The sequence below is a fragment of the Streptomyces sp. NPDC059866 genome, from assembly GCF_042731325.1.
In the GTDB taxonomy this organism is placed as follows: domain Bacteria; phylum Actinomycetota; class Actinomycetes; order Streptomycetales; family Streptomycetaceae; genus Streptomyces; species Streptomyces flavusporus.
Genome location: NZ_JBHWJT010000025.1, coordinates 1 through 55,993 on the forward strand (window position 1 = coordinate 1; position 55,993 = coordinate 55,993).

Here is a 55,993-nt window from a genome sequence, read left to right on the forward strand (position 1 = left end):
GATTCCAGGGTCGCGACGACGACGTCCTCGACCTGGTCGAGCAGGATCGAGGGCGGCCTGCCGGTTCGCGGTTCGTCCTGCAGGCCGTCCAGGCGGCCGGCCACGAAACGGGCCCGCCAGCGGTCCACGGTCGACTGGTCCACCCCCAGATCGGCTGCGACCTGCTTGTTCGTCACGCCCTCCGCGCACCGCAGCACGATCTTCGCCCGCAGCGCGAGGTACTGGGCGGTCTTCGCCCTCCTCGACCAGCGCACCAGCTGGGCCCGCTCGTCCTCGGCCAGGACCAGCTCGGATTTCGGCCGGCCGACCGGGCCCTCGTCCTCAAGCCCCGCCAGCCGCTCGGCGGCGAACTTCCCGCGCCACTTGCGGACCGTCTTCACGCCGGCCCCGACAGCCTGCGCCACACCCGCATTCGACATCCCGTCGGCGCACGCCAGGACGATCCGGGCCCGCTCAGCCGTGCGCCGGTCCGGCAGCCCCGCCCGGCGCACAAGCTCGACACGCTCGTCCTCGGAGAGGACGATCTCCACAGCCGCCGGGCCTCGATGCGCCATGAAAAGAAGGTATCAATTAACCCTCACAATTTCTGGCGCATCACACTAGTGCCGTATCAGGCAACGTTTGCCCTGTTGTGATGTGACGCGCCGCTCGGGTGCTGGCGCAGCGGTGCGTCACCATGAGTCGGTCCGGGTGGCAGAACGTGTGCGGGTTCGTGAGATCGATGACGATGAAGGCCGGAGGTTGCTGCAAAGCCCGGCACCTGGATCGGTGTTCCGGACTCCGCACTCTTGTCGATCTCGCGGATCAGCCTTCGGAGGGACGCGGGGCGCGCAGGTGCGCCCGTTCCTTCAGCTCCTCCTCGTCGACCAGCGTGAGCATCGGCTGACCCGGCGCGCACACCATGGTCACCACGAACTTGGTCGGTGCGTCCGACAGGGCGTTGCCGTCCTGGTAGTGGATCACGTCACCGCCTGGCTCCCAGAACGTCCCACCGGCCTCGACCACACGCTCCGGCTCACCCTCGAGCTCGAACCGGAGCGCGCCCTCCATCACGTAGCCGAACGACGGGCCCGAGTGGCGATGCGGAGGGAGCCCGGGGTGACCGGGAGGCCACTCGACGAGGATGGTCATTCCCGAACCACCTTCGGGAAAGAAGGGCGGAGTGACTTCCTGCAGCAACTTGACTTCGGGCGGCAAGGAGACCTCGTGGGCGCTCCCGTGCTCTGGGTTCTTCGCTGACATGTACCACACCTCCGTAAGCCTGCCCGGAATGGACGATCTTGCGTCGGCCACCGCATTCCGGACCGGTGTACCGACCCACTTGTTCGGCGGTGACCAAGTTCGCCGGTTCCCGGCTCACACAACTCGCTTCGCGATGAGGACAAGCCACAGCCCGCATCCGTGACAGGCCGTGTGCCTTCTGCCTCGCCCAAACGGTCTCGACACCACCCTGCCTCCCGTCGGCGGCCGCCACAATCCGGGAGCCAGTGGCATCGAGACCGCATCGCGCCATGTCATCGGCGGGCATCCAGCGCCGTATCAAGCAGCGTCTGCTCTGTTGTGATGTGACGCGCCGCTCGGGTGCTGGCGCAGGCGGTGCGTCACCATGAGTTTGTTCGGGTGGCAGAACGTGTACGGGTTCGTGAGATCGATGACGATGAAGGGCCGGAGGTTGCTGCGGATCATCCGCAGAGGCACCGGCTCGGTCGTGACGTGGCGGCGGGCCCAGATGGTCCTGCTGTCAGCACAGGGCATGGCGGTGGCGGAGATCACCGAGGTGACGTTCACCAGCGCGGACCGGGTCCGCGATGTGATTCACGACTTCAACACCGACGGCTTCGAGGCGCTCTACCCCAAGTACAAGGGCGGTCGCCCGAGGACTTTTACGCTGCCCGAGCGGCGCGAGGTCAAGAAGATCGCCAAGTCCAAGCCGGCCGAGCACGGCCTGCCGTTCTCGACCTGGAGCCTGGCCAAGCTGGCCGACTTCCTGGTCGCTGTGGGGGTGGTCGACGACATCAGCCACGAGGGTCTGCGCATCCTGCTCCGCGAGGAGGGCGTCTCCTTTCAACGCGTGAAGACCTGGAAGGCCTCGCGTGACCCCGACTACGCCATAAAGAAGGCCCGTATCGAGTACCTCTACGCGATCGCCGACGGCGAGGTCATACCCGAAGACGGTGAGCCGGTCGTTCCAAGGAGCGGGGCGAGAACCCCGAGCGCCACGCCGGCTATCAGCGCGGCTGCGGGCGCCAGGACGAGAGAGCGTGAAGGGGACACGGGGTTCGGATGAGTCCTTTCAACAGTCAGACACCCAACGCTGTCGCCGGGCGGTTCCGGCGAGACTATGGGGGGTGACTGTCTCACTGGCCACCGCTTGTTCTTTCTTGAGTTGTGGAGGCAGACGGGAGGCGGGGCCGCAACGTCACGTATTGGTCCTGGCAGTAGGGATTCCTGGCTGAGACGTTGTTTCACTCGGTGATTCGGCGGTGGTTGATGAGGCTGGTGGCGATGGCGATGAAGGCGTGGGTTCACTGCCGCAGGCGCTCGTCGCTATCACCCGCAGCTGCCATGCCCCGGGATACACTGCTCCGCTCCACCCTGACTGGAGGTCACCTGAGTGTTCCCCGCACGGGTACTTGCCGGTGCTCCGTTGGCTCTGGTGATTCTCGCCCTGTCCGGCTGCTCTTCCCCCTGGGGCTGCACCGACACGACGGCGGAGCGCGGTGAGGCCGGTGTCAGGGTGCAGGTCGAGGACACGTCTGGGCGGCCTCTCGGCGTCACCGCCGAGGTCGTTGACTGGCGCCTTGAGCCCCACCCGCAGGTGCCCTCCGAAGGTGACCGGGTCCACTTCCACTACCGCTTCGACGGCGCCGACGAGATATCCGGCCCTGCAGTGGACGCCTGCGCGGTCGATAAGGAGCGCGTGGCGTTGGGGTGTCAGACGGTCTATTCGTCCGAGGCGTTCGGGCCGGACGGTGACCTCACGGGCGACGCCTGGCTCGCCGTCGAGCACCCTGAGCAGGTTGCCGGAGTGCTATTGATCCCCAATGACCAGTCCTACGACAGACGAACCTGCGAGCAGGACATCAAGGACGGTGGCGGGCCGCATCCTCCGGAACCAGCCGGCATGGGGGAGCAACTGTAAGCCGTCATTTCAGTTGGTGAGCCGGCGGTGGCATATGAGGGTCGCGGCGGAGATACCGATGGACCAGGGCAGGCCGTGGCGGTCGACGATGAGGTGGATTTTCGGTCCCTTCTTGCTGCGGTCGGTCGGATTCGGTCCCGTCAGCCGCTCCCTTTGAGGGCCCGCACACTGACGGAGTCGATCGCGCACCGGGACCAGTCCGTTGAGGTGCCGGCCGCGACGGTAGGCGGCGATGAAGCGCCGCCGGGCGAGGTCGCCCTCCGCGACGGTGACTTCTTCCCCGGCGCGGACTGCTCGGCGCGGCGCCGGGCTTCGCCCTCGACACCCCGGCCCTGTTCCACACCGGCCCGGCATCCCTCCACCTGCCCGAGCCGCAGCTCAGTTCGTGGGCACTCGGTCGGGGAACTTCACGTCGGTGAGTTCCTCGGAGATCGCCCACAGGCGCTGTTGGTCGGCCACGTCGTAGGAAGCCGGGTTGGAGGTGACCACCTGGGGGTGTCCCTTGTAGTGGCCCCTCCCGTCGGGGCCGTAGTACTGGCCGCCGAGGACGGCGGGGTCGGTGGCTGCCCGTAGCGTCGGGAGCGCGGCCATGGCCGGCGGCTGGCTCATCACGGGCGCGATCAGAGTGAAGGCCAGACGCATGGCAGCGGAGGCGTTGCTGGTGGGTCCCTCCGTACGGGCCACGCCGGGGTGGGCGGCGACGGAGATGGTGGTGCCGTGCGGCGCGAGGCGGCGTTGCAGCTCGTAGGCGAACAGCAGGTTGGCGAGCTTGGACTGGCCGTATGCCGCGTTCCGGCCGTAGGAACGCTCCGACTGCAGGTCATCGAAGTTGATCCTGCTGGCCATGAGGCTGGCGATGGTCACCACCCGGGAGCCCGGCACGGGCAGCAGCAGGTCGAGCAGCAACCCGGTGAGGGCGAAGTGGCCGAGGCAGCACGGACCGACTCCAGGGAGGACAGGTCCAGCTCCTGGACGGTGATGTCGGCGCCCGGGGCGATGTCATGGATGCGGGCGGCCGCCTGCTCGCCCTTCCCGGCGTCCCGCACGGCGCGGTTGTCTTCGGTCACCGTGCGGCGGGCTGTCACCGCCGTGCGACGAGTCGCACCCTCCGGCGGCCCTCCGGGCGGCCTCCGTCGCAGACGGCGAAGTGGTGTCGACGGTCGTACAGGTCCCGGTGGCCTCGCCGTTGTCGTCCACGGTCCGGCAGGCCGATCATGCGGCTCGACAAGCCGGCGACGGCCCGCGTGGAGGTGCAGCTCCAGCCCAAAACCGTTCCGCCCACCTGTGACCCGTCAGGCTGAAGCCGCCTGTGCGATCAGGGCTGGGTGGTGCCAGTGCTGTCGTGGATGAAAACGGCTCGGTTGTCCGAAGGGCTGTACTGCTCCATGAACTCGAACTCTTCGGCAGTACCCGCCGTCGGGGCATCCGGTGGTTCGAAGTACAGGACGTAGGTTTTGGCCGTTTCGGTTTCACTCTCCAGTTGCAGCCACCCCGTGAAGCCCGCCGCGGGAAAGGTGCCCGTCGCCTTGACCGTAACCGCACCGGCCGAGCGGGTGACCGTGAATTGCGCCGTACCGAGCTCAAGGCGCTTGAGGCCACTGTCCTTCCACCGCCTGAAGAGATCGATCCACTCCTGCGGCCACGGGCCGCCGAGCGAAGCCGGCGGCATATCCCCTTCCAGACGGTCGAGGATGTGGTCCGCATGGGCGACCACGTCCTCGTACGTCCACAGGTCCAGGGAGAAACCCATGTGATCGCGGTCCGTCGCTCGGAACATGGGGCGGATGTAAAGCTCGTACACCGGCGTGCGCCTCTAGGAGTACACCTCCATGAGGACGTCGTTCCGTTCGACTTCGCCGAGAGGTGCCACTGACTGTGGGGGCAGGCCGGTGTCGCCGGGCGCCGCTCACCCATGGTGCACATCTCCCTGATTCGGGACCTTCCGTGCGTCCGCCAGTCCAGATTCGGCCCTGAATGTCCGCATCAGCGGTGCCGCGGGCCCTCGTTCTTGGGTTTGTTCTCTCCGCTGTGGGCGTCCTGATCAGCCAGGTACAGGAGGTCGGCCCGCCGGCTTCGACAAGACGGTCCACAAGCGCAGGAGCGGGGTCGAGCGGACGATCAACAGGCTCAAGAACTTCCGGGCCATGGGTGAGGCGCTCGAAAACCGGTGGAGCAGCGCCGCTGTGCGCCATTACCGTGCTGCCGAACCAAGTCGTCTGGTCAAGGACGTGCCGTTGTACACCGTGTGAGACCTCCCGAGCGCTGAATCGTCGCGCGTCGCGCATGTGCGCCGCGCTCCTTTTTGCTGCGGACTTCTCACTGAAACCGGTGTACTTCTGTGCTCAAAAACTGGGTGGTCGTGCCCACCTGTCTGCCGCTCGTTCGCCGCTGTTGCCACGCGTGCGCGTCCGAGCGCTTCCGGGCAAGCGGTAAATTTCGCGTCAACGCGAACCACAAGCTCATCGACGCCTGGCTCCTCGCGCTCTGTACCGCGTGCGGGGAAACTGCAAAGCTCACGGTCCTGGAGCGGGTGAATGTGCGCTCCGTACGACCCGAGCTGCTGGACCGGCTGCATGACAACGACCCTGGCCTGACAGCTGAGCTGCTCCAGGATCCGGTCGTGCAGCACCGTAATCGCATCGCCCTCGACTGGGCGGGCGCCTGGCGCCTCGACACCGGCGGATCGGATCACCTGGACCGCGAGGTGATCGACGTCTCGGTCCGCTTCGCGGCGCGGATCCCTGTCCGGCCGGTGCGACTGATCGCTGAAGGTTGCCGTCTTTCACGGGCCGAGGTCGGGAGACTGATCACGGAGGGCAAACTCGTTTCGGCAGTCCGGCTGAGCGGCAAGCTCTCCGGCGACTTCACCTTCACGCTCAAGCGCTGAGCCCTCCTCGGGAACACGTGCCTGTCCGGCGAGATCCGCCGGACAGGCCCTGGCCCAGCGACGCCGCCGCCGAGGAGCATCGCGTCGGAGACGACCTGCTCCCCGGCTCTCGTCCCTGCGGTCAGGGTGCAGTAGCGGCATCTGTGGTGGTGCGGGCCCGGTGCCGGCGAATCTCGTCGTGGTGTTCCGAGACCCAGGTGATCAGGGACGTGACGATCTCGTGGACGCCGCGGCTGAGGGGGGTGAGGGCGTACTCCACGCGCGGCGGCACCTCGGCATAGGCGGTTCTCGACACCAGCCCGTCCTCCACCAGCTGGCGCAGGGTGAGGGTGAGCATGCGCTGGGAGATGCCGGGGACTTCGCGCTGCAGGTCGGTGTAGCGCAGCGGACCGGCCTCCAGGACCGCGATCACCAGCATGCTCCACTTGTCCCCGATGCGGTCCAACAGCTGCCGGATGAAGGCCATCTGTTCGGCGGGGATGCCGGCACACGGCCCCCGGCCTGCGGAGGCACCTGTCTGAGTGCTGACCTCCATAGCGCACATTCCTCTCCGGTACAGACGCCGATGTGCCTTTTGTGCGGGCCTCCGTACTGGCCCACCATAGCGCTACGCACAAGTTGTAGGAATTGGAGGTGCGGCATGAGGATAGAGATGTGGTCGGAGATCACCTGTCCCTGGTGCGGCCTGGGCAGTCACCGGCTGGACCGGGCCGTGGAACGGTTCGGGCACGGCGAGGAGGTGGAGGTGATCCACCGCTCGTTCCCGCTGAGTGACAGCTTCCCCAGCAGCGGCACCGTCAGCGTGCGCGATGCCGCGCGGCAGAAGCACGGCCTGAGCGGCGCCCCTTTCGAGGCGACGACCCGAAGGATCGAGGCGATGGCCGCGCGGGAAGGACTGAGCCCCTACCGCGTGCTGGACAACCAGGTCGGCGACACCCGGCTCGCCCACGAGTTCCTCGCCCACGCCTCGGCCGAGGGCAGGAACCGCGCCGCGTGGGATGCGATCTTCCGGGCGTACTTCGGTCAGGCCCGGCCCGTCTTCGGCCTCGGCGACCTGCTCGACCTGGCCGACGAGCTCGGCCTGGAACGCGGGAAGACCAGCCGCGCGTTGAGCGAGGGCCGGTACCGGCAGCGGGTGCAGGACGAGGCACAACGGGCGCAGCGTCTGGGGGCCACCGGCGCGCCGTTCATCGTCATCGACGGCCGCTACGCCGTCCTCGGAGCGCAGGACACCGACACCCTGCTGCGTGTGCTGCGTGAGGTCTGGGACGAGACCCGCCCGTCCGTCCGGATCGCGGAGGACGACGGGGCGATCTGCGGCCCGGACGGCTGCGCGGTCCCCGCCGACCACCCCGCCCACGCCTGACCCCCACCCCTGCCGGCCACTTCCCTGTGCCTCGCGGTCCCCGCCACGGGAACTGCGCACCGGCCACGGTCGCACCCAGCGCATGTCACCGCTTGCCGGGCCCGGCACTGCTTCGGCTTCCACGCATTCGGACCTCTCACGGCCCAACCGCCGCACAGGTCACCGCCCTTCGTACGAACAGGAGCACCATCCCCATGCCCGTCATCGCCATCATCGGGGCCGGTCCCGGCCTCGGCCTGTCCATCGCCCGGCGCTTCGGCGCCGCAGGCTTCACGGTCGCGCTGATCTCCCGGACCCAGGAGAAACTCGACGCACTCGCCGCCCGACTCGCCGAGGAAGGCATCGAGGCGGCGGGCTTCACCGCCGATGTGACCCGTCCGGACACGCTGCGGAACGCCCTCGCCACGGCTGCCGAGCACTTCGGCTCCGTCGACGTACTGGAGTACTCCCCCGCCGACATCGCGCTCACCGGAGCAGCCGTCACCGACGCGAAGTCCGCGGACCTCCAGAAGCAGATCGACTACTACCTGCACGGAGCCGTGGCGGCCGTCCAACAGGTGCTGCCCGGCATGCGGGAGCGCGGCAGCGGCACTCTCCTGTTCTCCACCGGTGCCTCCTCCGTGCACCCGGTGGGCGGCAGCTTCGGCAGCATCGGCGTGGCCGCAGCCGCCCTGCGCAACTACGCCATGGCCCTGAACATCGATCTCGCCGGACAGAACATCCACGCCGCGCACATCGCGATCGGGGTCTTCATCGGCACCGGCCCGGGCACCGAGCCCGCCACCATCGCCGAGCACTACTGGGACGCACACACCAAGCGCGACCGGCCGGAGATCGTCCACAGCGCCCCCGGAGGCGAGCGGTGAGCCGCCCCGACCGGAAACCCGCCACGGACAGCACCAGGCCGCCCTCCATGAAGTTCTTCCGCGCGGCGAACAAGGTCGTCCGTCCGCTGCTCGCCTCCCGCTTCCACAGACCACTCAGCGGACGGCTGATGCTGCTGACGTACAACGGCCGCAGGACCGGTCGCGAATACACCGTCCCCATCGGCTATTCCGACTGGGACCCCGGCACGGTACTGGCCATGTCCTCCCAGCTCAGCTGGATCCCCAGCATGCGCGGCGACCCCACCGTCACCCTGAGGATCCGGGGTCGGGACCACCAGGCCGTCCCCACAGTCATCGAGGACGAGCAAGGCATCACCGACACGCTGCGGGAGTTCGCCCGGCGCAACGGCCCCAAGGCCGCCAAAGGACTGATGCTCGGGTTCCCCGGTGACCGGCAACCCACCGAGGAGGAACTGCACACCGCCGCGGGCAAGGCCCGGCTCGTCCGCTTCCATCTGACCTCCTGACCCCTCACGCCCGGAGTTCCGCGGGCCCAGCACAGAGCGGCTGTGGCCCTGGTCCTCCGAACCGTGGCAGCAGTGAGCCGGTGTATCACCAGGCCAGGGCGTCGGCCATGGTCGACTGCCAGTACGACACTCGGATCGAGTCGTCGACATGCACGCCCTTCGCGGGGAGTGACGGGTGGGCGGCGGCGCTCGCGCTCTTGTCGAAGTGGACCGCGAGGGACTTGGCCGTGTAGCCGCCCGAGCCACTGCCGTCGGCGGCCGAGAGAAGGACGCTCGCATAGCCCGACTCGCCAGGGGCCAGCGTGACCACCGCCTGCGGCTTGGAGTCCTCGAAGGCCGGCGGGACGGACTGGGCCTCGCCGAATCGGACCGCCGGATAGCCGGTGAGGTTGCAGTTCTTCGAGCCGGTGTTGGTGACGGTGAGGAGGAGGTGGTTCAGGGGGCGGGAGACCTCCGTGGCGGTCGTCCGGGTGGAGGTGGGGGAGCAGGGGGTCCTGGTGGGCTCCGAGTCCTTGGAGCCCGTGGAGCCCGACGAGCCCGTGGAACCAGACGAGTTCGTGGAACCCGACGAGCCCGTGGAACCCGTTGTGCCGCTCGAACCGGCCGCGCCGCCGGTCGAGCCTTCGGAGGTCAAGCCCGCCGAGTCGCTCTGCCCCGTCCCGGTGGAGGTTCCCCCGCTCGCCTTGGGCGAGGGCGTGGTGGAGGCCGTGGGCGTCGATCCTGCCGATGCCCCCTCGTCCTGGACGCCCTCTCCGCTGTTGCATGCCGTCAGCGTCAGTGTGGCGGCCGTGAGCGCGGCGGCGACGAGCATGCGGGTGCGGTGGGTGCGTGTGGACATGTGATCCCCCTTGTGCGGTACGGGTGTTGGCATGGCCGCTCGACCGGATGCCGGAAACGGCGTGTCGGGAGCGGCGTGCTTGGATGGCCCAAGCTTGTGCGGTGCTCCGTCCCGGCCGCCACAACTGCCGGGGTATCCGGGACGCTGGAACGCTTGCGATGGCTCTGACCTGGCGGAACGACCTCCCCCTGGAATGGGGGTCCGGGACGTGGGGAGAGGGAGGAACGGTGGCGGGGGACGAGTTCTCGGAGCTGTTGGGCCGGTTGAAGGAGCGGTCCGGGCTCAGTTACGGGGTGCTCGGGAAGCGGCTGCACACGAGTGCGTCCACGCTTCACCGGTACGTCAACGGGGATGCCGTACCGACGGACTACGCGCCCGTGGAACGGTTCGCGCGGGTGTGCAAGGCGACGCCCGAGGAACTGGTGGAGCTGCATCGGCGGTGGGTGCTCGCGGATGCCCGGCGGAGGCAGAAGTCCGGCGGAGCCGCCGCGGAGGAAAAACGGCAGGCGCGTACGGCGGAGGAGGCGGCGGGGTCCGAAGCGGAGGCCGGGGCCGGGGCCGCCGGGTCCGAAACGGCCGGGTCCGAAACGGTGGCCGAGGCCGTTCCCGAGGTCGAGCGGCGGCCTCTGACGGAGGCTCCCGTGGCGCGGCGGCGGCGTACCGTCGTCCTCGCCGGGGCCGCCGTGGCCGCCGCCCTCGTGTCGGTCGCGCTCGTGGTGAATCTTGTGCCCGGCGGGAGCGAAGGCCGTGACGACCAGGGTGGGAAGGGGCCCGTCGGGGCCGCCTCCCCGTCCGTCGACGAACGTCCCCGCGGCTCCAAGCCGTCCGACACGAAGGGCAGTTCGGCCTCGCCGTCCGCCTCGCGCAGCAGCAGTCCTGCGGTTTCCCCGTCGGCCTCCGCTTCCCGGAGCGGTGGGGCCGGGGCAGCCCAGGACGGCGGTTCCGAGAACGGGGCCACCGCACCCAATGTCGCCGTCAATCCGTACAAGTGGGAGGACCCGTGCAGCCAGCACTACCTGGTCGACCGGCAGCCCGAGCAGGTGCCTCCGCCGCCGAGTGAGCCGGACGCGCGCGGGTGGGTCACCGCGCTCGGCGGGGTCGCCGGCGGACAGCAGATGCTCGCGCTGACCGTGCAGGGCACCGGGAAGGCCACCGTCGTCCTGGAGGAACTGCATGTGCGGGTGGTGGAGAAGAGCGCGCCGCTCGCCTGGAACGACTTCGAGATGGGCGTCGGGTGCGGTGGCGGCGTGGAGACGACGTCATTCGGGGTGGACCTCGATGCCGGGCGGCCCGCCCTCTCCCCCAAGGCCGGTCAGCGGGACTTCCCGTACAAGGTGAGTGAGTCCGATCCCGAGGTCTTCTACCTCTTCGCGGACGCGCGGGCGCACAACGTGAGCTGGTACCTGGAGCTGGACTGGTCCAGCGGTGACCAGCGGGGCACCGTACGCGTCGACGACAACGGCAAGCCCTTCCGGACGAGCGGGAACGTGGGACGGCCCGCGTACAACTACCCGCTCGGTTCCTCCGAGTGGGGACGGAACGAGTACACCCCCGACATTCCCGGCTGAGCGCCCGGCAGGCACGGGGGACTGAGCGCGAGTTCGGTCCTCGTCACCCGCTCCCTGTGAAACCCCCGGGTCATCGGCCCGGGGGTTTTGTCTCTGTCGGCGGCCGGAGGAGATGCGCGCCGGGGGCCGCACCCTTCTCGCCGACGCAGAGCAGTCCATCCCCCCTTCGCCCCGGTCTCGTTCGGGCAGTGCCAGCCGACAACCTGGTGCAGCAGCGATTCAGATCAGTTCGGGTTGGGGTTGAGGTTCCGGTTGCCGGGCCGGGGCGGGGCTCTGCTCCCACAGGGCGGTGGTCCGTACGTAGCCGTAGATCACTGAGGTCATCGCCAGGATGAGAAGCGGTCCGGACACCCAGGGATGCTTGGCCATCTCCAACGGCAGATGGCGGTAGGACACCAGGAGCGCAGCGAAGACCGTTGCGCCGTAAGCGACCAGTTGGATGCCGGAACGATCCCAGCCGCGGTCGTGTGAGCGCAGAGCTGCCTCGATCGTGAGCGTGAAGACCACGCCGGCTATGAGATCCGCGCCGTAGTGGTAGCCGAATCCCAGCGTTGCGGTGAGCGTGGCGATCAGCCAGAACGTGCCTGCGTAGCGCAGAATCCGTGGGCCCTTGCGGGAATGGATGAAGATCGCGGTTGCCCACGCCGTGTGCAGACTGGGCATGCAGTTCCTCGGGGTGATCTCGTCGAACGGCATGTGGTGCGGCGCATTGACCGGCGGCGGCGTCTGCGGCCACAGGTTGGCCACCGCCCAGCGCGCGCTGGAAGGAATGTCCTCCGCCCACAGGCTGACCGACGCCCAGTGATCGGTGCCGGTGCCGTAGGCGAAGACCGGTCCGACCACCGGGTAGATCATGTAGAAGGCCGGCCCGAGGAGGCCTATCACCAGAAAGGTGCGCACCAGGTGGTGACGCGGGAAGCGGCGCTCGACCGCCACGTTACGCAGTTGGTAGAGCGCGGCTATGACCGCGGCCACCGCGAGCTGGCCGTAGACGGTGTCGAGAAAATTGAAGCCGATGGGGCCGGTGGCCGTGACGATCCGGCCCACCAGCCACGACGGGTTGCCCAGCGCGTGATCGGCGGTGGCCACGTACTGGTCGAGCACCGCCGGGCGGGTCTTCGAGGTGATGAGCAGCCAGGTGTCGCCCGTCTTGCGGCCGGCCACCAGCAGCAGGCCCAGCCCGACGCCCTTCAGCAGCAGGACACGTTCCCGTCCGGTGCGGCGAGTGACAGCGATGACCGCACAGCCGAGCATCACCCACAACGCGCCGTTGCCGAAGGGGTGGCCGTCGGTCACCTTGGAGCCGATCGCCCACCGGACCGCCAGGAACGCGACATCGACGCCGATCGCCGCAGCCACCGCGATGAATCGTTCCCGCCAGGTGAGTACCACCATCATCAACGCCATAGCGGCGTACAACAGACCGCCCGACTTGGGGGCGAATATCACCTCGCGCACCTGGTTGGTGATCGGCCCTGGCAGGCCGTAGCGACGCGCGGCGAATTCCAGCGCAATGAGGAATCCGAGGGCCACGACACCCGCTACGGCCCAGAGTCTCGCCCGTGGTCGGCGCCACACGGAGAACACGGTTCTTCGGTTTGTCCGTGGAAAGTCCTGCGGTGGTATGTATCTCAATTTTTGACTGCTTTGCTCGATGTTGGTTGTGGCAGGGCTGGTTCGTTCGTCATCGCTAGACGGAAAGGTCACGGTCCGGGTTCCGTCGGCGTGTCCGCACAGCCCGCTCTGCCGGGTGACAGCCCGACTGGTGCTGTTCTTCGCCCTGTTGGTCGCCCATGGGCCACCGAGGCAGCCGTCACGTCAGTTCATCGCGACCAGACATGCGGGCATCGTCGCGGGCTGCGTCCGTGAAAACCCGCCTCGCAACAGCGGTGACGTCAGGGGTTCGTTCGGCAGACGTACGAAGATCGCTACGGGCCGGCAGAGGCAGGGAGTGCAGGCCTTATCTATAGGGGGGAATACAAGGCCGTCCTATAAGGAGCATCGGCCTCGTGGCGCCCACTGCCGGGGCAGGACCGGTCGAGGTGTGCGCATGTGCGATGCGGTCGCTTCGCCCGCGAATCCGATGAGTCTCCCCACGCCTCGAGACACCTCACGCCCCCTTGATCCGCCCCTGCACGCCACCCGTGCCCCTGGTGTGCCCTTCAGGGCGGACAACCACAGTCAACAGCGGTGCCACCAGGCCTCTCGGCGAGCGAAGCACAGCGAATCTACGCAGGTCAATAGCCATGTGGGCGCGCAAGCGCCGCACCCCCTTGCCGCCACCACCCCGCTGATAAGATCCGGCCACTTGTGCGAGGGCACGGGCCCTCGCAGGGGAGGGAACCTCACGTGGGCAGACACGCCCTGAGACGGGGCGGGCTGGCCGCCGCCGTCTCTTCGCTCACGGTCGCCGTCGCGGCCGCGTCCGTCGTCGTCCTGTCGGAGGGCGGCGGCTCCGCGGAAGCGGCCGAAGCCGACACCACCGCGATCACGCTGGTCGACCCCAGCTCCACCACACCGCGCACCGACCGTCCGTACGTCGACGGCGACAGCGGCTTCCTGCACTGGCAGACCGGCCGCACCGGGCTGCTGTGGACCGACCACGCCACCGGCAGGACGGTGACGGTCGAGAACGCCGACGGTGTCTACACCCCGGTCTCGAACTGCAAGTACATCGGCTGGGACTGCTACACCGCCTGGTACGGCACGGACAGCGACCTGGTCGCTCTGCCGACCTCCACGTCCGACGAGTTCGCCACCCTGTGGGACCCGGCCACGGCCACCTCCAGGAAGGTGACCTGGAACAGCACCCACGGCGACTACGCGGCACTGGTCGGGAACACGATCGTCACCACCTATTCCCTGATCGACAAGGTCGACGGCGCGTGGCGCGTCCGCAGGGTGACCGGGGACACGGCGAGCACACACGCCGGCGACGTCCTCGCGGCGGACTCCTCCGGTGTGTTCGTGGAGAACAGCACCTTCGGCTCGCTCCACTACATCGACATCGCGTCGGCCGTGAGCACCGAGGCCTTCACGGGTGCCGACAACAGCCCGAGGTACGTGATGAGCGCGGACCGCATCGGCTGGTACGACGACGGCCTCGCCGAGCTGCACCTGAAGTCCCGCACCGACCTCACCGCCGCCGAGCAGGTCGTCACCCTGCCCTCGCACCCGGGCACGCTCGACGGCCCCCCGGTCCTGATCGGCGACTGGCTGCTGCTACCGCTGTCCTCCAGCTCTCTGGGCTCGAAGCTGCTCGCGGTCGACGTCAACGACCCGTCCGTGCAGCAGACCCTGCTGACGAGCGCCGGCGAGTACACCCTGGCGGCCGGTGACGGCACCGCGCTGGTCACCGGCGGCACCGGCGCCACCGACTGGTGGGTGCAGCGGGTGAGCCAGGCCGAGGACGGCACGCTGAAGCTGGAGAAGGTGTACCAGTCCCCGGCGGTGGAGAACGCCAAGACGGGCCTCGCGCTCAGCCGTGGCCGCCTGCGCGTCGCCGAAGCCGGCACCACCACGACCTCCCTGCGCACCCTCACCACGAACGGTTCAACCGAGCTGAGCGCGTCCGACGCCACCGACAGCGGCTCGGTGTACTCCCCCGTCTGCCCGTACGAGGGCACCACCTGCTCGACGATGTGGGGGAACCTCGACGGCCAGGACGCCTACCTCACCAAGTCCAACGACGGCACCGAGCAGTACTGGGACCGGATCGTCGCCATCGGCGGCCACGAGCTGGAGTTCGGCACCCAGGGCGGCACGATCGTCGACGCCGGCGACGACTACGCCGTCTACAACTCGGGCGGTACGACACCGGCGCAGTACGTCGGCGAGTTCGGCCAGGGCCAGAAGCTGAAGCGGTCCGTGCGCGCCGCGGCCCTGAACGGCTCCACCCTCTGGAGCGCCACCACCACCGCCGGCACGCTCACCTCGTACAGCATCCCGCTGGCGAAGACGCTCGCCACGGTGACCGTCCCGGGCCTGGGCTGCGTGCCGAGCGAGCTCCAGGCGGCGGGCCGCTGGGTGTACTGGGCGTGCGGGACGGACTCGGCGGGCGTGTACGACACCAAGGCCGGTACGTCGACCGCGGTCACCCCCGGTGATGTGCTGCTCGGCGACGGCTTCACCGTCCGCCACGACCACGGCGCGGGCACGCTGGTGCTCACCGACGCGACCGCCGGCACCACCCGGGTGATCGCCTCCGGCCTGCCTGACAAGGGCCTGACCGCGGACCGCCGTTACCGCTGGACGGTCGACGAGTACACCGGTCTGGTCGCCTGGTTCGACGACTACGAGCGCACCCGGGTCACCACCACCGGCATCACGCCGTCCGCGGTGACGGCCTTCAAGTCGTCGGCCACGAGCTATGCGGACCCGGCGACCCTCTTCCAGGGCAACTGGGTGCTGTCCCGCCCGGTCACCTCCTGGTCGCTCACCTTCACCTCCGTCCAGAGCGGCGCGACCGGCAAGGCCACCCGCACCTTCACCGGCGGCGCCACCCCGGAACGGGTGGGCGTGAGCTGGAACGGCAAGACGGCGAGCGGGACCTACTTCCCCAACGGCGCGTTCAAGTGGACCCTCAAAGCCACGGGCCTGGGCACCACCACCCCGGTCACGGTGACGTCCGGCGACGGCTTCCTGACCCGTGGCTCCGCCGTCCGTCACGACCACGTCAGCCCCGACGGCGTCGACGGCCGCGGCGACCTCCTCACCCTCAACTCCTCCGGCGGCCTGACCTTCCACAGCGGCACCGGCACGGGCAAGTTCGGCGACAAGTACACGGGCAGCGGCTGGGCGACGACGATCAAGGCCGTCCCCTTCGGCGACCTGAGCGGCGACCGCTGCAACGACGTGCTGGTCCGCTACAGCTCCGGCGCACTGCGGCTGTACAAGCCGGGCTGCGGGTCGGCGGTCAAGCCGTCGACGTCGTACACGACCCTCGCGACCAGCGGCTGGACGCAGTACGACGCCCTGACGTCGCCCGGCGACGTGAGCGGCGACGGCCGCCCGGACCTGATCGCGAGGAACTCGTCCACCGGAGCGGTCTACCTCTACAAGGGCACCAGCACGGGCAAGCTCTCCGCCCGCGTGAAGCTCTACGACAACTGGAAGGGCTACAAGAAGATCGTGGGCGTCGGTGACATCACCGGCGACGGCAAGGCGGACCTGCTGGCCCAGGACACGTCCAACAACCTCTACCGCTACAACGGCAAGGGCGACGGCACGTTCGCGGCCCGCGTCAAGGTGCTGTCCGACTGGGGCGGCTCGTACAACGTGGTCGTCGGCGTCGGCGACATCACCGACGACGGCAAGGCGGACCTCGTCTCCCGCGACACCAGCGGCAACGTGTGGCGCAACAGCGGGGACGGTAAGGGCTCGTTCGGTCCGCGGGCGCAGATCGCGAGCGGCTGGAGCGGATACAGGTTCCTCTCGTAGGCGGTGAGTCGACCCTCCGAAGGCGCCCGGTGACTTGATGTCACCGGGCGCCTTCACGCTTCCCGCGTGATGCCGGCGCGCTGCGCGAGGCGCTTCACCCGCTCGGCGCGTGCGCAGGCATCGCCGCCGTCGCCGCGCATCATCCGCAGGAGCGGTGCGCCCCGGTGTCGTGGGCCCACCAGCAGTCGGCCGCGGACGCGCTCTCCTCACCACGTACGCTTAGGCAATCCTTAGCTGAGTGGTAGTGGATCCGGGAAGGGCGCATGTCAGGAGTCGCGAGCCGACGTGTCGGCTGGATGGCCGTCGCCCTTCTTCTCCTGCTGCTGGCCGTGGTGCTGAGCCTCGCGGTCGGCAGCCGCGCGATCGCCCCCACGGCGGTCTGGGACGCGCTGCTGTACGGCGGCACGAGCGACGACGCCCAGGTCGTACGGGCACTGCGGGTGCCGCGGACGGTCGTCGGTGTGCTGGTCGGGATCGCCCTCGGCGTTGCCGGAACGGTTCTGCAGGGCATCACCCGCAATCCCATCGCCGAGCCCGGCATCCTCGGCATCAGCCAGGGCGCCTCGCTCGGCGTCGTCTGTGCCATCACCTTCTTCGGGGTGCACACGCTGAACGGATACGTCTGGTACGCCTTCGCGGGCGCGGCCGTCGCCGCGGTGTGCATCTACGTCGTCGCCAGCAGCGGACGCGGGGGCGCCTCGCCGGTCAAGCTCGCGCTCGCGGGCGCCGCGATGAACGCCTTCCTCGCCTCCGTCGTCACCGGCATCCTCACCACCGACGCCCGTGCCCTGGACGAGTTCCGGTTCTGGGACGTCGGCTCGATCGCCGGCCGGGACGCCTCGATCGTCGGGCAGACCTGGCCCTTCCTCGTCGCGGGGCTGCTGCTGGTGCTGGCCATGGCCCGCGGGCTGGACGCGCTCGCGCTCGGCGAGGACATCGCGCGGGGGCTGGGCCGCAACGTGGCGCTGCTGCGCGCGACCGGCGCCCTCGGCGCGACCGTGCTCACCGGCGTAGCGGTGGCCGCCGCGGGCCCGATCGCCTTCACCGGCCTCGCCGTGCCGCACATCGCCCGGGCGCTCGTCGGCCCCGGGCACCGCTGGCTGTTGCCCATGGCCGCCGTGCTGGGGCCGGTGATGCTGCTCCTCGCGGACGTCCTCGGGCGGGTCGTCGTACGGCCCTCGGAGGTGCCGGTGGCCGTGATGACCGCGTTGGCCGGGGTGCCGTTCCTGGTCGTGCTGGTACGGCGGAGGAAGCTGGTGACGGCATGACCCAGGACACTCTCCGACCTGCGGGGCACACCGTCCTGCGCGCCAGGAAGAGCAGCTTCCTGCTCCACCGCAGGAGCCTCCTCGTCGCCGCCGTCCTCACCGCGCTGCTCGCGGCCACCGTCGTCGCGTCCCTGTGCGTCGGAGAGTCGTTCGTCGCGCCGGGCGAGGTCGTCCGCGTGCTGCTGGGCCTGCCCAGCCCCGACCAGCTGGTCGTCGGCACGCTGAGGCTGCCGCGGCTGGTGACCGGGCTGCTGGTGGGCGCCGCGTTCGGGGTCTCCGGCGCGCTGGTCCAGAGCGTCGTCCGCAATCCGCTGGCCAGCCCCGACGTCATCGGTGTGACGCACGGGGCGGGCGCGGCGACGGTCGCGGCGATGACGTTCGGCGTCACCTCGTACGCCGTGCTCCCCTACGTCTCCGTCGCCGGCGGTCTCACGGCGGCACTGCTCGTCTATCTGCTCGCCTGGCGGCGCGGACTGCATGCCGGCCGGTTCGTGCTCGTCGGCATCGGCATCTCGGTGGCCCTCGGCTCCCTGACCCGGCTGTTCGTGACCAAGGGCGACTACCTGGTCGCCCAGCAGGCCAAGGTCTGGCTCACCGGCTCCCTCAACGGCCGTGGCTACGACCAGGCCGCACCGCTGGCGACCGTACTGCTGCTGCTCGTACCGTTCCTGCTGTGGGCGGCCCGGGTCCAGCGTGGCACGGGCCTCGACGACGACACCGCCACCGCCCTCGGCACCCGGCTCGACCGGGACCGGCTCGGACTCGGCGCGCTCGGTGTGGTGCTGGCGTCCGTGGCCACCGCCGCCGCCGGACCGGTGGACTTCGTGGCGCTGCTCGCCCCGCAGATCGCCCGCCGGCTCACCCGCACCCCGCACATCCCGCTGCTGTGCTCGGCGCTCATGGGTGCGCTGATCGTGACCGTCGCCGACCTGCTGGCCCGCAGCCTCTTCTCCCCGACCGAGCTGCCGGTCGGCGTGTTCACCGCCCTGGTGGGCGCCCCGTATCTGATGTGGCTGATCGTCAGCTCCCGTAGCAGCCGTTCCGGAGGAACCGCGTGACCGGCAACCGTCTCACCGCCCAAGGGCTCACCCTCGCCTACGAGGACCGTACGGTCGTGGACGGCCTGGACCTTCAGGTCCCGGACGGGAAGGTCACCGTCATCGTCGGGCCCAACGCCTGCGGAAAGTCCACCCTGCTGCGCGCCCTGGGCCGACTGCTCAAGCCGCAGCGCGGCGCGGTGCTGCTCGACGGTACCGAGCTGTCCCGCATCCCGACCCGACAGATCGCCCGGGCCGTCGGCCTGCTGCCGCAGACGCCCGTGCCGCCGGAGGGCATCACCGTCGCCGACCTGGTCTCGCGCGGCCGGCAGCCGCACCAGAAGTGGTGGCAGCAGTGGTCGGAGGCGGACGAGACGGCCGTCGCCGAAGCGATGAAGCGCACCGGGACCGCCGAGCTCGCCGAACGGCCGGTCGACGAGCTGTCGGGCGGTCAGCGGCAGCGCGTGTGGATCGCGATGGCCCTCGCCCAGGACACCGACGTCCTGCTGCTCGACGAGCCGACGACCTATCTCGACATCGCCCACCAGGTGGAAGTCCTGGACCTGGTACGGCAGTTGAACCAGGAGCGGGGCCGGACCGTGGTCGCCGTGCTGCACGACCTGAACCAGGCGGCCCGCTACGCCGACCACATCGTCGCCATGAAGGCGGGCCGGATCGTGGCACAGGGCGCACCGGCCGACGTCGTCACCGCCCAGCTGGTCGAGGAGGTCTTCGGACTCGCGTCGGTCGTCGTACCGGATCCGGTGACGGGCGATCCGCTGGTGGTGCCGGGACCGCCGCGTTCGACGCACACGGCCGTGCCCGAGCAGGCCGTACCGGGAACGTGACCGGAGCCACACACTCCGGATGCTCCGGACGCACAGACTTCTCATAAAGTAAGGCTCGCCTAAGTTTCATTCGTACGACGGGAGCGTTCCCATGTCTGCCAGCCGCCGCGGTACCGCCGCCGCAGCCCTCGCCCTCGCCGCCGCACTCTCGCTGACGGCCTGCGGCGGTTCCTCCGGAAGCGGCGAGGAGACGTCCGCGGGCGCCTCCGCCGGAGCCGGCGACAAGAAGGCGGTCGCCCAGGGCGGCGAGGACTTCTCGAAGGCGGCGGAGCAGACCGCGGCGATGGGCACCGACGCCAAGGCGGGCGAGTGGCCGCGGACCGTCGAGCACGCCATGGGCGAGACCGAGATCAAGGCCCAGCCCAAGCGCGTCGTCGTCCTGGACGTCGGCGAGCTCGACAACGTGGTGTCGCTCGGCATCAAGCCGGTCGGCCTCGCCCCCACCGAGGGCTCCCCCGAGCTGCCGTCGTACCTGAAGAAGGACGCGGGCAGCCCGGAGAACGTCGGCACGATCAACAACCTCAACCTCGAGGCCATCGCCGCGCTCAAGCCCGACCTGATCCTCGGCAGCCAGCTGCGCGCCGCCGACAAGTACGACGAGCTGTCGCAGATCGCGCCGACCGTCTTCTCCCTGCGGCCGGGCTTCACGTGGAAGGAGAACTACCTCCTCAACGCGGCCGCCCTGGACAAGACCGCCGAGGCCAAGGCGCAGCTCGCCGAATACGACGAGAAGGTGGCGGCGCTGAAGGCGAAGCTGGGCGCCGACAAGCCGATCGTCTCGATGGTCCGTTACCTGCCCGACGGCGTGATCCGCCTCTACGCGAACGCCTCGTTCATCGGCACGATCCTCAAGGACCTCGAGATCCCCCGCCCGAAGAACCAGGACATCGAGGACCTCGCCGCCGAGATCAGCGCCGAGAACATCGACCAGGCCGACGCCGACTACATCTTCACCGGCGTCTACGGCGACCCGAAGGCCACGGACAAGTCCAAGGCGCAGGGCAACCCGCTGTGGAAGAACCTCGACGCCGTCAAGGCCGGGCACGCGTACGACGTCCCGGACGAGACCTGGTACCTCGGCCTCGGCGTGATGGCCGCCGACGAGGTTCTCGCCGACCTGGAGGAGCACCTCACCCGGTAGGCACGGGGGCGTACGGCAGCCGGCATCCGGCTGCCGTACGCCGCGGCCGTGGGTGTGGGAACACCTACAGCTCCGCCTCACGGCCGGGCTCTCCGAGGCTTGCCGCGTATCGGTTGGCGTCGATGCAACGCTGGGCCTGCTTCCTGAGCAGGGCGTACCAGGGGCAAACGAGCAACCCTCCCAGCGCGCCCCCGACCAGCGCGCCACCCAACCGGTAGTTGAACCAGCCGGCTGCTCCGCCGATCAGAGCCAGACACAGCCCCAGCAGAGAAAGCACGGCGAATCCGAGCCCGAACCATCGCGTGGTGCTGCCGGGGCGGATCGAGCTGTCCATCCATGCGTGGTAACGCTCTGCGCGCTGCACGGCCGGCGCCGCCAGCCGTGGATCCGAGACCGCACGGCCGCGCAAGGTGGCACGATACAGCTCCCACCGGTCCCGCCAGGGCAAGGCCTTCGCGGTCCGGCACCACTCGGTCCACCCGCTCTCGATTTTCCTCTGCTGGTCGATGAGCACCCAGAGAACGAAAAATGCGGCCAGAAGGGCGAGTGTGACATAAAGGAGAGCTGTCGCCGACGAATCAGACATGGGATTTTCTCACCTCGTGAAATCGGAAATCCTCAGCTCAGGGTGCCTGGCACCGGCAAGAGGAGCTCGTCCCGAATATTCGTTTCTTGACGGCAAGGCCCCCACGCGGTACAAGGCCTTCCTTTCGGGGAGATCGGGGACTTCGCGGTCCAGGGTGGCGAGGAAGACCGATGGGCGGCCCAAAAGGACTGACAGATCGTTACCGGGGTGGTTACGATGCTGCAGATGAAGAACCTCTCCTCGTACGGATTGGGGGAATCGTTCGCGCAAGGTGAGTGCTGATGGCACATCACTTCGCGAACGTGGTTCCGTCCCGCTTGTTGATGTGGCAGCGCGTGCGTGAGTACGCCGTGCCACCGTCCATGATCGAGACTGCGACCGCCCGGCGTGCGGTCGGCGACTGGGCGGGGGCCTGCGCCGCCGCCCGGATCGACGTCGATCTCGATCTGCGCGCCGTGCGCGACCGCCATGGCACCGATCTCGTCACCCGCCTCCGTGCAGATCTGCGTCTGCTGGCGCCGGATCTGCTCCGCTGGCACATGCCCAGGATCGCCCCCGACGGGCGGCTCCGGCCCGGCCTGACCATCTCCCTGGCCCGTTACCGGCGTTCCGGCGCCACGCCGCTGCACTTGGTGGTGCGGACACCGCCGGCCCGGGCGGACGCCGGACAGCGGATGTCCCTGGCCCTGTGGGAGGGGTCCGGGAACGGTGCCTCCGGGCATCATCCGCATCCGCACCCGCATCCCGACCGGCGTTTCCGGCTCGACCTGCACCGGCATCTCTGGGACTCCGGGCGGAGCGGCGAACTGGCGCGGCGGTGCGGTGCGGGCGGGGTACCGCCCGTGGTGCCGCCCGACCGGATCCACCTACCCGGTCGATCAGTCCCGCCGGATCGTCCCGATCGGCCTGCCCTCCACGATTCCGCGTGGGCGGTGGCACGTTGGGCCGCCGAGGCGGAGTTGCTGTTGCGGGCCGAGGGGCGCCCCCGCGGGGCCTTCACCGTGCGGCTCGGTGCGCGCAGCCGCGCCGTGTTCGCACTCGTCGCCCCCGACGACAGCCATGCCCCGGCGTTCCGGCCGCTGCGGGAGGCGCTGCCGCCGCAGGAGGTCGCGGCGCTTCCGGTGCTGCCGGAGGCGGCGGCCCGGGTCCTTCCGGATCTGGAGCTGCTGCAGGCCGGGCTGATCACGGCCGAGCGGCTGCATCCGCTCGTCGGCGCAGCACTGGCGGCGTCCGGCACGGGGGCGGCGTCCGGCTCGGCACCGGTGGCCGGCCCCGCCCCCGCGCCCGGCGATCCGCACCGGGTGGAGTGCCGGGGCGAGGTCCACCGGATCGCGCTGCGGGACGGGGTGCTGACGGCGATCGACCACGACCTGGCCCAACTGCACCGGGAGGAACTGCTGGTGGCGCTCGGCGGGCCGGCGCTGCCGTGCCTGCGGGCGATCGACGCGGTGCACCGCAACCCGGAGGCACTTCCTGCGGTCCGGGAGCGGCTTGCCCACGGTGACGTCGCCGGGGCGCTGGACGTGGTCGAGGGACTGCTCGGTCCCGGTGCGGTCCTGCGCGACGGGCCGCTCCGGGAGGCACTGGAGTCGGCTGCGGCCCGCCGTATCGACCACGGGCTCTTCCGCTCCGGGCTGGTCGCCGTGCACCCCGGTGCCGGTGCGGTCGGAGGCGGGGACGCCTCGGGCGTCGGGCACGCGGAGGCGTGGCACCGTCCCCGGCTCGACCGTCGTACGCCTCCCGCAATGCGCCGTAAGCGGAGCAGCCGGGCCCGGCCCCGCACCGGGCTGACCTGCTGACCGGCTGCCCCGCCGAAGTCCCTTTCCCGCGCTGCGCATTCCGCGCCGCACGCCCCCACGACATCCAGGACGGGCCGTCCCGTTCCCTTATCGCACCCCAGGTGATGCCATGACGACCTCCAGTACTCTCCTGCCCGCCCCCACCTCCGCCCCCGGAACCGGCACCCAACTCGCCCTCGCCGAAGACCTCCTGACCCTCCTGCGGACGACCACCACCGAGCCGCGCCCCGACGAGCAGCTCGAAGCGCTCACCCTGGCCGTAGCGGCCGACCTGCCCGTGCTGCTCTGGGGCGAGCCGGGCATCGGCAAGACCGCAGCCCTGACGCAGCTCGCCACCTCCCTCGACCTACCGCTGACGACCGTGATCGCCAGCGTCCACGAACCGTCCGACTTCTCCGGACTGCCCATCGTGGGCGACGACCCGGCGGTGCAGGGGGTGCCGATGGCGCCGCCGCAGTGGGCGGTGGAACTCGTGCGGGCCGGTCGGGGGCTGCTCTTCCTGGACGAACTCTCCACCGCCACCCCGGCCGTCCAGGCCGCACTGCTCCGGGTCGTCCTGGAGCGGAAGGTGGGTGCGCTTCAACTGCCGCCGGGCGTACGGATCGTGGCCGCCGCCAATCCGCGCGCGTCGGCGGCGGACGGGTGGGAGCTGAGCCCGCCGCTGGCCAACCGGTTCGTGCATCTGTACTGGGTGCACGACCGGGAGGTGGTGGTGCGCGGGCTGGGCGGGGTCTGGCCCCGGGCGGAGCTGCCCCGGCTGGTGCCGGAGCGGCTGCCGGAGGCGGTGGCTTTCGCCCGGCGCGCGGTCTGCGGCTTCCTTCAGGCCCGGCCGACGCTGATCCACCGGCTGCCGAGCACCGAGACGCGGCGCGGCGGTGCCTGGCCCTCGCCCCGGAGCTGGGAGGCCGCGTTGACCCTGCTGGCCTTCGGCACGGCGGCCTCCGTCTCCCGGGAGGTGCTGGCGCTGCTGGTGCGGGGCGCGGTGGGGGACGGGCCGGGGCTCGAACTCCTCGCCCATGTGGACCGGATGGACCTGCCGGATCCGGAGTCGCTGCTGGCCGATCCGGCCTCCGCCGAGCTGCCGGTGCGGGGCGATCTGCGTCAGGCGGCGCTGGAGGCGGTGGTGGCCGCCGTCGGGGCGCGGCCGGAGCGGGAGCGGTGGGAGGCGGGCTGGGCGGTGCTGGTCCGGGCGCTGGAGACCGGCGCCCCGGACCTGCTGGTCGCCCCGGCGACGGCGCTGGCCGCGCTGCGGCGCGACGACTGGGAGGTGCCGGAGGCGGTGGAGCGGCTGGCCGGGGTGGTCGGTCTCGCCCGGCGGGCGGACCGGTCGGTGGAGCGGGCCGCGGCGACGGCCGACGCCGGGCGGGCGACGGGGACGCGCCGATGACGGGGGCCGTGCGGCGCCCGGTACCGCGCCCCATGTCTCCGCCCCCGCCGCCGCGCCCGGTGCGGGCCACCGTGCCGAGGCCGCCGACCGGCTCCGGCGGGCCGTACGACCGGCCCGGACTCCCGCTGGACATGGAGAAGTTGCTGGCCGCCCGGCTGCACGCGGTGAAGGTCCGCCCCTACCTTGCCGCCGCGCTCTTCGCACTGCACGTGGTGGAGGACCGGTCGGTACCGACGATGGCGGTGGACGCGCACTGGCGCGCTTACGTCTCCCCCGGCTTCGTGGCGCGCACCCCGGTGGAGGAACTGGCGGGCGTCTGGGTGCACGAGGTCTCCCATCTGCTCCGGGACCACCACGGGCGGGGCGAGCGGTATGCGCGGGAGCACGAGCAGCACGGGCCGGGCGGGCGAAGCGAGAGGGGGGTCCGCTCGGCCGAAGGCTGGGAGAGGCTGCGGCGGAACATCGCCGCCGACTTCGAGATCAACGACGACATCTACGGCGACGGTCTGCCCCTGCCCACGGGGGCCGTGCTGCCGTCCCTGCTGCGGCTGCCCGACGGGCTGCTGATGGAGGAGTACCTGCGGACGGCGTCGATGTCCGGGCTCGCCGCGGACCTGGCCTGGCTGGACTGCGGCAGTGGTGCCGACGGGCAGGAGCGGCCGTGGGAGCTGGGGCCCGACGGGGCACACGGGCTGAGCAGGCAGCAGCGGGACGCGGTCCGCTTCCGGGTCGCCGAGGGGATCAAGGGCCGGCCGGGCGACGCGCCGGAGGGATGGCGCCGGTGGGCGGACGAGGCGTTCCATCCGCCGCAGCCGTGGCGGCAGTTGCTGGGGGCGGCGGTCCGCTCGGCGGCGGGTGCGCCGGGGGTGGGCGAGGACCACAGCTACCGGCGTCCGTCCCGGCGCTCGGCCGGTGTCCCCGGCGTGCTGCTGCCGAGCCTGCGCCGTACGCCGCCCCGGGTCTGCGTCGTGATCGACACCTCCGGGTCGGTGAGCGACGCCGAGCTGGGCAGCGCGCTGCTGGAGGTGGCGGCGATCTCGCGGGCGGTGGGCGGGCGGCGCGATCTGGTCTCGGTGATCTCCTGCGACGCGGCGGCCGGGGTCGCCGTCCCGCTCTGCCGCGCCGAGAACATCGCACTGGTCGGCGGCGGGGGAACGGATCTGCGCTCCGGCTTCGCCCGGGCGCTCCGCTCCCGGCCCCGCCCGGACGTGATCGTCGCCCTGACGGACGGTCAGACGCCGTGGCCCTCCGCGCAGCCGCCCTGCCGCACCGTCGTCGGTCTCTTCCCCCGTCCCGCCCGTGCCGTGGACGAGGAGGACCCCGACTACGTCCCGGACGCCCCGCCGTCCTGGGCGCGTGTCGTCACCATCAGCTGAGAAAGCGCAGTGGTTGCGGGCGCTCCGCCCCGAGAGCGAAGCGGGCGCCCTCGCACCGAGGGCGCCCGTTTTGATGTGCGAGTCAGGCCGGCGTCCTGACCGCCGAGCCCGCGCGGGCCGGCTCCCGCAGTACGCGGCGGCGCCGGATCGGCAGCCCGAACGTCGGGTTGGCGACGCTCCAGGCCGCGCCTTTGCAGACCAGTTCCTTGTAGGTGGCGGCGAGCCGTCCGGTCAGGGCCGCCCGGACGGCGCGGTCGTCGGCGGTGACGTACTGGATCAGGCCTTCCTTGCGGCCCAGCGAGATGCACTGGTTGAAGTAGCGGATCGGCACGTTCGGAAGCTTTCCGCCGGTCAGGCGTGCCGCGACGGCCTCGGCCGCCTGCCACGCGGTGAAGCCGCCCGAGGCGCACGACATCCGCAGCGGCTTGTCGCCGGGGCCCATCGCCATGGCCGCGTCGCCGATGGCGTACACGTCCGGGTGCGAGACCGAGCGCATGGTCCCGTCGACCACGATCTGGCCGGTGCCGGTGACCTCCAGGGTGGTGGCCTGCGCGATCGGGTGGACGGCGAAGCCGGTGGTCCACACGGTGACCGCGGCGGGGATCGTCCTGCCGTCGGCGGTGGTGACGCGGTCGGCCTCGACTGCGGTGACCGCGGCGTGCTCGTGGACGGTGATGCCGAGCTTGGCGAAGACCTTCCGCAGGTGCCGGCTGCCCCTGGGCGAGAGCCAGTCGCCGAGGGCGTCGCGGGCGGCGAGGCTGACGTCGAGGTCCGGGCGGGCCTCGGCGATCTCGGTCGCGGCCTCCAGGCCGGTGAGGCCGCCGCCGACCACGACCACGGGCTGTCCGGCGTCCAGGCGGGCCAGGCGCTCGCGCAGCCGGAGCGCTCCGGGGCGACTGGCGAGCTCATGGGCGTGCTCGGCGGCGCCGGGGACGCCGTGGTCGTTCCAGCCGCTGCCGAGGGCGTACACAAGGGTGTCGTACTCCAGCTCTTCGGCTTCCCCGTCGCCGTTCGCGGCGCGGACGGCGACGGTCCGGCGGTCGGCGTCGACGCCGGTGACCTTCGCGAGTTTCAGTTCGACACCGGTGCCCGCGAACATCTCGCTGAAGGGCCGGGGCTTGAGGGACTGGCCGACCGCAAGCTGGTGCATCCGGACCCGCTCGACGAAGTCGGGCTCGGCGTTGACGAGGGTGATGGCGACGTCTTCGCGGCGCAGTCGCCTGGCGAGGCGCCCGGCGGCGACGGCTCCGGTGTATCCGGCTCCGAGGACGATGATGCGGTGCTGCATGTCCGTGCTCCTGTCTGCTCCTGCGTCAGCGGGTCGCCCCTTGAACCGGGCGGCCCGCCGTTTCCTGACAGGAACGTGGTGTGAAGGAGCTCACATCGGAGTCAGAAGGCGCGGAACAGGGGTTCGCCGTGCTCGGCGGCCGCCCAATGCCTGGTCGCGCGTTCGAGCTTGTCGGGGTTGGCCTGGTTGCGGACCGCGGCGATGCCCTCGGCGGTGACCTCCAGGCACATGACGCCGACGACCCGGCCGTCGAGGACCGCCACGATGGCCGGGTCGCCGTTGGCGGTCGTGGCGTGGACCTCGGGCGAGCCGCCGACCAGGGCGCGCTTGGCCTTGCCGGGCTTGAACAGACCCCGCATGAACTTCGCGACCGCGAGAGCGCCCTCGAACGCCTTGGTGCGGGCCGGGACCTTCCCGCCGCCGTCGCCGATCGAGATGGCGTCCTGGGTGAGCAGCCGCACGAGCGGCTCGGTCTCACCGCTGGTGGCGGCCGCGAGGAACTCGTCGACGACCCGCCGGGCGGCGGCCTCGTCGATCTCGGTGCGGGCCTTGCCGTCCGCGACGTGCTTCTTGGCGCGGTGGAAGATCTGCTGGCTGGCGGCCTCGGTGATGTCGAGCATCCCGGCGATCTCCCGGTGCGGGTAGTCGAAGGCCTCCCGCAGCACGTACACCGCCCGCTCGTTGGGTGAGAGGCGTTCCAGCAGGACGAGAACGGCGTACGAGACCGATTCGCGCTGTTCGGCGGTGTCGGCCGGGCCGAGCATCGGGTCTCCGGCGAGCAGCGGCTCGGGCAGCCACTGGCCCACATAGGTCTCGCGCCGCGCGCGGGCCGAGGTGAGCTGGTTGAGGCACAGGTTGGTGAGAACCTTCGTCAACCAGGCCTCGGGGACCTCGACATGCTCGACGTCGGCGGCCTGCCAGCGCAGGAACGTCTCCTGCACGGCGTCCTCGGCCTCGCTCGCGGAGCCGAGGAGGCGGTAGGCGATGGCCTCCAGGCGGGGCCTGGAGGCCTCGAACCGGTCCACGTCGTTCATGGTCAGGGCCATGGCCCGGATCCTAGCTTTCGCGGCGCGCGAGGGCCGCTGCATGGCCGCCGGAAGGTGCGCATGTTCCTCCGCCGTGCACACGACTCCGGCTCCGCTAGGGCCTGTTGGCAGCAGGCTGGTTGTGATGCGGGGGGTCGATTCGTTCGTAGAGGGTGATGCTGCGGCCGCGTTGGATCGTGGTGGAGCGTTTGGTGAAGTGGTCGTGCAGGATGCGTTGTTTGGCGCGGTCGCGGGCGTTGCGGGCGGGGCGGGGCTCTGCGTCGCCGATGAGGATGATGTGCCGTTCGCGCAGCATTGCCCGGGCTGTGGTGCCGGGGTCTGTTTCGATGCCGTGCAGGGTGGCGGACTCGACGGGGTGCCGGGCGAGCGCGATGTCGCGCAGGCCGTGGAACGCGGCCGGGGTGACCAGGGCGGTGTCGCGTCGGGCCGAGGGAAGGAAGACGACCGCGGCGCCCTGTCCACGCGCTGCGTCCACCCACGTGGCCGCAGCCAGTACGTCGTCGACGCGGCTGTGCGGACTGCGTATGTGCTGTTCCACGGGGAGCAGGGCGAGGAACGCGAGTGCCGTGACGGCGGCGAGCGGAACTCCGGGGTGGGTGGGCAGGCGCGTGGCGAGTGTGGCGGTCGCTGCCCCGAGGAGGAGGGCGAGGCCGATGTGGGCGAACAGGACGTAGCGGCCGACGTAGAGGGGCTGCCAGGTGAGCGAGACGGCGAGGAGCAGCAGCTGCGGGACGGCACACAGCGGGACGGCCACGGCGGCCAGGCTCACTTGCCCGCCGGCAGACTGGTGTGCGCGGCGCAGGAGTGCACAGCCGCCGGCCGCGAGGACGGTGGCTGCGACGGCGTACAGCGTGCCGGGGGTGGTGGGCTGTATCCAGGAGACCTGCCTGGACTGGCCCCGGCTGGCCAGGACGAGGGGCAGGGCGCCGAGTACGGCGGTGCTTGCGGCGAGCAGCCAGCGCACCCGGACGGTGCGGTGGGGCCGGGCGAGGGCGAGCGTGGCGGCATGGGCGGGCAGCACGAGCAGGGAGAACCAGTTGAGCAGCGCGCCGAGCAGGACGACGACGGCGTATGCGCTCCAGGTGCGGGCGCGCGGGCGGTGCATGGCCGCCACCAGCAGCCAGGAGGCGAGCGCGACGGTGGCGGTCACCATCGCGTACGGGCGGCCTTCCTGTGCGTACGTCTGGAAGGTGGGCAGCAGCGCGAAGGCGAGCCCCGCGCCGAGCCCGTTCCACCGGCCCGCGAGCCGGGCGCCGAGATCGGCGGTGAGAGAGGCCGCCACGGCCATGGCGAGGACGGAGGGCAGCCGCAGCGTCAGGAGACTGTCGCCGAAGACCCCGAACACGACGTGCATGAGGGCGTAGTACAGGCCGTGGACGACGTCTGCGTGCCCGAGCAGTTGCCAGATCTCGGGCAGGCTGCGATGGGCGACCTGCCAGGTGGCGGCCTCGTCGCGCCACATGCTGTCCTGGCGGGTGATCCCCCACAGGCCCAGGGCGATCACGAGGCCCGCGGGCACGGCTGCCGTGAGTGCGCGGGTCGGACCGGGCCGTGGGGTGGCCGGCGGCACGGGCGGGCGCGGGACGACGGGTGGCCGGGGCGTGGTGACGGTGGGCGGGTCGAGCAGGGTGCCCGGGTGCCCTGTGGGCGGCGGCATGCCGGATTCCGGCCGTCTCAGGTGGTGGGCAGGGCCGAGCGGCTGACACGTATCTTCGACTGGCCGTGCGGGCGCTGCTCCCAGTCCTCCATGAAGCGTGCGTGCAGGCCGTGTTTGCGGGCCAGGGCCAGGAGGGTCTCGGTGCGGTAGTAGAAGTCCTCGCGCAGCACCTGGTGTTCGGTGCCCTCGGTGCGGTCGAAGGTGAAGTCGAAGAACCCGGTGTCGGTCAGCACACGGCCGACGTGGGCGAGGCATTCCTCGATGACGTGCAGCGGCGAGTGGGAGAAGACGCTGTGCGCGTGGATGACGTCGAAGTGGTCGCTGGGCAGGAAGTCCAGGGTGAGGTCGCCGGTGATGGTCAGGTGCGGCAGCTTGTCCTGGAGGCTGCGCTCGACGAGCGTCTTCTTGGCGGCGATCAGGATGTCGGGCGAGATGTCGATGCCGTAGTAGTTGCCGGTGTCGAGGTGGTCGATGAAGCGCCAGCCGCCGCGCAGGTTGCCGCAGCCGATGTCGAGCATGCGGTGCTCGGGGCGCAGCCCGTGCTCGATGAGGTAGTCGAACTGCATCTGCCCGAGCGCCAGCCAGCGTTCGTGGGTCTGGCTGCCGACCGCGGCCTCCGGGTTGCGGCGGGTGTCCGAGGCCATCACGGCCCGGTAGTAGCCGACGTGGTCGGGGTGCTTCAGGCGCAGCCAGGCGTCCCGGCCGGCCCGGCGGAGGTACGGGGTGACGCGGCCGGGGTGGCGCAGGGCGTAGCCGATCTTGTGGGTGAGGGCGGCGCGGTTGTTGCGGAGTTTCTTCGGTGACTTGGCGTCAGCGGGCATGGTGAAGCGACCTCCGTACAAAGGGACCCGGGTGAGGGGATGAAGGGCGGATGCGTTGGTTCGGCGCGGTCAGATGCGGCGGCGCAGAAGCAGCACGGTGACGGCCGTGAGCAGGAGGGCGAGGCCGCCGAGGACGGCGGTGTCGATCCACTGGAAGGTCCAGTAGTCGCCGGCCGGGTTGGCCTCGTAGAAGCGGGCGACGTACCCCTGCCGGTCCATGCACTCCTCGAGCTGGGCACCTGACGGGAAGGGGCAGTTCATCACGTCGTCGCGGCGGCCGGAAGCGGTGGTCAGGCCGTAGTTGCCGGCCGACCACTTCTCGCCCATGGGCGGTTTGGGGACGCTGCCGGCGCTGGTGTAGATGTGCGGCGGGACCAGCAGGCGCGTCTTGTGCGTCCACTCCAGTACGAGTGTCATCGCCCCGGTGACCAGGAGGGTCAGGCCCATCGCGGCCAGGACCCGGCGGGCCAGCAGACCCAGCAGTGTGCCGGCCGCCAGGCCGAACAGGGCGGCTGCGACGACCCGCGGGCCCGAGCCGCTCAGGGCCGTGGTCTCGTACCAGAACAGGCCGTAGCTCCGGTCGGCGGCCGGTCGCCACCACCACGCGAACACTCCCGCGAGCAGGCCGGAGAGGGTCACCGCGGTCGCCGAGGCGAGGGCGAACCGGGAGGCGAACCACTGGCCGCGGCTCACGCCCTGGGTCAGAACCATGCGGTGCGTGCCCAGTTCCCGGTCGCGGCCCAGCAGCGGGGCGCCCCAGAAGACGCCGATGACGACGGGCAGGGCGATGTTCAGCGCCCCGAGGTACTGCAGCGGCTGGATGTCCAGCAGCAGGAGCACACCGGTGTCGGGTCGTGCGCAGTGAAGGGGGCCGGGGGCGCAGTGGTCGAACAGCCCGCTGCGCAGGGCGTCCAGCATGCCCGAGCGGTAGTACGCGGCGATCGCTGCGGCGACGGCCAGGACGGCCGCGCCGACGCCGGCCGGCACCCGCTGCTGGCGCCACGCGAGCCAGAGGGAGCCGTTCCAGAGGGAGCTGTTCATGCCGCCGCCTCCGTCCGCTCGACAGCCGCGGGGCGCACCATGCCATCGGCGTCAGGGGCGCCATCGGCCTGGAGGTGGCCGACCAGGATGTCCTCCAGCCTGGGCCGCTCGACGTGCCAGTCGCCGTGCAGCGGTCCCTGCTGCCGTACGAGGGCGGTCAGTTGTCTGCCGGCGGTCCGGCGGTGGACGACGGTGTGGCGTCCGGCCAGGGTGTCGGCCTGGTCGGCCGGTCCGGTGAGGACGACGTGGCTCTCGCGCAGCGCGTCGGCGTCCTCGCTCAGCTCGATGCGTCCGTTGCGCAGCAGCAGCACCCAGTCGCAGGTCTGCTCCAGTTCGGGCAGGACGTGCGAGGACAGCACGATGCTCATACCGCGGTCGGCGGCCTGGGCCATCAGCGCCGCCATGATCTCGCCTCGCGCCACGGGGTCGAGGTCGGCCATCGGCTCGTCGAGCAGCAGCAGTTCGGGCCGCTTGCCGAGCGCCAGGGCGAGTGCGACACGGGTGCGCTGTCCGGGGGACAGCTCGCCGACGCGGGCGGTGAGCGGGATGCTGCCCTCACGGACGGTCTGCTCGGCGGCTGCCCGGTCCCACGAGGAGTTCAGCTTCTCACCCATCCGCAGGGTGTCCGCCACGGTGAAGCGGAGGTAGAGCGGCTTGTCCTGGGTGAGCAGCGCGACCCGGGCGCGGGCTTCGAGTGTGCCTGGTACGGCGTCCAGTACGCGTATCTCCCCGGAGCCGGCGTGCAGCAGGCCGCCGGCCAGGTGCAGCAGGGTGCTCTTGCCGGCGCCGTTGCGTCCGACGAGGGCGGTGATACGTCCGCTGGGCACGGTGAACTCGCAGTCCCGCAGGGCCCAGCCGCTCCGCGCCCGGTACCGGAACCCGAGTCCCGTGGCGCGCAGCGCGGCCGGCGCGTCAGGCCCGGTCATGCGTCCTCCTCTTTGCGCTCCCGGTCGCCCGGGGTGTGCTCGTGTTGCCTGTTGTCGTAGGCGTCCAGGGCGGCGGTGACCATGGCGAGGATGTCGGCCCGTTCCAGTCCCGCCACCCGCGCTCGTGCCGTCCAGTCGGTGAGGTCCGTGCGCAGGGGCGAGTCCTTCTCCGCGGCGGGCCGCGCGAGCGACCGCGTCACGAAGGTCCCCAGCCCACGGCGCAGTTCGACCAGGCCGGCCTGCTCCATGTCGCGGTAGGCCCGCAGCACGGTGTTGGGGTTGATGGCGGTCGCCGCCACCACCTCCCTCGCCGTGGGCAACTTGTCCCCGACCTTCAACGTGCCCATCCGGAGCGCCCGTTCGGTCTGCTCGACGATCTGCACGTAGGCGGGTACGCCGCTGCCACGGTCGATCCGGTACTCGACCACGTCACCTTCCACGGTTCCAGTGGGCTTCCATTAATGAATTAACACAAGCATGGTGGAAGGGTGGCAGGGATGTCAACGGAAGCGCTACCCGAGCGGCCTTACGGTGCGGCGGGCGCCGCCGCACTGCAGGACACCCGCCAAGAGCGGCAGTCGACCCGCCCACGCCGGGGGAGCCGTCCCGTGCGGGGACGGCTCGACGGCGGTGGCGCCGGGTTCGTCAGTCGCCCTAACGGGCGGGCGGTCCGTATGCCGGGGCGACAGCGGACGGGAGGTGCGGGGGCGTGGCGTGGCAGGTGAAGCCGAGACGGGTCAGGGCCCTGGTCATCTCCCCGACGGTGAAGTCACGGCGGTCCTGGCCCGTGATCACCTCGCCCACCTGCTTGACCGGATACATGCGGCCGCCGATGTCGACGCAGACCGCGGTGACGGGCTCGGGTCGGACACCCTCCATCGATGTCTCCACCTCACCCTTGAAGAGGTCGAAGGGATAACGGGCGATCACACAGCGCATAGTGCCTCACCAGGAGTCGGGATGACGGGATGGCGGGATGGCGGGATGGCGGGATGGGGGTGGAACCGCGGAGGGTGTCTTCGGAGGATCCGGATCCGGGAAACGGAAAAGGGGCCCGCACCCCAAGGTGCGGGCCCCTTTTCCGGCGTACGCGTGTACGAAATTCAGACGCGTTCGGACGCGAGTGTCAGGCGGGAACGATGTTCTCCGCCTGCGGGCCCTTCTGGCCCTGCGTCACGTCGAACGTCACCTTCTGGCCTTCCTGCAGCTCACGGAAGCCCTGGGTGGCGATGTTCGAGTAGTGGGCGAAGACGTCGGCGCCGCCGCCGTCCTGCTCGATGAAGCCGAAGCCCTTTTCCGCGTTGAACCACTTCACGGTACCGGTGGCCATGTCAATTCTCCTGAAGGCAGTGCTGGAGGCCCGCACCTCGCGGGCTCCCTACATCGCTGCCATGATCACCTGGCCCGGGAATCCCGAAAAACGGCAACCACAACTGCAATTCACGTCGAGTCTAGCACGGAAGGAATCGGCGACAAGGAAGCGAGAAGGGGGAGGAGAAAATCCCGGAAATATGGCGGCCGGACGCAGGGAAAAGCCTCTTCCAGCACCGGTCGAATTTCTGCTCCGGCGCCGTCAGATTTTCACTCGCCGCCGTCGGGCCCCTCGTCCGGACGGCCTTCCGGGCGGCGCAGTTCCTCGTTGGCGCGCAGGGCCTCCTCCAGCCGGTCCTCGAGACCGATGATCCGGCAGGCGGCCTCGATCGGGGTTCCCTGGTCGACCATCTCCCGGGCGCGGGCGGCGAGGCGCAGCTGATGGCGGGAGTAGCGGCGGTGGCCGCCCTCCGACCTCGTCGGCGTGATCAGTTCCGCCTCGCCGAGGGCCCGCAGGAAACCTGGCGTGGCGCCGATCACCTCGGCGGCACGACCCATGGTGTACGCCGGGTGGTGGTCGTCTTCCAGCCGGTGGGCGGTGTGCGGCCGGTCTTGCGAGGGCATGGGCGCCTTCCTGCGGACCACCGAAGTCTCGGCCCGCATCAGGGGAGCGGGTTCCCCGTACGGGAACTCTAGTCGCCCTTGCGGAATTCCTGCTGCCGCGGGCACAGATGTCCTCGGCCGGGCACGCGCGGCCACTGTGACGACACCGCGCTCGTGACCCACGGCGACCAGGACCTCTTTCTCCCCGCACGCGTCCACTGATGTGACCTTCATCACAGTACGGGCCTCGGCGCGTTCCCCGGCGCCTCACCCGCCGGCGCCGACGGCAGCCGAACGCGGGTCCATCGGAGGAGGTCAGGGCGCCGCGACCGTCAGGCGCCCCCCCGCAACGGCGCCGGCCGGGCGGAGGAATACCTGTGGTCGTGAAGTGAGAAATCGACGCGGCGTGCGAGGAATATTCCCCAGCCGGCGGACCGGGACGGAATTATTTGCCACGCATGGACGATGACGCCGTGGTACTGTCCATATTAGTTGCAGTTGTGGTTGCCAGAAGGTTTTTCCGACGGGTCGATCATTACGGCGACCGGAGTCCGCACAGGGCGAACTCCGAACACCGTCCCGAAGGAGAAAAAAATGGCTACCGGTACCGTGAAGTGGTTCAACGCGGAAAAGGGATTCGGCTTCATCGCGCAGGACGGCGGCGGCGCCGACGTCTTCGCTCACTACTCGAACATCGCCACTCAGGGCTTCCGCGAGCTGCAGGAAGGCCAGAAGGTGACGTTCGACGTCGCGCAGGGCCAGAAGGGCCCGACGGCCGAGAACATCGTTCCCGCCTGACACCAGAACTGACGCTTACTTCGCAGCTGGGGCCCGCACCTTGGGGTGCGGGCCCCAGCTCGCTATTTTTCAGGGCGCCGCAGAAGAGGATTCTCGGTTCGCCCTCCATCGTCTTCGGCTCGTTCTCGCGATTCTCGGCGCTGTTCCATGGCTGCGTGATTTCCTTGATACGTGCCGCATCAAGGAAAGTGTGAAGGTTCCGCATGAGCCGTGCCCGCACAAAGCGCACATACGACCGCTTCGGTGACTCCGCCTCCAACCGCTCCTCCGGCGCCCCACGCCGTTCCAAGAGCTCCAAGGGCTACGGAGGTCGACAGTCCGCGCCACAGGGCGACTTCGCGCTGCCGGTGACGACGACGCCCGCGTTGCCCGCCGTCGAATCGTTCGCCGATCTCTCCCTGCCTGCGCCGTTGCTGGCCGCGCTGGGCCATGAGGGCGTGACCGTACCGTTCCCGATCCAGGCGGCGACCCTGCCGAACTCCCTGGCCGGCCGTGACGTACTCGGCCGTGGCCGCACCGGGTCGGGCAAGACCCTCGCCTTCGGTCTCGCGGCGCTGGCCCGTACGGCGGGTCGGCGCGCCGAGCCACGACAGCCGCTCGCCCTCGTCCTCGTACCCACCCGCGAGCTTGCCCAGCAGGTCACCGACGCGCTCACCCCGTACGCCCGCGCTGTGAAGCTGCGGGCGGCCACCGTGGTCGGCGGGATGTCGATCGGCAAGCAGGCCGCTGCGCTGCGGACCGGGGCGGAGGTCGTCGTCGCGACGCCGGGACGGCTCAAGGACCTCATCGACCGGGGCGACTGCCGGTTGGACGACGTCCGCATCACCGTCCTCGACGAGGCCGACCAGATGGCCGACATGGGGTTCATGCCCCAGGTCACCGCGCTGCTCGACCAGGTACGCCCGGACGGACAGCGGATGCTCTTCTCGGCCACCCTGGACCGCAACGTCGACCTGCTGGTCCGCCGCTACCTGACCGACCCCGTGGTCCACTCCGTCGATCCGTCCGCAGGAGCGGTCACCACGATGGAACACCACGTGCTTCACGTACACGACACGGACAAGCAGCGGACGACCACCGAGATCGCGGCGCGAGACGGCCGGGTGATCATGTTCCTGGACACCAAGCACGCGGTGGACCGGCTGACCAAGCACCTGCTGAAGAGCGGCGTCCGCGCCGCGGCCCTGCACGGCGGCAGGTCCCAGCCGCAGCGCACGCGGACCCTCGCCCAGTTCAAGAGCGGGGATGTGACGGTACTGGTGGCGACCAATGTCGCCGCGCGCGGGATCCACGTCGACAACCTCGACCTGGTCGTCAATGTGGATCCGCCCACCGACCACAAGGACTACCTGCACCGGGGCGGTCGTACGGCCCGCGCGGGCGAGTCCGGCAGCGTCGTCACGCTCGTGACCCCCGACCAGCGCCGCGGCATGACCCGGCTGATGGCCGCGGCCGGCATCACCCCGCGGATCGCGTCGGTACGTTCGGGTGAGGCGGAGCTGAGCCGTATCACCGGGGCTCAGGCGCCTTCCGGTGTCCCCGTCGTGATCCCCGCGCCCGTGGCGGAACGTCCCCGCCGCGCTGCGTCTTCCCGGTCTTCCAGGTCTTCTTCATCTGCTTCGTCTTCTTCGTTCCGTGGCCGCCGCGGCCGCACGACTCAGGGCCGGCCCGCCGGCGAAACGCCAGGCCGCAGGGCGCGGCGACAGTCCGCGCTCGACCCGGCGGCGTAGAGCCATCGGACCAGAAAGCTCACCCATCTCACAGGAGGCAGCTTTGACGCCGGTTCAGGTGCAGCAACATCAGGCGGCTCCCGCCCCCGCCCCCGTGACCGGGGCCGAGGACGTGGATGCGTCCTGGCCGCGGGTACGTGACGACATGACCGTCGAGGTGGCCCTGTCCGTCATGGCCGGTGCCCGTGTCGAGTATCTGCTCCTGTGCGACGAGGACGATCAGCGCACAGGGTCCATCACCCGGTCCGAGCTCGCCGTTCACCGCGGGAGCAGCACCTACACGGACCGGACCCGGCTACGGGACGTCCTCGCCGGACCGTTCTCCTTCTCTCTGTGAAGCATCATGCGCTGTGTCATCCATCGCCCGATACCCGTTCGAACTGGCCAAGAACGAAGTGCCGGCCTCGATGAAGGGCATCACAGCGGAAGCCGTCATCGGGCAGTCCATCGGGATACGCCGATCCGTCAGTCGGCGGCCACCAGCGCCGTGGCCCGGCCTTCGTCGTCCCAGCGGACCTCCAGGACGCGCTCGACGGCATCGCGGTTGACGGGGCCGTACACATGCGGGAACAAGGTGCTCTCGGCGACGCCGGGAGGCGGTGCGGGAGCGGCCGCCTCCCACGCGCAGTCCGCGGTGAGCCGGTCCTCGTCGATGACCAGCGCCAGCAGAGGCCGGGAGCTGGTGCGGTAGAACGCGTTGACGATGGTGAGCGTGGTCTCCTCGTCGGGAGAGCAGTGGACGAAACCCTCCTCGGCGAGGGAAGCGGGTGTGTACGGCCGGTCGGGATCGGCGTTCCACTCGTCACGCGACACGACGTGATACATCATGATCCGGTTATACAGCAGCGGTTGCCGGGACTACGTCCCCGCGTGGACGTACGCCGCCCAGATGTGCGGACGGTCGGGTATGCGGCGTCGTAGCTGTCGGACGGTGTCGTGCAGGGCATGGGCTGCGGTGGCGGCGCCCTCGCCTGTCATACGGCGGTAGAAATCGCGGGTGACGTGGTCGGCGTGCGCGCTGTCGATCTCCCAGAGGGTGCCGACCGCCGTGGGGAAACCGGCGAGGAGGAACGAGCTGGTGATGTGGACGGCCTCGTCCGTCAGCCGCTCCGCCGTGCGTGCGGTGCCGCAGGCCGCGAGGAAGGCGAGCTGCGCCGAGTGCGGCCGGGCCCGGCAGATCTCGAGGACGGACACGGTCTCGCCGCTCGGCAGATGGAGCAGCGCGCCGGAGGGTTCCGCCGGGTCGGTGGCCGCGTGGCAGCCGAAGTGCGCCCACGAGGTGCTGCCGAGCGCGGCCAGCACGGCCTCACGGGTCGCCGCGGCACCCACCAACGGCTCGCGCGCACCGAGGAGTTCCGCCGCGTAGCCGGCCGCCGCGGCGACGCCGGGCAGCTCGTCCTCCGGCGCGGCGACCAGCAGGGCGCCGCCGTGGTCGGCAGTGTCGCGGTCCCTGGCCCTGGTGCGGGCGTACGCCAGGGTCTGCAGACCGGGAACGTACGACGACACCACGGCGTCGAGCGCGGCGCCGCAGCCGTCGAGTTCGCAGTCGCGCGAGGTGCACTGGGCCGCGTGCAGCGGCAGGGCGCTGAAGGCACCGGTCGGGACCCACCACACCCGCGGCCACACCCCCTGGCGGGGAACCGGGTCCGCCGCTCCGACCAGCTCCAGCACCGGCCGCACGATCTTGTGCCACGTCCACGCCAGCGTCTCGCGGACCGTCGCCCCGGCGGCGACGAGCTGCGCCGGGGACGGCCTCGACATGCCGTGCGCATTGATGGCGTCGACGGCGTCCCGCAGCCGTCGGGCCGCGTCGGCGGTCTCGTCGGCCCCGGGTTCGAGATGCAGGGCGGTGATCGACCGGTGGGTGACGACGAGGGCGAGGCAGAAGCTTTTGCCGTGGTTGAGGACGACGACGGGGCCGTCGGCCGCGAGCGTGCGCAACTCCTCGGCGGTCAGCGGGCGCAGGAAGCCGTCGAAGCCCGGCCGGGTACGGATCCGCTTGACCAGTTCGTCGAGCTCGCGGGAGGCGCGGAGCCGGGCCAGCCGGGCCCACTCGGCGTGCCCGGGGGGTGCGGGGTCGGGCACCTCGGGCTCGTCGGCGAGCTGGTCGGTCAGCCGCTCGAACTCGGCCGCCAGCGCGGGGTGCGCCGACCGCAGGCCGCCGATGTCCGCGCGGGCCTCGATCCGCCGGGCCAGCAGCAGGCCGCGGCCACGTTCGAGCAGTTCGGCGGCGCGGTCCACGTCGGGGCCTTCGACGGTGCGGAAGAGCGCACGCAGATCGGGCAGGCCGTCGGGCGCGCGCTGCTCCGCCGCGGCCGCCTCGATGCTCTGCACCATCCGCTCCAGCTGGGCGGGCAGCCGGGCGGCGGCCTCACGGCCGAGGATCTGTATGAGGACCAGCTCGACGACCGCCCGGATGTCCCCTTCGAACGTCACCAGGCCGTGCTCGGCGGACTGCTGGTCGCTGCCCCGGTCGGTGACGTCCGCCATGGCCTCGACGGCCGCTTCGAGATGGGACAGGGCCAGGTCGATACGGGGCTGCGGCCTGCCCAGCGCGCCGGCCGCGGCGCCGATCTCACCGCTGGCCCGCATCCACACCGGGATCGCGGGGTCGCGCCACGCGCCGGGGTCCGCGATGCCGGACAGGCGGGCCAGCAGGGGCGCCATCAAGGACGCGAGGGGGTTCTCCTGTGAAAGTGCCGGATGTGCCGGGGTCTGCGGTGTCCGGGGAGACGGAGTGTTCGAGGGGGACACCTCGGGGAGGCGGCCACGGCCGACGAGGTCGACGAAGGTGCGCGTCAGCGCGGCGAGGTCGATCGGGGACCCGTCCGGCGTCTCCGCCTCGATGATGTCGCTCAGATCGTCGGCCTCGGCCATGAGGCGTGCCGCACGCTCCGGTTCGGTGCCACGGAGCGCGACGGCACGCTGCATCAGTGCCCGCGCGAGCGTCATCGTGATCATGGGCCGCATCGGGTGTCCGGCGGGGCATGCGGCGAACGTCCTGCGGCACTGGTCGACCACCTCGTCGGTGAGGTCGGGCCGCGGGCCCCCGGCCGGTCCCACGGTCTCGACCAGGTCGACGTACGCGTCGCCCATGAGGTCGTACCAGTGCGGGCCGGCACCCGCCGCCCCGGCAGGCGCGTCACCCGCGAGCTCCTTCATCCGCCGGGCGGCCTCCCGGGCCCGTTCGAGCTGGGCCGGTTCGTGGCCGAACAGGTAGTTCTGCAGGGCGTTGTGGAGCTCGGTGTGGGACGCCATCAGCGCCCGGTCGGTGCCGGTGAGCACCGGATGGCCGTCCGCCCGTTCCTCCTCGTCCGCCGGCAGGCCGGGGGCGGCCGCCGACGAGGCGAGGAGTGCCGCGGCCTCGCGCGCCCCTTCCGCGTCGAAACGGCCGATGGACAGGGTCGTGAGCGCCTCGGCGAGAATCCGGTCCACCTGTCCGGACATGTCCGGCGCGTGCGCGCGCGCAAAGCGCAGCAGTTCCACGACCTCCTCGAGGGCGGAGAGGTCGCCGCGGCCGGCCGCCCGGGCGAACAGCGCGCTGCCGAGCGCGGCGGACAGCTGTGCCCGTCCGGAGAGGTCTTCCCCGTCCGTGTCCGCGAGCATCTCCCGGATGACCTCGATGTCGGCGTCGAGGTTCTCGGGGTCGTCCAGGCGAAGATCGTTCATGCGGGACAGGTACGAGGTCATCCTGGCCAGGTCCTTGGCCAGGTCTTCGTCCGCTCCGTCGACCGGTTCGCCGTTCGAACCGATCGAGCCGATCGAGCCGATGAGACCCTCGGGATACGCGGTGCCCATGGGGACCGACATGACCGCGACGGACAGTGCGGCGTCGAAAACGCCCCGCTGCAGCAGTCCCGACGCCAGGAAGTCGGCCGGCGCCCCGGACAGCGCCTCCTCGGTCAGCTGCCGGGCCTGAGCGGCGAGCAGTTCCGCCCGGTCCGGCGCGGTCCGCCGCAGGGCCTGCCCCCGCAGCCCGGTGAGCGCGGCCAGTACGGCGACGTAGGCGTGGCGCTGCGGCTGGTCGGCGGGGAGTGCGGCAAGGGCGGTGCCGTACCGGGTGATCCGCTCGTCGGAGACGGCGTCGGGGTCGATCTCGCCCGTCCGGTCGTCGACCCGGGTGAGCAGGTCGAGGATTTCGAGGTGAATGTCCGGGGCGTCGCCCTGGCGCGCGGCGCGCTGTCGAAGCTGCTCGACGAGGCGGGCGAGCGCCGGTCCGGCACGGTGCGGATCGTCACCGCCGCTCAGTTCCTCCAACTCCAGGTAGGCGGCGACAAGTTCCTGGTCCTCCTCGCTCACCACGCCGAGCCCGTCGAGCAGTTCGGCCGCCTCGCGGGTCGCCTCCTCGTCACCGCGCTCCCTGCCCAGGGCCGCGAGCGCCTGACCGAGGACGGCAGTGACCTCGGAGTGCGCCGGATGGCCGGCGGGGGTCTCGGCCAGGGCCGCGCGCAGCCGTCGTACGGCGCAGGCGATCCGGCCCGCGTCGTGCTCGCGGATGCCCGCGTCGGCGATGGCCGCGCCGATGTGCAGGTCCCGTTCGCCGGGCCAGGTGACGGGGTGGGCGTACAGCTCTCGCAGGAAGCGCAGCCCTTCGGCCGCCTCCGGGGCGAGTGCGCCGTCCGAGGCCGCCGCCACCAGCCGCTCGACCAGGGCGAGCGGGGGCGTGCCGAGCAGCCGCGCGGCGTCCGTCAGCGTGCTCAGGGCGACAGCGGCGACCTCCTGGGCTCGGGCGGGGTCGAGGAAACCGGGCGGGACGGAGGCCAGCCGCCGGCACACCGCCCGGGCATACCGCGCCGCCGCGGCCAGCCCGTCCGGGTCGGCGGTGACATGGAAGCGCGTCACGTTGAGCTGGAGGGCGTGGAACGCCAACTCCACGAATCCCGCATGGTCATCCGCCAGTACGTACTCGATCGCCGAGTCCGACCAGGCGAGCGCCCGTTCCAGCGCGGCCCGCGGCTCGGGAGCTGCCGGATCCGGCGCCTTGACCACGGCATCGGCGTGCGCCGAACTCACGAGGTGGGCGAACCGGGCCTCGTGCGACGGATCGGCGGGGCCGAAGCCCTCCCGCAGGTCCTCGGGAAGCCGGCTCTCGGGCAGCCGCGTGCACAGAAAGCCGTAGGTGCCCAACGTGACGAACAGGTTCTGCTGCGCCTCCGGGTCGCCGGTGCCCTGATGGCGAGACCAGAAGGTCCAGAAGACGTCGGCGACAGAGTCGAGGTCGACCGCTTCCTCCGGCGACGGCGCGGCCTCCCGCAGCAGAGCCAGCGCATCGTCCACCGCGTCCTGGCCGCGCAGCGGCGCCGGATCCCGGGCGTTCTGAGCTGTGACGAGGCGTGCGGCCACTCGGTCCCGAAGCTCAGTCATCACCTCTTACATTAGTCTGACCACCTGTCAGAGAGCAGTGGTTCTCGGGACTTTCAGGGAGGCCTCCGTGGGGGACGGGGCGAAAGCGCGCCGGGTGTACGAGGACGCCGTCGAATACCTGTGCCGCAACGTGGACGCGGTACGCGAACTGATCGGCCCCGCCCTCTGGGACGCGCACTTCGCGGTCGTACGGGACGCCGAACCGGCCACCACCGAGTGGCGGGACTCCGTACGCGCGCTGCACGACGCCGTCGAGGCGGCCGGCATCCCCGGCGGGCTCGGGCTGCGCCCCACGATGGGCGTGGGCGACTGGCCGGGCGCCCCCACACCGCAGTCGACCGGCTGGGTCTGCCCCACGCGCCGCTGCGCCCGGGTCGACCTGCGGGACGGTGCCTTGCCGGACACGCCGGCCTGCGCCCTGGCCGACCGGCCGATGCGCCTGGTGGACGGCTGACGGCGGTGGGACTGGGCCTGCTCATAGAGCTGCAGAAACGCATCCCGGACGGGTGGTTCCTGCGGCGGCTGCTGCCCGCCGCGCTGTTCGTCGTGGTCGCGCTCGTGGGCGGCGGGCAGCTGGGCCAGCGCCACTGGAACGACATCGCGCTCGCCCGCGAGCGGATCGCCGACGCGCTCAGGCTGGGCGGCGGCCTGACCGCCGACGGCATCGCGTCGCTCGTGCTCGTCGCGGTGCCGGTGGTGGGGGCCGCGTTCGCGGTGCCGTACGCCGCGGCCGCGATCGGGGCGCTCGCGTCGGGGGCCTGGCCGTGGTGGCTGATGCCGCTGGGCCGGCGGCTGACCGCATGGCGGGTACGACGCTGGGTGCCGCCGGCGGAACTCGGACGGCAGGCCGTACGGGCGCGCGACGACGGCAAAGAGCTGCGCGCCGACCGGCTCGACGCGCGCCGGGCCCGCACCGAGGAGGCCGAGCCAGGCTCCCCCACCTGGTCGAGCGACCGGCTCCGCACCACCGAGACACGCGTCAGAGCGGAGACCGGCGACGACATCGCGAAGGGGTGGGCCATGCTCCTGCTCGCGGCACCCGACACGTCCCGCGCCGCGCTGGCCGATGCCCGCGACGCCTATGACGCGGCCTGCGAGGGTCTTGCCTGGAGCACGGCGTTCACGCTGCTCGGCATCTGGTGGTGGCCCGCGGCTCCGGTCGGCATCGTGCTCGGCCTGGCCTCCTGGCGGGGACTGCGCCACGCCGTCGAGGCGCTGTGCCGGACCACGGAAGCGGCGCTGATCCTGCAGCACACGGAACAGCGCACGGACCCGCACACCGACGACGGTAATTCCGGAATATAATTCCCTTCGACGCTTAAAATACCGCCGACTGCGTGCTGTTATTCACACTCCGCGCACCCCTTTCGAGTGACCTGCATCCCCCGAATGCCCGACATCTCACCCGCTGTTGGGCTCGTTAGGTGATCGTGACTTGGAAGGAAGGGCCCGTGGCCAAGACGCTTTTCGGGCACGACACCGGCGACCTCGAGGCAGATATCGATGTGCGCCTCATGTACTGCTCGGATCTGCTTGATGATTTCCATAAAAAGATCAGACAGATGGAAAGCGAATACCTCCGGGCGATGATGGGGCTGTATGACCACGATGCGCGATGAGTCCGGGCTCTACGATTTTCAGACCCCGGTCGACACCCAGCAGCTGTGGAGCGTGGCCCCGGAACCGGACATCCCGCCGAACGACTGGGACCCGGTCGAGGAACTGGCCCAGATGCTGTCCACCGCGTCCGCCGAGCCCGCTCCGGACCGGCTGACCGGACGACCGCACCGCAGGAGCAACCGGCGGCGGCCCCACCCGGAATCCCATTTCCTTGACGGCGGTCAGCGTGTCACTCACGTCACGCTCCTGATCGCGGCGATCACGTTGAGCGCGGTGTGCATGCTGGGATGGTCGCTCTCCTATTCCTATGACCAACTGCGCGCCATCGCCTCGTCCGTGCTGCCCATAAAATTTGCGCAGTGGTGGCCGATGACGGTGTTCGGGCCGTGGCTGGTGGCGGCACTGTCCATCGTGCGGGCCACCGTTCAGCAGCGGAGCGCGCGGCGGTCCTGGTGCGTCATCCTCGCCGCGTCCGCCCTGGCGGTGGCGTTGTCGGTCGGCCACTCGTCGCGCTCGATCCTGTCGTTAGTGATCTTCGGAATTCCGCCGGTCACCGCTCTGGTGTGTTTCTGGGAGCTCGTCGGCCAGGTCTCGACAAAGCGCCGGCCCCGGCACGCCGTGGGCGGTCAGGGGAAGTCCAAGCCCTGAGGGCTGCGGCCGGTTCAGCTGGTCCGGAGGGTGTCGACGGCGCCGTTGAAGAGCTCGTCGGCGCCGGTGTCCAGCTCGTTGGTCACGGCCGAGTCGACGATGATCTTCCACAGCTCACCGCCCGCGTTGTGGAACAGCTCGCTCTTGCGCCAGAGCCGGCCTCCGACCGGGCGGTAGGTCATGGTGAGGGCCGTGCTCCTGCGGCCTTCCACCTCCACCTCGAAGAGCACGATCCGCACGTCGGTGAATGCCTTGTTCGCCGTGTACTCCCGGTAGAAGTACTCCGCCCGCTCCTTCGCGGACCCCTGCGGCACATCCCAGCGGAGCAGCACCACCTGCCGGTTCACCTGGCCCTCGTGCTCCTGGAAGGCCACGGCGTCAGGGGAGACATGGGCTTCGTAGTCGCCCGGGACGGCGAGCGATGCGCCGAGCTTGTGCTGCAGCTTCCAGCCCTTGGGGAACTCGGACGCGCCACTGCCCGGACGCCCGGCGCCCGGCCACATCAGCGCGATACGGGCGGCCCGGGCCGGTGTCAGTGTGCCTTCGGCCAGCACGTCGGCGAGCGACCTGCCCCGGATGAACTCCATGACGTTCCACGGCCGCCGGTCCACCGTCACGACGTCGTGGATGGCCACCACCGACGGATGGTCGACCTGCGCGGCAGCACGTGCCTCACGCTCGAGCCGGGCGAACAGCACCTCCCGGTCCCCGTCGGACACCCGCTCGGCCCGGGGCTCCTTGACGGCGACCTCGCGGCCGATCACCTCGTCGTACGCCTTCCACACGGTGCCCATGCCGCCCGCGCCCAGCCGCCCGACCAGCCGGTAACGGCCCCCGATCAACTGCCCGAGTCCGGGCGGGCCCTGGCGCCCGTCTCCGGCGTCTGCTTCCGGTGAACCTGTCCCGTACACCTGTCCCCCCGGTTGCTCTCGCCCGGCGTTCCTCAGGGACCTCATGATTCAGATCCCGAGAGCGCCCGGGGGTGGGTTTTCGGCGTTTTCCCGGATCTTTCCGGCGCAGGTGGTGCCGTACCGGCGCACACTCACGCGTGCGCCGGGGCGATGCACTCAGACGAGCCGCTTACGCCCCCAGAGGAACAGGAACACCGTCACGGCGGCCGTCAGGGCCAGGAGGATCGACGCGCCGAACCACTGCATGCCGGACATCTGGGAGATCGGGAGATAGTCCACCGACCAGCCCACGACGTCCGCCTGCTTCAGGCAGAGCTCGCGCGCCTGCTCGGTCTCCGCGTCCGTGCAGGTGCTCCAGCCGAGGAGCTCTCCGCTGCCGGTGAGGTACCACTGGTCGATCTGGTAGGCGCCGTCGGGCAGCGTCGGGAAGGCGTTCTCGGCGAGGACGCCCTTGTCGGTGGTGACGGTGACCGTGTCGCCGAGGGCCAGCCGGAAGTAGCCCCACACGAGTTGGACGACGACGGCGAAGCCGAAGGTGACCACCATGGCCGCCAGCGTGCGGCGCAGCACCGCGCCGATGGCCACACCGCTCGCGACGGTGAACAGGGTGAGGGCGACAGGCACCGGGCCCGTGGTGTCGAACGCGGCGCCGGAGGTCCAGTACAGGAACGTGTTCTGTTCCCTGACCGGGCTCCACCACCAGCCGAACACGACGGACAGCGCGACCGTGCTCACCACGATCAGCAGCACGGTCAGGCCGAGCTTGGTGGCCAGCCAGCGCAGGCGGCCGGTGGACTGGGTGGTGACGAGCTTGGCGGTGCCGTGCTCCAGATCGCCCGCGAGCAGGGGGGCGCCGACGAAGACGCCGAGGAGGACGGGGATCAGGCCCAGCGCGGCGGAGGCACGGACGAAGGCCTCGGTGTACGGCTCGAGTTCCGGGCCCAGGCTCGATATGTCCTTGGCGGGCCAGCCGTAGCCGGTGAGGAAGTCCGTCAACTGGGCGCGCTGGTAGACCATCCAGGCCAGGCCGATCGCGGTGGCGGCGATGACGGTCCAGTAGGCGGCCCGGTGCTGCCGCCAGACCAGCCAGGTCATTCCGCCGAGCCGGGGGGCGCGGGTGGGCCGGGTGGCCGACGACGTCGAGGCCGGGGTGTCGGTCAGGGTGCTCATGCCGCCACCGCCCGGATGCCGTGCGCCTGGCCGGGGACCTGGGCGCCGGGCGTGAGCAGGGGTGGCGCCTCGGGTGTGCGCAGGTAGGCGAGCAGAAGTTCCTCCAGGTTCGGGGTGTCGGTCTCCCAGGGGCCGCCGATCGGTCCGTCGGGGCGCAGCAGGGCGGTGAACTGCCGTCCGCTGGAGCGGGATTCGACGACCGTGTGGTGCGCGAGGTCCTTCGGTGTGCCCTCGCCGTCCCGGGCTCCGGTGACCAGGGTGTGGGCCTCGCGCAGTTCGTCCACGTCGCCTGCGAGACGTACGCCGCCCGAGGCGATGACGACGAGGTAGTCGCAGACGCTCTCCAGCTCGGCGAGCATGTGGGAGGACATCAGCACGGTCGTGCCGTGCTCGGCGGCCTCGGCCATGAGGGTGCTCATCAGTTCGTGGCGCACCAGCGGGTCGAGGTCGGACATCGGCTCGTCGAGCAGCAGCAGGTCGGGGCGCTTGCCGAAGGCCAGGGCGAAGGCGACACGGGTGCGCTGCCCGCCGGAGAGGGTGCCGATCCTCGCGTCCAGGGGCACGTTCCCCGCGCGGACGATGCCCTCGGCCGCCTGCTGGTCCCAGGTTCCGGGGTTCAACTCACGTCCCAGGCGCAGGGTTTCGGCCACGGTGAAGCGGCGGAACAGCGGCTTCTCCTGGGCGAGGAACGCGGTGCGCCGGACGGCCTCGGTGGATCCCGGGGCGGCGCCGAAGATCCGCAGGTCGCCCTCTGTCGGCTCCAGCACATGGGTCGCCATGCCCAGCAGCGTGGTCTTGCCCGCGCCGTTGGGTCCGACGAGCCCGCAGATCCGTCCCGCCGGCAACCGGAACGAGCAGTCCCGCAGGGCCCAGCCCCGCCGGTACCGCTTGCCCAGCCCGACCGCCTCCAACGCCGGCCCGCCGGCGTACGTACCGTCACTCACCTGTGCTCCTCGCCTCCGTCATTGCGCCGTACTGCTTCTCCATGGCCGACGCGACCAGGGCGGCCACGTCGTCCCGCTCCAGGCCCGCCTCACGCGCCCGCGCCATCCACGCCACCAACTCACCGTGCAGCGGCGAGTCCGCGCCCGTCTGGGGGCGGGCCAGCGAGCGGCGCACGAAGGTGCCGAGACCCGGCCGTGGCTCGACCAGGCCCTCGCGCTCCAGCTCCCGGTACGCCTTGAGCGTGGTGTTCGGGTTGACCGCGCTGGTCTCGGCGACCTCCTTGGCGGTCGGCAGCCGGTCCCCCGGCTGCAGCACACCGAGCCGCAGCGCCTGCTTCGTCTGCTGGACGATCTGCTGATAGGCGGGGACCCCGCTCCGCCTGTCGATGCGGAACTCCAAGCCCTCCACCACCATTTCACTACTTGATTAGTGGAATGATGATGGAGGGCCGCTGACGGACTTGTCAACGCCGGTCGCCCGGAGGCAGTCGGGGATGGCAGGGTGGACGACAACTCCGTTCGCGCACTGGGTAGTTCACGGTCTGCGTCGACGCGGCGCCCGTGAAGTTCAGCGGGATCCTTGCGAGGAACCCCGGGCGTTCACGCCCGGGAGGAATCGCATCCTGAGGTGAGCGGTGCGGAGCACCGCGGTGGCTATCCGGCGCGGGGAGCGGCCTGGGCGGATGGATGGTTTTCCGTGTTCGAATGCGAGGGTCGCCGAGTGCGGGGTAGCGTCGCGGGTGTGAAGCTGGTGGTGCAGGTGAAGCTGCTGCCGACGCCCGTACAGGCGGCGGCACTTGAGGCGACCCTGCGCGCCTGCAACGAGGCGGCCACCTGGGCCAGTGAAGTGGCCTTCGAAAACGATGTGAAGAACAACTTCGCGCTGCGCAGGCTCACCTACGACGAGGTGAAGGCGCGGTGGAATCTGGGGGCCCAGGCCGCCCAGCACGTCGTGAAGAAGACCTGCGATGCCTACGCGACGCTGAAGGCGAACCTGAAGGCCGGGAACCTCGGAAAACCCGGCTCGAAGCGGTACCGCAGGGCCACCGAGAAGCCGGTCGCCTTCCGGCCGGAGGGCGCGCAGCCCTACGACGACCGGATGCTGTCCTGGCAGATCGCCGAACGCCGCATCTCCGTCTGGACCATCCGCGGCCGGGTCAGGGACGTGGCGTTCACCGCCGCCCCCGAGCAGCTGGCCACCCTGGCCCTGTACCGGCGGGGCGAGTCCGACCTGGTGTGCCGGGACGGCATGTGGTTCCTGAACGCCACCTGCGAGGTACCCCAGGCAGCGCTGAACACCGAACCGGCGGGCTTCCTGGGCGTCGACCTGGGCATCGTGAACATCGCCACCACCAGCGATGGCGAGATCATGGCCGGACGCGGGCTCAACCGCATCCGGGTGCGGGAACGCACGCTGCGTACCAAGCTGCAGAAGAAGAACACCCCGTCCGCCAGGCGCCGACTGAAGAAGCGGCGCCGTAAGGAGGCGCGGCGGGCGCGGGACATCAACCACAAGATCGCGAAGCATGTGGTGGCCGAGGCAGAACGCACCGGTCGCGGAATCGCCCTGGAAGACCTGACGGGCATCCGCGAGCGGGTACGGCTTGCAAAGCCCCAACGGGCCACCCTCCACAGCTGGTCGTTTGCGCAGCTGGGGGCGTTCATCGCGTACAAGGCCCGCCGGGCGGGGGTGCCGGTGGTGTACGTCGATCCGGCGTACACCTCGCGCACCTGCGCCGAGTGCGGGCACATCGACAGGGCGAACCGGGTCTCCCAGGCCTGGTTCGCGTGCCGGTCCTGCGGCGTCGTTGCGCACGCGGACCGGAACGGCTCCCGCAACATCCGCGCGAGAGCGTGGGAGTTGTGGCGACGCGGGGCGCAGTCGATCGCCCCTGCCCCACCACCGCGTCAGCGTGGCGGTGGGACTGGACGCAAACGCAGCGTCATCGCCAGTGACGCCCGTTGTGCAAGCCCATCGCTTTAGCGATGGGTAGTCGACTTACGCCATGCTCCCCGACTACCCGCTCGCGGAGTCGCTGGACTCCATCCGGCTCGCCGACGAACTGGGCTTCCATGCCTGCTACGCCGCCGACGAGACCTGGCACAAGGACCTGTGGCTGCTCTTCGCCGCGGCCGCCGGGCAGACCCGGCGGATCCGGCTGGGCCCGAGTGTGTCCCCGGTGACGCTGCGGGAGCCGACGCTGATCGCGCAGGCCCTCGCCACGCTCGACGAACTGACCGGCGGACGCGCCGAGGGCGTGCTGTCCAGCGGCAACTTCGGGCTGCTGGCGCAGTACCGCATCGACTGGGCCCGTACGCGGCCGCTGTCCCGGGTGAAGGAGGCACTCCATGTGGTGCGCACCCTGCTGGACGAGGGCAGCATCACCCACGACGGCGAGTTCTTCTCCTACGAGGGGCTGTTCACCTTCGCCCGGCCGGTGCAGAGCCGGATGCCGCTCAAGCTGGGGGCGATGCGCGGGCCGAAGTCCTTCGAGGCGGCGGGCGAGCTGTCGGACGGCTGCCACCACGCGCTGAGCTACACCCGCGAGGCCTACGACTACGCGGTGCGGCACATACGCGCCGGGGCGGAGCGCGCGGGCCGGGACTGGCGGTCGCTGGACATCGGGGCGTGGGTCGTCTTCGCGACCGGGCCCGACTCCGCGGCCGCCAAGGACGCCGCCCGCAGCATGGTCGGCATCTACGCCTCCTCGATGCCGGAGGAGCAACTGCGCCGCAACGGGGTGGACCCGGGCGAGCTCAAGCCGGTCGTGGACGCCATCGCCGCCGGTGATCTGGCCCGGGGCATCGAGCTGACCTCTCCGGAGATCGCCGAACGCCTCTCCGTCGCGGGTACGCCCGAGGAGTGCCGGGACAAGATCGCCCGGGAGATCGCTCCCAGCGGCGTGAACCATGTGATCTGCGCCGTCACCGACCGCACGCTCGTCAAGGCGTTCACCGGGCGGGACCTGGCGGACGTCGCCGGCGTGGACACGCAGCTGCGGCTGATCCACGAGCGGATCATGCCGGCGTTCACCTGACCGGCCGGTCACCCGGCTGGGGGGCCATGGAACTTCCCCGGGTGGGAAGGCGTTGCCAGGACGACGACCGGAACGACACGGCAGAGGCCGAGGTGGCTCGCATGGCGATGTGGGATCGAATCAAGGACCAGGCCAAGGGCCTGCAGCAGCAGGCTCAGGGCGCGCGCGGCTCCGGCGGACACGGAGGGCCTGGAGGACACGGAGGGCACGGCGGGCCGGGCGCGGCGTCCGGCAGAGGGGCCAAGGCGCAGCTCGTGAGTGCGCTCAAGTCGCAGCTCACCTCCCTCAAGACGGAGCTGAAGAGCGGTGCCTACCGCGACGCCAGCATGGCGATGTGCGCCCTGGTCGCGGCGGCCGACGGCCATGTGGACCCGGCCGAGCGGCAGCACGTGGAGTCACTCATCCTGAACAACGACGTTCTGGCCAACTTCCCGCCCGAGCAGCTGCGCCAGCGGTTCAACAAGCATGTCGACCAGCTGGCGTTCGACTTCCCGCAGGGCAAGAGGGACGTCATGCAGGAGATCGCCAAGGCGGCCAAGAAGCCGACGGAGGCCAGGGCGGTCGTGCAGACCGGCTTCGTCATCGCCGGTGCGGACGGATATGTCGCACCGGCCGAGGAGCAGGTCCTGCGCGAGGCGTGCTCGGTGCTCGGGGTGTCCCCCCAGGAGTTCGGCCTCTAAACCTGGAGCGGTTACGGCTGGGGGGCGTGTGGGCGTGACGGGTGTGCTCGGGTGGTCGGCGCGGCTGCCCGACTGAGCTCTCGCGCTCGCACGTTCCGGTGGTCGGCGTTGATCGTGCTGCCGGGGTAAGGCGGCGCACCCTATCCAGGACGTATGGATGAAGTGCGCATCGCTGACCGTCATTCTCCTCTCACCAGGCGGAAGTTCACCGCCGCGACCACCGCGGCCGTCGGGATCGGCGCGGTGGGACCGGCCGTCGCAGCGCCCGCCCGTCCCCGGGAGGCGCCCGGTCCGCCGAGATCCACCGCGGACCGGGCCACCTGCCTCGCGGTCGCCCGGGCGCTGCTGGTCGTCGACGAGGACAACCGGCCGCTCGTGCCGGCGTACCAGGAGATCCTCGACTCCGGCCTGCCCCGGCCGAGGACCGGCGACGCCAAGGAGATCCTGGTCGTCGGTGCGGGGCCGGCGGGTCTTGTGGCGGCCTGGCTGCTGAAGCGGGCCGGGCATCGCGTGACCCTGCTGGAGGCCAACGGCAACCGGGTCGGCGGCCGGATCAAGACCTTCCGCACCGGCGGACACGAGCAGGCGGCGCAGCCGTTCGCCGATCCGCGGCAGTACGCGGAGGCCGGGGCCATGCGGATCCCCGGGAGCCATCCGCTGGTGATGTCCCTGATCGACCGACTCGGCGTCGAACGGCGGCCGTTCCATCTCGTGGACGTCGACGGCGAGGGAAAGCCGGTCAACCGGGCGTGGCTCCACGTCAACGGCATCCGGGTGCGCCGCGCCGCCTACGCGCGGGCGCCCCGCAAGGTCAACCGGTCCTTCGGCGTACCGCGCAAGTACTGGGACACACCGTCCGCGACCATCCTGCGCACCGCCCTGGACCCCGTACGCGACGAGTTCAGCACCGTCGGGCCGGACGGCAGGCGCGTCGACAAGCCCCTGCCCGAACGGGTCGAGGGCTGGGCGCGGGTGATCCAGCGGTACGGGGACTGGTCCATGTACCGGTTCCTGACCGAGCAGGCCGGCTTCGACGAGCGCACGGTCGATCTCGTCGGCACGCTGGAGAACCTGACCTCGCGGCTGCCGCTGTCGTTCATCCACAGCTTCATCAGCCAGTCGCTGATCAGCCCGGACACCGCGTTCTGGGAGCTGGTGGGCGGTACGGCGACGCTGCCGGACGCGCTGCTGCGGCAGGTGAAGGACGTCGTGCGGATGGACCGGCGGGTCACGCACATCGAGTACTGGGACCCGGACCGGCACCGCGACGTCTCCCACGTCCGGTCCGGCGGGCCGCACGTGTGGGTGGACACGGTGTCCGAGGGGCGGGACGGCAAGGTCGTACGGGAGGAGTTCACCGGGGACCTCGCGATCGTGACGGTGCCGTTCTCCGGGCTGCGGCAGGTACAGGTCAGGCCACTGATGTCGTACCGCAAACGGCGTGCCGTCGCCGAGCTGCACTACGACAGCGCGACCAAGGTGCTGCTCGAGTTCAGCCGCCGGTGGTGGGAGTTCGGGGAGGGGGAGTGGAAGCGGGAGCTGGATGCCGTACGGCCCGGCCTGTACGAGGAGTACCGGAAGGGGAAGGCGCCCGCCGACGGGAGTCTGCTCGGCGCGCATCCCTCCGTGCCGGCCGGGCACATCACCCCGGCGCAGCGCGTGCACTACGCCGCCAACCGCTGGGCCACGCGTGAGCAGCCCGAGGCGGCGGACATCATCGGCGGCGGCTCGGTCTCCGACAACTCCAACCGCTTCATGATCAACCCGTCCCATCCGGTGGCCGGCAGCCGGGGCGGGGTCGTTCTCGCGTCCTACAGCTGGGCCGACGACGCCTCCCGCTGGGACTCCCTCGACGACGACGCCCGCTACCCGCACGCCCTCAGGGGGCTGCAACAGGTCTACGGGCAGCGCATCGAGGTCTTCTACACCGGCGCCGGCCGCACCCAGAGCTGGCTGCGCGACCCGTACGCGTACGGCGAGGCGTCGGTCCTGCTCCCCGGCCAGCACACGGAACTCCTGGCAGCCATCCGCGCCCCCGAGGGACCGCTGCGTTTCGCCGGGGACCACACCTCGGTCAAGCCGTCCTGGATCGAGGGCGCCGTGGAGTCGGGAGTACGGGCCGCACTGGAAGTGCACCTGGCCTAGAAGCCACCCCGGACAGCCGTACAAGAACCGGGCCCGCCGCCTCCCTCGCGGTGGGCCCGCCTCATGGCGTGGGCGTATGCACAGGGGCGGGAAATCTGTGCAGGAGCGTCACACAGGCTGCACACAGCCGCGGGAATCCCTCGTTAGCGTTGCTGGCCGTTCGGGGGCTCGCTGTCAACTCAGGAAGACCGCAGATGGACTACTGGCGGATGGACTACTGCTCCTCGTGCCGTCGGCATCTCAACGGCGCCCTGGTGTGCCCCGGTTGCGGCGCCTACGCCCCGGACATCGCTCCGGACCCGGCCGACACCGCTCCCACGGACCCGCCCCCGCAGACCGTCCCGCCCGCCGAGACCGACGCCGCGATACCCGCGCCGCAGGGCCGGGCGGCGCGGCGGCGCCAACGGGCCCGTTGGAAGAAGAGCCAGCGCAAAGCCGTGATCGCGACCGCCGTCGCACTCGTCGGCGGCGGACTGACCCTCGCCGCGATGGACCGGCACTCCGGCGGCGGGGCGCAGGCGGCGACGGCGCAGGACGAGGTGAGCCTGGGCGCCGCGGAGCGGCCCACGGCCGAGCGCGACCGCCTGTCGACCGCCCTGCCCGAGACACCGCGTTCCTCCCCGACGGCTCCCGCATCCGACCCGGCGCGGCAGCGGCCCGACACGTCCCGCAGCACGCCGGAGAGCACCCGGCCGGACGCCCCCGTCACGCCCTACCCGACAGGTCCGACGACGCAGACGGAGTCCGTCGTCCCGTCCCTGCCGTTGGTTCCGCAGCAGCGCACCGACTCCCCGGCCTCCGGCGCGACGATCCCCGCCACGACCGCTCCGACGTCCGGCCCCGTGGACAGCGGCGGTACGAACCCGGGCACCACCCCGTCGACTCCCGCACCGGCACCGACCTCGCCGTCGTCACCGGACTCGCCGGACTCGCCATCGCGGCCGGAGCTCTGCCTGCTCGTCATCTGCCTCGGCGGCTGACCGCGCCGGGCGGCGTCAGCAGCCGAACCCTGTGTCACACCCGCTGGTGCTGCGGGTACTGCGTCGCCAGCGCCCAGATGACGAAGAAGTCGATGGCGATCAGGATCATCGCCCAAAGGGGCGCGTACGGCAGGAAGAGGAACTGGGCGATCAGGCTCAGCGAGGCCAGGACGATACCGGCAGGGCGGGCCCAGCCGGCGGCCTTGAGGATGCCCCAGCCGGTGAAGAGGGCCACGACGCCGAGGACCAGCATGATCACGCCCCAGCCGGTGAGGTTGATCTCGTAGACGTAGGAGCCGATCCGGGCGTACACGTCGTCCTCCGCGATCGCGGCGATGCCCTGGAAGATCGCCAGAATGCCGTTCAGTGTCATCAGGACGCCGGCGAAGTGGATGCCGCCGGTGAGTGCGCCGGGCGGAGGAGGAGCCGGGGCGGCCCTGCGGTGCGCGGTGTCCCAGACCGGCGGCTCGTTCGCGTGCGGCTGGTCGGTCATGGCCGGGCTCCGTCTCTGTCCTGCGCTGCCCTGAAAGGCTCGTGCTTCGAGGATCCGGGCCGGTCCCGGCCGCCCACCACGGGACGTACGCCATCCGGGTGACCGCCATGCGGATGCGGGGTCGCGCGGGTGGGCCTTCACTGGAGTGGAGGACGCATTCAGGGAGGCGACATGGCCCGTTACCGGACCCGGTGGGCGGTCGCAGCGGCGCTGGTGGTGGCCGTGGGCGCCGGGCTGACCGGCTGCACGGACGGGAACGACTCCGAGCCACGCCCCACCGGCGCCGCCTCGGCCGTGGAGTCGGCCGCCTCGCGGGCCTCGGACCTCTGGGCGTCGGCGACCGCGGAGGCCGAGCGCAGGATCGACGAGGTCACGAAGGGCATCGACGTCAAGGACGACGTGACCCTCGGCAGGCCGACGACCGCCGGCGACGGACGGACCACCGTCGAGATCACCGCCCGGAACACCGCCGGCTCGCAGAAGTCCTTCGTCGTACAGGTCGACTTCAAGAACCGTCAGGGCGACTTCCTCGACACCGTCGTCGTCACCGTCTCCGACGTCCCGGCCGGCGGGAGCGGCGAGGCCACCGCCCGCAGCACCCACAGGCTGTCCGGTGACGTAGAGGTGGAGGTCGCTCGGGCCGTGCGGTACTGACCATGGGCGAGACGGCGACCGCGGTGGCCTTCACCGAGCAGGACTACGCCGCGCGCATGCACCGGGCGGCACGCGACGCGGCCGCCGCC

52 protein-coding genes and 3 pseudogenes (1 of these 55 cut by a window edge) are annotated in these 55,993 nt (G+C 70.8%); 29 read left to right on the forward strand and 26 right to left on the reverse strand.

Annotated elements, in window-relative coordinates; all coding sequences use genetic code 11:
- Both ACFV7R_RS32920 and ACFV7R_RS32925 read right to left on the reverse strand, forming a co-directional pair.
- The coding region (locus ACFV7R_RS32920) for a helix-turn-helix domain-containing protein (protein WP_385269986.1) at nt 1-554 on the reverse strand (554 nt) is incomplete at its 3' end.
- 250 nt (nt 555-804) lie between these two features.
- The gene (locus ACFV7R_RS32925; protein WP_266634008.1) at nt 805-1,242 is read right to left on the reverse strand and encodes a cupin domain-containing protein; all 438 of its coding nucleotides are present in this window, start codon (nt 1,240-1,242) and stop codon (nt 805-807) included.
- Nucleotides 1,243-1,620: 378 nt separating this feature from the next.
- On the opposite strand from ACFV7R_RS32925, the pseudogene ACFV7R_RS32930 reads away from it, so the two are divergent.
- Together ACFV7R_RS32930 and ACFV7R_RS32935 are read left to right on the forward strand one after the other, a co-directional pair.
- Nucleotides 1,621-2,188: pseudogene (locus ACFV7R_RS32930) on the forward strand (helix-turn-helix domain-containing protein); the annotation flags it as partial.
- 426 nt (nt 2,189-2,614) lie between these two features.
- Nucleotides 2,615-3,142 (forward strand): hypothetical protein, encoded by a 528-nt coding sequence (locus ACFV7R_RS32935; protein WP_385269988.1) that lies wholly within the window; start codon nt 2,615-2,617, stop codon nt 3,140-3,142.
- A gap of 42 nt (nt 3,143-3,184) precedes the next feature.
- Here ACFV7R_RS32935 and ACFV7R_RS32940 read toward each other — a convergent pair.
- From ACFV7R_RS32940 to ACFV7R_RS32950, 3 genes and pseudogenes are all read right to left on the reverse strand, one after another.
- Nucleotides 3,185-3,342 (reverse strand): annotated as a pseudogene (locus ACFV7R_RS32940) (IS5/IS1182 family transposase); the annotation flags it as partial.
- Nucleotides 3,343-3,520: 178 nt separating this feature from the next.
- Nucleotides 3,521-4,281: pseudogene (locus tag ACFV7R_RS32945) on the reverse strand (short-chain dehydrogenase).
- A gap of 176 nt (nt 4,282-4,457) precedes the next feature.
- Nucleotides 4,458-4,943: a hypothetical protein gene (locus tag ACFV7R_RS32950; RefSeq protein WP_385269990.1), complete on the reverse strand. Its 486-nt coding sequence runs from the start codon at nt 4,941-4,943 to the stop codon at nt 4,458-4,460.
- 537 nt (nt 4,944-5,480) lie between these two features.
- Here ACFV7R_RS32950 and ACFV7R_RS32955 point away from each other — a divergent pair.
- On the forward strand, nt 5,481-6,029 hold the full coding sequence (locus tag ACFV7R_RS32955) for a DUF1062 domain-containing protein (protein ID WP_385269992.1): 549 nt from the start codon (nt 5,481-5,483) through the stop codon (nt 6,027-6,029).
- A 121-nt stretch (nt 6,030-6,150) separates the two neighbouring features.
- Here ACFV7R_RS32955 and ACFV7R_RS32960 read toward each other — a convergent pair whose 3' ends face one another.
- On the reverse strand, nt 6,151-6,564 hold the full coding sequence (locus ACFV7R_RS32960) for a winged helix-turn-helix transcriptional regulator (protein ID WP_385269994.1): 414 nt from the start codon (nt 6,562-6,564) through the stop codon (nt 6,151-6,153).
- A 105-nt stretch (nt 6,565-6,669) separates the two neighbouring features.
- Between ACFV7R_RS32960 and ACFV7R_RS32965 the strand changes: the two genes are divergently transcribed.
- From ACFV7R_RS32965 to ACFV7R_RS32975, 3 genes are all read left to right on the forward strand, one after another.
- Nucleotides 6,670-7,395, forward strand: a complete 726-nt coding sequence (locus tag ACFV7R_RS32965; protein ID WP_385269996.1) for a DsbA family protein — start codon at nt 6,670-6,672, stop codon at nt 7,393-7,395.
- Nucleotides 7,396-7,589: 194 nt separating this feature from the next.
- Nucleotides 7,590-8,261, forward strand: a complete 672-nt coding sequence (locus tag ACFV7R_RS32970) for an SDR family oxidoreductase (RefSeq protein ID WP_385269998.1) — start codon at nt 7,590-7,592, stop codon at nt 8,259-8,261.
- Nucleotides 8,258-8,749 carry a nitroreductase/quinone reductase family protein gene (locus tag ACFV7R_RS32975; RefSeq protein WP_385270000.1) on the forward strand — a complete coding sequence of 164 codons (492 nt, stop codon included), beginning with the start codon at nt 8,258-8,260 and terminating at the stop codon, nt 8,747-8,749. Before ACFV7R_RS32970 ends, ACFV7R_RS32975 begins: the two co-directional genes overlap by 4 nt.
- Before the next feature lie 85 nt (nt 8,750-8,834).
- On the opposite strand, the gene ACFV7R_RS32980 is transcribed toward ACFV7R_RS32975, so the two are convergent.
- Entirely contained in the window at nt 8,835-9,587 is a 753-nt protein-coding gene (locus ACFV7R_RS32980; RefSeq protein WP_385270002.1) for a DUF4232 domain-containing protein, read from the reverse strand.
- A gap of 227 nt (nt 9,588-9,814) precedes the next feature.
- Here ACFV7R_RS32980 and ACFV7R_RS32985 point away from each other — a divergent pair, with 227 nt between their 5' ends.
- On the forward strand, nt 9,815-11,155 hold the full coding sequence (locus tag ACFV7R_RS32985; RefSeq protein WP_385270003.1) for a helix-turn-helix domain-containing protein: 1,341 nt from the start codon (nt 9,815-9,817) through the stop codon (nt 11,153-11,155).
- 219 nt (nt 11,156-11,374) lie between these two features.
- Here ACFV7R_RS32985 and ACFV7R_RS32990 read toward each other — a convergent pair whose 3' ends face one another.
- Nucleotides 11,375-12,733, reverse strand: a complete 1,359-nt coding sequence (locus ACFV7R_RS32990) for a phosphatase PAP2 family protein (protein ID WP_385270004.1) — start codon at nt 12,731-12,733, stop codon at nt 11,375-11,377.
- A gap of 771 nt (nt 12,734-13,504) precedes the next feature.
- Between ACFV7R_RS32990 and ACFV7R_RS32995 the strand changes: the two genes are divergently transcribed.
- The 5 genes from ACFV7R_RS32995 (at nt 13,505) to ACFV7R_RS33015 (ending at nt 20,888) form a co-directional block, all read left to right on the forward strand.
- Nucleotides 13,505-16,594, forward strand: coding sequence for an FG-GAP repeat domain-containing protein (locus tag ACFV7R_RS32995; protein WP_385270006.1), 3,090 nt, complete (start codon nt 13,505-13,507; stop codon nt 16,592-16,594).
- 263 nt (nt 16,595-16,857) lie between these two features.
- Nucleotides 16,858-17,862 (forward strand): FecCD family ABC transporter permease, encoded by a 1,005-nt coding sequence (locus tag ACFV7R_RS33000; protein ID WP_385270008.1) that lies wholly within the window; start codon nt 16,858-16,860, stop codon nt 17,860-17,862.
- Complete coding sequence (locus tag ACFV7R_RS33005) at nt 17,859-18,920, forward strand: FecCD family ABC transporter permease (RefSeq protein WP_385270010.1); 1,062 nt, start codon at nt 17,859-17,861, stop codon at nt 18,918-18,920. Before ACFV7R_RS33000 ends, ACFV7R_RS33005 begins: the two co-directional genes overlap by 4 nt.
- Nucleotides 18,917-19,747, forward strand: a complete 831-nt coding sequence (locus ACFV7R_RS33010; protein ID WP_385270012.1) for an ABC transporter ATP-binding protein — start codon at nt 18,917-18,919, stop codon at nt 19,745-19,747. Before ACFV7R_RS33005 ends, ACFV7R_RS33010 begins: the two co-directional genes overlap by 4 nt.
- 91 nt (nt 19,748-19,838) lie before the next feature.
- A complete protein-coding gene (locus ACFV7R_RS33015; protein ID WP_385270014.1) occupies nt 19,839-20,888 on the forward strand; it encodes an ABC transporter substrate-binding protein in 1,050 nt (349 codons plus the stop codon).
- 64 nt (nt 20,889-20,952) lie between these two features.
- On the opposite strand, the gene ACFV7R_RS33020 is transcribed toward ACFV7R_RS33015, so the two are convergent.
- On the reverse strand, nt 20,953-21,474 hold the full coding sequence (locus tag ACFV7R_RS33020) for a hypothetical protein (RefSeq protein ID WP_385270016.1): 522 nt from the start codon (nt 21,472-21,474) through the stop codon (nt 20,953-20,955).
- 281 nt (nt 21,475-21,755) lie between these two features.
- Here ACFV7R_RS33020 and ACFV7R_RS33025 point away from each other — a divergent pair, with 281 nt between their 5' ends.
- From ACFV7R_RS33025 to ACFV7R_RS33035, 3 genes are all read left to right on the forward strand, one after another.
- Nucleotides 21,756-23,273: a hypothetical protein gene (locus ACFV7R_RS33025; protein WP_385270018.1), complete on the forward strand. Its 1,518-nt coding sequence runs from the start codon at nt 21,756-21,758 to the stop codon at nt 23,271-23,273.
- 109 nt (nt 23,274-23,382) lie between these two features.
- Nucleotides 23,383-24,660, forward strand: a complete 1,278-nt coding sequence (locus tag ACFV7R_RS33030) for an AAA family ATPase (RefSeq protein WP_385270020.1) — start codon at nt 23,383-23,385, stop codon at nt 24,658-24,660.
- A gap of 131 nt (nt 24,661-24,791) precedes the next feature.
- Nucleotides 24,792-26,036 carry a VWA-like domain-containing protein gene (locus ACFV7R_RS33035; protein WP_385270240.1) on the forward strand — a complete coding sequence of 415 codons (1,245 nt, stop codon included), beginning with the start codon at nt 24,792-24,794 and terminating at the stop codon, nt 26,034-26,036.
- Nucleotides 26,037-26,118: 82 nt separating this feature from the next.
- Here ACFV7R_RS33035 and ACFV7R_RS33040 read toward each other — a convergent pair whose 3' ends face one another.
- From ACFV7R_RS33040 to ACFV7R_RS33085, 10 genes are all read right to left on the reverse strand, one after another.
- Entirely contained in the window at nt 26,119-27,324 is a 1,206-nt protein-coding gene (locus ACFV7R_RS33040; protein ID WP_385270022.1) for an NAD(P)/FAD-dependent oxidoreductase, read from the reverse strand.
- Between the two features lie 101 nt (nt 27,325-27,425).
- Nucleotides 27,426-28,370 carry an RNA polymerase sigma-70 factor gene (locus ACFV7R_RS33045; RefSeq protein ID WP_385270024.1) on the reverse strand — a complete coding sequence of 315 codons (945 nt, stop codon included), beginning with the start codon at nt 28,368-28,370 and terminating at the stop codon, nt 27,426-27,428.
- A gap of 94 nt (nt 28,371-28,464) precedes the next feature.
- Entirely contained in the window at nt 28,465-30,027 is a 1,563-nt protein-coding gene (locus ACFV7R_RS33050) for a glycosyltransferase family 39 protein (RefSeq protein WP_385270026.1), read from the reverse strand.
- Nucleotides 30,028-30,044: 17 nt separating this feature from the next.
- Nucleotides 30,045-30,848: a class I SAM-dependent methyltransferase gene (locus ACFV7R_RS33055; protein WP_385270028.1), complete on the reverse strand. Its 804-nt coding sequence runs from the start codon at nt 30,846-30,848 to the stop codon at nt 30,045-30,047.
- Nucleotides 30,849-30,917: 69 nt separating this feature from the next.
- Nucleotides 30,918-31,889, reverse strand: coding sequence for a transporter (locus ACFV7R_RS33060; RefSeq protein WP_385270030.1), 972 nt, complete (start codon nt 31,887-31,889; stop codon nt 30,918-30,920).
- Nucleotides 31,886-32,815, reverse strand: coding sequence for an ATP-binding cassette domain-containing protein (locus ACFV7R_RS33065; protein ID WP_385270032.1), 930 nt, complete (start codon nt 32,813-32,815; stop codon nt 31,886-31,888). The genes ACFV7R_RS33060 and ACFV7R_RS33065 overlap by 4 nt, the downstream gene beginning before the upstream one ends.
- Nucleotides 32,812-33,255, reverse strand: coding sequence for a GntR family transcriptional regulator (locus tag ACFV7R_RS33070; protein WP_385270034.1), 444 nt, complete (start codon nt 33,253-33,255; stop codon nt 32,812-32,814). Before ACFV7R_RS33070 ends, ACFV7R_RS33065 begins: the two co-directional genes overlap by 4 nt.
- A gap of 214 nt (nt 33,256-33,469) precedes the next feature.
- Nucleotides 33,470-33,754: an SCO5918 family protein gene (locus ACFV7R_RS33075; RefSeq protein ID WP_385270036.1), complete on the reverse strand. Its 285-nt coding sequence runs from the start codon at nt 33,752-33,754 to the stop codon at nt 33,470-33,472.
- 187 nt (nt 33,755-33,941) lie between these two features.
- Nucleotides 33,942-34,145, reverse strand: coding sequence for a cold-shock protein (locus tag ACFV7R_RS33080; RefSeq protein WP_010986199.1), 204 nt, complete (start codon nt 34,143-34,145; stop codon nt 33,942-33,944).
- A 251-nt stretch (nt 34,146-34,396) separates the two neighbouring features.
- Complete coding sequence (locus ACFV7R_RS33085) at nt 34,397-34,750, reverse strand: MerR family transcriptional regulator (protein WP_385270039.1); 354 nt, start codon at nt 34,748-34,750, stop codon at nt 34,397-34,399.
- A gap of 573 nt (nt 34,751-35,323) precedes the next feature.
- On the opposite strand from ACFV7R_RS33085, the gene ACFV7R_RS33090 reads away from it, so the two are divergent.
- The 3 genes from ACFV7R_RS33090 (at nt 35,324) to ACFV7R_RS33100 (ending at nt 37,594) form a co-directional block, all read left to right on the forward strand.
- The gene (locus ACFV7R_RS33090; protein ID WP_129798962.1) at nt 35,324-35,527 is read left to right on the forward strand and encodes a cold-shock protein; all 204 of its coding nucleotides are present in this window, start codon (nt 35,324-35,326) and stop codon (nt 35,525-35,527) included.
- A gap of 203 nt (nt 35,528-35,730) precedes the next feature.
- Nucleotides 35,731-37,257 (forward strand): DEAD/DEAH box helicase, encoded by a 1,527-nt coding sequence (locus tag ACFV7R_RS33095; RefSeq protein WP_385270041.1) that lies wholly within the window; start codon nt 35,731-35,733, stop codon nt 37,255-37,257.
- A gap of 43 nt (nt 37,258-37,300) precedes the next feature.
- Nucleotides 37,301-37,594 carry a hypothetical protein gene (locus ACFV7R_RS33100; protein ID WP_385270043.1) on the forward strand — a complete coding sequence of 98 codons (294 nt, stop codon included), beginning with the start codon at nt 37,301-37,303 and terminating at the stop codon, nt 37,592-37,594.
- Between the two features lie 128 nt (nt 37,595-37,722).
- Here the strand turns inward: ACFV7R_RS33100 and ACFV7R_RS33105 are convergent, their stop codons facing one another.
- Nucleotides 37,723-38,085, reverse strand: a complete 363-nt coding sequence (locus tag ACFV7R_RS33105; RefSeq protein ID WP_385270045.1) for a DUF952 domain-containing protein — start codon at nt 38,083-38,085, stop codon at nt 37,723-37,725.
- A 30-nt stretch (nt 38,086-38,115) separates the two neighbouring features.
- Nucleotides 38,116-42,621 (reverse strand): CHAT domain-containing protein, encoded by a 4,506-nt coding sequence (locus tag ACFV7R_RS33110; RefSeq protein ID WP_385270047.1) that lies wholly within the window; start codon nt 42,619-42,621, stop codon nt 38,116-38,118.
- Nucleotides 42,622-42,688: 67 nt separating this feature from the next.
- Between ACFV7R_RS33110 and ACFV7R_RS33115 the strand changes: the two genes are divergently transcribed.
- The 4 genes from ACFV7R_RS33115 (at nt 42,689) to ACFV7R_RS33130 (ending at nt 44,889) form a co-directional block, all read left to right on the forward strand.
- The gene (locus tag ACFV7R_RS33115; protein WP_385270049.1) at nt 42,689-43,075 is read left to right on the forward strand and encodes a hypothetical protein; all 387 of its coding nucleotides are present in this window, start codon (nt 42,689-42,691) and stop codon (nt 43,073-43,075) included.
- Between the two features lie 5 nt (nt 43,076-43,080).
- On the forward strand, nt 43,081-43,926 hold the full coding sequence (locus ACFV7R_RS33120; protein ID WP_385270051.1) for a hypothetical protein: 846 nt from the start codon (nt 43,081-43,083) through the stop codon (nt 43,924-43,926).
- 146 nt (nt 43,927-44,072) lie between these two features.
- A complete protein-coding gene (locus ACFV7R_RS33125) occupies nt 44,073-44,240 on the forward strand; it encodes a hypothetical protein (protein WP_385270053.1) in 168 nt (55 codons plus the stop codon).
- The gene (locus ACFV7R_RS33130) at nt 44,221-44,889 is read left to right on the forward strand and encodes a DUF2637 domain-containing protein (RefSeq protein WP_385270055.1); all 669 of its coding nucleotides are present in this window, start codon (nt 44,221-44,223) and stop codon (nt 44,887-44,889) included. The genes ACFV7R_RS33125 and ACFV7R_RS33130 overlap by 20 nt, the downstream gene beginning before the upstream one ends.
- 14 nt (nt 44,890-44,903) lie before the next feature.
- On the opposite strand, the gene ACFV7R_RS33135 is transcribed toward ACFV7R_RS33130, so the two are convergent.
- The 4 genes from ACFV7R_RS33135 to ACFV7R_RS33150 form a co-directional block, all read right to left on the reverse strand.
- On the reverse strand, nt 44,904-45,731 hold the full coding sequence (locus tag ACFV7R_RS33135; protein ID WP_385270057.1) for a protein kinase: 828 nt from the start codon (nt 45,729-45,731) through the stop codon (nt 44,904-44,906).
- Nucleotides 45,732-45,956: 225 nt separating this feature from the next.
- Nucleotides 45,957-46,970 (reverse strand): ABC transporter, encoded by a 1,014-nt coding sequence (locus ACFV7R_RS33140; protein WP_385270059.1) that lies wholly within the window; start codon nt 46,968-46,970, stop codon nt 45,957-45,959.
- On the reverse strand, nt 46,967-47,914 hold the full coding sequence (locus ACFV7R_RS33145) for an ABC transporter ATP-binding protein (protein ID WP_385270061.1): 948 nt from the start codon (nt 47,912-47,914) through the stop codon (nt 46,967-46,969). The genes ACFV7R_RS33140 and ACFV7R_RS33145 overlap by 4 nt, the downstream gene beginning before the upstream one ends.
- The gene (locus tag ACFV7R_RS33150; protein ID WP_385270063.1) at nt 47,907-48,329 is read right to left on the reverse strand and encodes a GntR family transcriptional regulator; all 423 of its coding nucleotides are present in this window, start codon (nt 48,327-48,329) and stop codon (nt 47,907-47,909) included. Before ACFV7R_RS33150 ends, ACFV7R_RS33145 begins: the two co-directional genes overlap by 8 nt.
- A gap of 327 nt (nt 48,330-48,656) precedes the next feature.
- Between ACFV7R_RS33150 and ACFV7R_RS33155 the strand changes: the two genes are divergently transcribed.
- The 5 genes from ACFV7R_RS33155 to ACFV7R_RS33175 all read left to right on the forward strand — a co-directional run bounded on the left by ACFV7R_RS33155 (nt 48,657) and on the right by ACFV7R_RS33175 (nt 54,757).
- Nucleotides 48,657-49,898 carry an RNA-guided endonuclease InsQ/TnpB family protein gene (locus tag ACFV7R_RS33155; RefSeq protein WP_385270065.1) on the forward strand — a complete coding sequence of 414 codons (1,242 nt, stop codon included), beginning with the start codon at nt 48,657-48,659 and terminating at the stop codon, nt 49,896-49,898.
- A gap of 22 nt (nt 49,899-49,920) precedes the next feature.
- Entirely contained in the window at nt 49,921-50,952 is a 1,032-nt protein-coding gene (locus ACFV7R_RS33160) for an LLM class flavin-dependent oxidoreductase (protein WP_385270067.1), read from the forward strand.
- A 101-nt stretch (nt 50,953-51,053) separates the two neighbouring features.
- On the forward strand, nt 51,054-51,632 hold the full coding sequence (locus ACFV7R_RS33165) for a tellurite resistance TerB family protein (RefSeq protein WP_385270069.1): 579 nt from the start codon (nt 51,054-51,056) through the stop codon (nt 51,630-51,632).
- A gap of 153 nt (nt 51,633-51,785) precedes the next feature.
- On the forward strand, nt 51,786-53,777 hold the full coding sequence (locus ACFV7R_RS33170; protein ID WP_385270071.1) for a flavin monoamine oxidase family protein: 1,992 nt from the start codon (nt 51,786-51,788) through the stop codon (nt 53,775-53,777).
- Between the two features lie 194 nt (nt 53,778-53,971).
- A complete protein-coding gene (locus ACFV7R_RS33175) occupies nt 53,972-54,757 on the forward strand; it encodes a hypothetical protein (RefSeq protein WP_385270073.1) in 786 nt (261 codons plus the stop codon).
- A 34-nt stretch (nt 54,758-54,791) separates the two neighbouring features.
- On the opposite strand, the gene ACFV7R_RS33180 is transcribed toward ACFV7R_RS33175, so the two are convergent.
- A complete protein-coding gene (locus ACFV7R_RS33180) occupies nt 54,792-55,250 on the reverse strand; it encodes a hypothetical protein (RefSeq protein WP_385270075.1) in 459 nt (152 codons plus the stop codon).
- Between the two features lie 171 nt (nt 55,251-55,421).
- On the opposite strand from ACFV7R_RS33180, the gene ACFV7R_RS33185 reads away from it, so the two are divergent.
- Nucleotides 55,422-55,904: a hypothetical protein gene (locus ACFV7R_RS33185; RefSeq protein WP_385270077.1), complete on the forward strand. Its 483-nt coding sequence runs from the start codon at nt 55,422-55,424 to the stop codon at nt 55,902-55,904.
- Nucleotides 55,905-55,906: 2 nt separating this feature from the next.
- On the forward strand, nt 55,907-55,993 hold the 5' portion of the coding sequence (locus ACFV7R_RS33190; RefSeq protein WP_385270079.1) for an aminopeptidase P family protein. The gene runs 1,065 nt beyond the window's last position; the window shows 87 of its 1,152 coding nt (coding positions 1-87); it begins with the start codon at nt 55,907-55,909; its stop codon lies beyond the right edge, outside the window.

What these genes read in the sequence shown, in the direction of transcription:
- ACFV7R_RS32925 (WP_266634008.1), bottom strand. Translation starts at nt 1,242, where the DNA reads ATGTCAGCGAAGAACCCAGAGCACGGGAGCGCCCACGAGGTCTCCTTG.
- ACFV7R_RS33150 (WP_385270063.1), bottom strand. Translation starts at nt 48,329, where the DNA reads ATGGTGGTGGAGGGCTTGGAGTTCCGCATCGACAGGCGGAGCGGGGTC.
- ACFV7R_RS33095 (WP_385270041.1), top strand. Translation starts at nt 35,731, where the DNA reads ATGAGCCGTGCCCGCACAAAGCGCACATACGACCGCTTCGGTGACTCC.
- ACFV7R_RS33185 (WP_385270077.1), top strand. Translation starts at nt 55,422, where the DNA reads ATGGCCCGTTACCGGACCCGGTGGGCGGTCGCAGCGGCGCTGGTGGTG.
- ACFV7R_RS33105 (WP_385270045.1), bottom strand. Translation starts at nt 38,085, where the DNA reads ATGATGTATCACGTCGTGTCGCGTGACGAGTGGAACGCCGATCCCGAC.
- ACFV7R_RS33175 (WP_385270073.1), top strand. Translation starts at nt 53,972, where the DNA reads ATGGACTACTGGCGGATGGACTACTGCTCCTCGTGCCGTCGGCATCTC.
- ACFV7R_RS33165 (WP_385270069.1), top strand. Translation starts at nt 51,054, where the DNA reads ATGGCGATGTGGGATCGAATCAAGGACCAGGCCAAGGGCCTGCAGCAG.
- ACFV7R_RS33045 (WP_385270024.1), bottom strand. Translation starts at nt 28,370, where the DNA reads ATGGCCCTGACCATGAACGACGTGGACCGGTTCGAGGCCTCCAGGCCC.
- ACFV7R_RS33025 (WP_385270018.1), top strand. Translation starts at nt 21,756, where the DNA reads ATGGCACATCACTTCGCGAACGTGGTTCCGTCCCGCTTGTTGATGTGG.
- ACFV7R_RS33030 (WP_385270020.1), top strand. Translation starts at nt 23,383, where the DNA reads ATGACGACCTCCAGTACTCTCCTGCCCGCCCCCACCTCCGCCCCCGGA.
- ACFV7R_RS32980 (WP_385270002.1), bottom strand. Translation starts at nt 9,587, where the DNA reads ATGTCCACACGCACCCACCGCACCCGCATGCTCGTCGCCGCCGCGCTC.
- ACFV7R_RS33140 (WP_385270059.1), bottom strand. Translation starts at nt 46,970, where the DNA reads ATGAGCACCCTGACCGACACCCCGGCCTCGACGTCGTCGGCCACCCGG.
- ACFV7R_RS33130 (WP_385270055.1), top strand. Translation starts at nt 44,221, where the DNA reads ATGACCACGATGCGCGATGAGTCCGGGCTCTACGATTTTCAGACCCCG.
- ACFV7R_RS33055 (WP_385270028.1), bottom strand. Translation starts at nt 30,848, where the DNA reads ATGCCCGCTGACGCCAAGTCACCGAAGAAACTCCGCAACAACCGCGCC.
- ACFV7R_RS32970 (WP_385269998.1), top strand. Translation starts at nt 7,590, where the DNA reads ATGCCCGTCATCGCCATCATCGGGGCCGGTCCCGGCCTCGGCCTGTCC.
- ACFV7R_RS33075 (WP_385270036.1), bottom strand. Translation starts at nt 33,754, where the DNA reads ATGCGCTGTGTGATCGCCCGTTATCCCTTCGACCTCTTCAAGGGTGAG.
- ACFV7R_RS33005 (WP_385270010.1), top strand. Translation starts at nt 17,859, where the DNA reads ATGACCCAGGACACTCTCCGACCTGCGGGGCACACCGTCCTGCGCGCC.
- ACFV7R_RS33160 (WP_385270067.1), top strand. Translation starts at nt 49,921, where the DNA reads ATGCTCCCCGACTACCCGCTCGCGGAGTCGCTGGACTCCATCCGGCTC.
- ACFV7R_RS33040 (WP_385270022.1), bottom strand. Translation starts at nt 27,324, where the DNA reads ATGCAGCACCGCATCATCGTCCTCGGAGCCGGATACACCGGAGCCGTC.
- ACFV7R_RS32965 (WP_385269996.1), top strand. Translation starts at nt 6,670, where the DNA reads ATGAGGATAGAGATGTGGTCGGAGATCACCTGTCCCTGGTGCGGCCTG.
- ACFV7R_RS33110 (WP_385270047.1), bottom strand. Translation starts at nt 42,621, where the DNA reads ATGACTGAGCTTCGGGACCGAGTGGCCGCACGCCTCGTCACAGCTCAG.
- ACFV7R_RS33180 (WP_385270075.1), bottom strand. Translation starts at nt 55,250, where the DNA reads ATGACCGACCAGCCGCACGCGAACGAGCCGCCGGTCTGGGACACCGCG.
- ACFV7R_RS33020 (WP_385270016.1), bottom strand. Translation starts at nt 21,474, where the DNA reads ATGTCTGATTCGTCGGCGACAGCTCTCCTTTATGTCACACTCGCCCTT.
- ACFV7R_RS33080 (WP_010986199.1), bottom strand. Translation starts at nt 34,145, where the DNA reads ATGGCCACCGGTACCGTGAAGTGGTTCAACGCGGAAAAGGGCTTCGGC.
- ACFV7R_RS32960 (WP_385269994.1), bottom strand. Translation starts at nt 6,564, where the DNA reads ATGGAGGTCAGCACTCAGACAGGTGCCTCCGCAGGCCGGGGGCCGTGT.
- ACFV7R_RS33000 (WP_385270008.1), top strand. Translation starts at nt 16,858, where the DNA reads ATGTCAGGAGTCGCGAGCCGACGTGTCGGCTGGATGGCCGTCGCCCTT.
- ACFV7R_RS33050 (WP_385270026.1), bottom strand. Translation starts at nt 30,027, where the DNA reads ATGCCGCCGCCCACAGGGCACCCGGGCACCCTGCTCGACCCGCCCACC.
- ACFV7R_RS33085 (WP_385270039.1), bottom strand. Translation starts at nt 34,750, where the DNA reads ATGCCCTCGCAAGACCGGCCGCACACCGCCCACCGGCTGGAAGACGAC.
- ACFV7R_RS33065 (WP_385270032.1), bottom strand. Translation starts at nt 32,815, where the DNA reads ATGACCGGGCCTGACGCGCCGGCCGCGCTGCGCGCCACGGGACTCGGG.
- ACFV7R_RS33170 (WP_385270071.1), top strand. Translation starts at nt 51,786, where the DNA reads ATGGATGAAGTGCGCATCGCTGACCGTCATTCTCCTCTCACCAGGCGG.
- ACFV7R_RS33060 (WP_385270030.1), bottom strand. Translation starts at nt 31,889, where the DNA reads ATGAACAGCTCCCTCTGGAACGGCTCCCTCTGGCTCGCGTGGCGCCAG.
- ACFV7R_RS33090 (WP_129798962.1), top strand. Translation starts at nt 35,324, where the DNA reads ATGGCTACCGGTACCGTGAAGTGGTTCAACGCGGAAAAGGGATTCGGC.
- ACFV7R_RS33015 (WP_385270014.1), top strand. Translation starts at nt 19,839, where the DNA reads ATGTCTGCCAGCCGCCGCGGTACCGCCGCCGCAGCCCTCGCCCTCGCC.
- ACFV7R_RS33035 (WP_385270240.1), top strand. Translation starts at nt 24,792, where the DNA reads ATGGAGAAGTTGCTGGCCGCCCGGCTGCACGCGGTGAAGGTCCGCCCC.